Source organism: Streptomyces hesseae (assembly GCF_031845785.1).
Taxonomy (GTDB): Bacteria; Actinomycetota; Actinomycetes; order Streptomycetales; family Streptomycetaceae; genus Streptomyces; species Streptomyces hesseae.
The window spans coordinates 56,160-112,003 of the sequence record NZ_JAVRFI010000006.1; the positions used below are offsets into that span (position 1 = coordinate 56,160).

Sequence of the window (55,844 nt, forward strand, 5' to 3'; positions counted from 1 at the left end):
CTTGTTCTCCACCCCTGGGAGTAGCCCGTGCCGCCCGGCCTCATCCTCCCGTAGAACGCCCAAAGGGTACGAGGGCATGACGACCGGCCCGGGCGCCGCGCCTAGATTGGAAGGCAAGCGGCGGGTACGCATACTCGTCCCCCGAGGTCAGGTACCCGCCGCTCCCTACGACGGATGAGAAGGAGCGGGGCGGTGGCGGACATCGCGGGGCGCACGGCCCACCGGTCGCCCGGCCGGGCGCAGGCCCATCAGGTCCTGGACGCCCTCGGCGACCGTCCCTCCGCCACCCGGCATCCGCTGATCGCGGCGGCCATGGTGCTGCCGCTGGCGGCGCTCCTCGCCGTCGTCTTCGGCGGCTGGGACGCCGTCGTCACTCAAGCGTCGTCCGTGGCCGGACTGCTGGGGCACTGAAAGCCCATCGCGCCCGGGAGAGCGGCCCGGGCCGGGCGGACCGGCGGATATGACCCCGTGGGGACGGGGGTGCGGCGGACGGCACGACGGCCGGGTACCTGGGGAGGTACCCGGCCGTCGCGTTTTCCCAGGTGGGAGCAGGATGAGGGCAAGGAAAACAGCCGGGGCCGGAGCTCTTCCGAGCTCCGGCCCCGGCCGGTCGTGTGCGCGATACTGGGATTGAACCAGTGACCTCTTCCGTGTCAGGGAAGCGCTCTCCCGCTGAGCTAATCGCGCGGGAAGGTCCATGGGGACCTGGTGGACGATACTGGGATTGAACCAGTGACCTCTTCCGTGTCAGGGAAGCGCTCTCCCGCTGAGCTAATCGTCCGGGATGGTGCTGCGTACTGCGTGCGCGATACTGGGATTGAACCAGTGACCTCTTCCGTGTCAGGGAAGCGCTCTCCCGCTGAGCTAATCGCGCGGGAAGGTCCTTGCGGACCTGGTGGACGATACTGGGATTGAACCAGTGACCTCTTCCGTGTCAGGGAAGCGCTCTCCCGCTGAGCTAATCGTCCTTGGAGGTGGAGACGGGATTTGAACCCGTGTAGACGGCTTTGCAGGCCGTTGCCTCGCCTCTCGGCCACTCCACCAGGAGTGCGGGGGTTCGGGAAGATCCCCCAACTCGAGCGGACGACGAGACTCGAACTCGCGACATCCACCTTGGCAAGGTGGTGCTCTACCAACTGAGCTACGTCCGCATTTGGCCTCTCCCGGGGGTTTCACCCGAGAGCTGCTCTCCGCCGTTTCGCTTCCGCGTCCCGGCGACGTGTTGAACTTTAGCGGATTCCGGCGCCAGCTCAAATTCCGTTTGCCCAGCATGCTGCGCTGATCGTTCTCGGGGCCGTCGTCCGGCCGTCGTCAGGAGGCCGCCCGGGGGCCCCGCCATAGACTCGATGACGTGCACAGCCTCCTCCCGACGCCCTCCCCGATGGCTCGCTTCGGCGGGCTCCTCGCCACCGATCTCCGCGACGTCACCACCGACCCGGCGGCCCTGGAGTCCACCGGCTGGTGGGCCGTGGTCGCCGACTTCGAGGGAGGGCTGTGCTGCGCCCGCTTCGGCGACGTACGCCCCGCCCCCGCGCCCGGCCCGGAGGCGGGCGCCTCCTGGCGCGGCCCCGCCCCGGACACCTGGACCAGCTCCCTGGACCGCGACGGCTACGTCGCGGGCGTACGCCGCGTCCGCGAGCACATAGCGGCCGGCGAGGTCTACCAGGCCAACCTCTGCCGGGTGCTGAGCGCGCCGCTGCCCGACGCGGACCGCGCCGACGTCGACGCCCTCACCGCCCTGCTGGCCCGGGGCAACCCCGCCCCCTACGCGGGCACGGTCCGGCTGCCCGCCCACGGCATCGAGGTGGCCACCGCCTCGCCCGAGCTCTATCTCCGCCGCGAGGGCACGACGGTCACCTCCGGCCCCATCAAGGGCACCGGCCGCACCGCCGCGGACCTGCTGGAGAAGGACCACGCCGAGAACGTGATGATCGTGGACCTGGTCCGCAACGACCTCGGCCGCGTCTGCGCCACCGGATCGGTGACGGTCCCCGAGCTCTGCGCCGTCGAACCCCACCCCGGCCTGGTCCACCTCGTCTCCACCGTGCGCGGCGAACTCGCGGAGAGGACGGGCTGGCCCGAGCTGCTCGCCGCCACCTTCCCGCCGGGCTCGGTCACCGGCGCCCCCAAGAGCAGCGCCCTGCGGATCATCGAGGCCCTGGAGACCGCGCCCCGCGGCCCCTACTGCGGAGGCGTCGGCTGGGTGGACGCCGACCGGGGCACCGGCGAGCTCGCCGTCGGCATCCGCACCTTCTGGATCGACCGCACGGCCACCGGCGGCCCGGTGCTGCGCTTCGGCACCGGCGCGGGCATCACCTGGGGCTCCGACCCGGAGCGCGAGTGGGCCGAGACGGAACTCAAGGCCGCCCGCCTCCTCGCGATAGCGTCGGGCACACATCAGCCGGCAGGAGGGACGGAACGGTGATGATCTGGAGCGACGGCGCGCTCCGCGACGCGGACAGCGCGCGTGTCTCGGTGTTCGACCACGGCCTCACGGTCGGCGACGGCGTCTTCGAGACCCTCAAGGCGACCGACGGCAAGGCCTTCGCCATGACCCGCCATCTGGCCCGGCTCGCCTCCTCGGCCCGCCTCCTGGGCCTGCCCGAGCCCGACCTCGACGAGGTCGGCCGGGCCTGCGCGGCGGTCCTGGAGGCCAACCGCATGCCGCTCGGCCGGCTGCGCGTCACCTACACCGGCGGCATCGCCCCGCTCGGCTCCGACCGCAGCACCGCCCGGCCCACCCTCGTGATCGCCCTCGCCGAGCACACGGTCCCGGCCCCCGCCACCGCCGCCGTGACCGTCCCCTGGACCCGCAACGAGCGCGGCGCCCTCGCCGGCGCCAAGTCCACCTCGTACGCGGAGAACGTCGTCGCCCTCGCCCACGCCCGCACCCACGGCGCCACCGAGGCGCTGTTCGCCAACACCGTCGGCGCGCTCTGCGAGGGCACCGGCTCCAACGTCTTCGTCGTCCTCGACGGCGAGCTCCACACCCCGACGCTCTCCTCGGGCTGCCTGCCCGGCATCACCCGCGCCCTCGTCGTCGAATGGGCCGGCGCCAAGGAGACCGAGCTGCCCTTCGACGCTCTGGAACGCGCCGAGGAGGTCTTCCTGACCTCCTCCCTCCGCGACGTCCAGGCCGTCCGCACCCTCGACGGCCGCCAACTGCCCGGCGCCCCGGGCCCGGTGACGGCCAAGGCGATGCGGATCTTCGAGGAGCGCTCGGCCGCCGACATCGACCCGTAGCCGCACCGATCGACGGGACGTGGGTGACGGCGCGGCCGGGGCCCGGTACAACACCAAGGTGACCACCACGCTGCGCCCCACCGCACCCGAGCGTCGAGATCCGGACGGCCGGAGGTCCCGCTCCTACGACATCTGCGTCAACAGCAGGCCCGTCGGCAGGATCGACCTCACCACCGACACCCGCTTCGGCCCGGCCTTCGGCAGGATCGCCCGGCTCGCCGTCGGCGAACGCGACCGGCACCGGGGGCGCGGCACAGTCGCCCTGCTGGCAGCCGAGGAGGTGCTGCGCGGCTGGGGCTGCGGGCAGGTCCTGGCGACCGTCCCCGCCGACGCGGCGACGGCGCTGGGGCTGATGGGCGCGCTCGGCTACACGGAGCGCGCCCGTGGCATGGCCAAACCACTGGGCGCCACCCCCGGCCTCCCGGCGGGCAGCGCGGCCCGGCCCATGGACGAGGAGTTCCACCGGAGCTGGCGCTCGCGCGCCCGGGCCGCCTACGCCCAGGACTGGGCCGACCGCGGTGTGCCCCGCGACCTGGCCGAGGACCGGGTCGCCCGGGACGACGCCTCGGCGCAGCCCCGGGGGCTGGCCAGCCCGGGCTGCGTCTTCCGCGTCCTCGCCCACGACGGCGTGGACGTCGGCACGCTGTGGGTGGTGCTCCGCGACGGGTGGGCGTTCGTCTACGACGTCGAGGTGGCCGACGCCCACCGGCGCCGGGGCCACGGCCGCAGCCTGATGCACCTCGCCGAAATCGAGGGCCGGGCGGGCGGCGCCCGCACGATGGGGCTCAACGTCTTCGCGGGGAACGCGGCGGCGCTGCGGCTTTACGAGTCTCTGGGCTACGAGCCCACTGAGATCGACCTGTACAAGCCGTTGCTGTGAGGGGCGTGCCCCGTCAGGGGCGCGGGGAACTGCGCGACCGGCCACAGGCGGCCCGCTGTCGGCGCACGACCGTCGCTAGGGGGCGAGAAGCCGGTCCGCGATCTCCGCGATCCGCTCGCGGAGACCCTCCTGGCTCTTCCCGCCGTCCAGCCGCTCCCCGCCGATCACATACGTGGGCGTGCCCGTCACGCCGATCGCCTTGCCCTCGGCCTGGTCGGCGTCGACGATCAGCATGTGCCGGCCGTCGATGAGCGCGGTGTCCACCTCCTCGGCGTCCAGCCCCAGCTCCTTCGCGACCGCGACCAGCACCTGCTCGCCCCGGGCGGCGAGCTCCTCGGTCCGCGCCAGTACGGCCTCGGCGTACTCCCAGCCCTTGCCCTGCTCGGCCGCCTCCTCGGCGGCCTGGGCCGCCGCGTAGGAGTGCTTGTGCTTCTCCAGCGGGAAGTGCCGCAGCCGGATCTCCAGCCGGTCGCCGTAGTGGGCGCGCAGCGCCCGGATGTCGTCGAGGGCCTGGTGGCAGTCGGGGCACTGAAGCTCGCAGAAGACGTCGAGCACGGCGCGGGGGGTGTCGGAATCGCTCATGGGGCCAGTCTTCCAGCCCGTGCCGCGGGGTGCCGTCTCGCCCCCGGGGAGGAGAAGGGCTCCGGGTGACCCGGAGATCTCCCCGATCCCGGGCCTGTTCGTGGCCGTTTTGGGGGCGTCCGGTGCACGATGGAAGGCGAAAGGACGTCACCGGCGGGAGGACCCGGATGCTGACCTCGACCGTATGCGCCGCGGTGTCCGCCGCAGGCCTGGGCATCGCCCTGGTGACGGCGTACCGCAAGCGCTTCCGCGCCGCGATCCGCCTGGCGGCGTGGTCGCTCATCCCCGTCGGGCTGGTCATGACGGGTGTCGTCGACTGGCTCACCGGGCTGGTCCTCAAGCCGACCGTGTGGGCGGGCTTCGGTGTGCTGGCGCTGTCGGCCCTGCTCTTCCTCGCCGGGCGGGCGGCGGACCGCCGGGGCGGCGGCCGCAAGGAGCGCCGGGCAGCCGACGGCGCCCCGGGCCGTGACGTCGTGGCGCCGGCCGCCTCCGCGCCCTCGCTCGGGTCCGCCCGCCGGGGGAAGCCCGCCTCGGGCGACGAGGACTTCTCCGATATCGAAGCGATACTGAAGAAACACGGAATCTGACGAACTTCTGCCGAACTCCCTCGCATGAGTGACGTGTTGGTGAGCCCGGTGGGCACGGCTACGCCATGATCTCGGGGAGATGAACGACGAACCGGCCGAGATCACCGATGAACCGCGCGGCTGTCTTTTCGCGCTGTCCCAACCGCCGCTGATGTTCTTCCTGGCCTTTGTCGGGACGCTGATCCTGCTGACCGCCGTGCACGACCTCTACCGCTGGTGACGTGCCGCGACCGCCGCCCGGTCAGTCCCCGGCCTCCCGGCGGCGGGCCCGGTAGGCGGCGACGTGCAGACGGTTTCCGCAGGTGCGGCCGTCGCAGTAGCGCCGTGAGCGATTGCGGGAGAGGTCGACGAAGGCGCGTCCGCAGCCCGGCGCCGCACAGCGCCGCAGCCGCTCCAGCTCGCCCTCCACCAGCAGGAACGCCAGTGCCATGCCGCCGTCGGCCGCGAGGTGCTCGGCGAGCGAGGCGCCGGGCGCGAAGTAGTGGACGTGCCAGGGGTGGCCGTCGTGGTCGGTCAGCCGGGGGGTGGTGCCCGCCTCGGCGACCAGGGAGTTGAGCAGGCCCGCCGCGGTCGTCGCGTCCTGGGCGTCGAACACCTGGGTGAGCCGGTCGCGTATGGACCGCACGGCCGCCAGGTCCTGCTCCCCGAGCGCGCCGATGCCGTTGATCTCGTGCCGCCCGGCGAATCCCCGCAGCGCGGGCAGGCCGTCGAGGTCGGTGTTCAGCAGATCGACGACGCTGTCGAGCGTGCGCCGGGTGTCGTGGTTGATCAGCACGGATCGTTCGCTCCCCTGGCCGGACGGACGAAGGCGGCAAGTGTTCGACCGCGGGGAGCAGACTTTAGCGGCTTCGGAGCACGACAGCGCCGTCGCCCGTGGTGGTTCCACGGTGACGGCGCGGTGTCGTGCCCGTACGGGACGGGACATGTGGCGCGTGGCCTCCCCGAGTGGGCCGGCGCGCCCGGTCAGCTCCGGTCCGAACGTCAGCTCTCGGCCAGGATGTGCGAGAGCTCGGTGTCCAGATCGAAGTGACGGTGTTCGGTGCCTGGCGGCACGGCGGCGTCGGTCCGCTTCAGGAACGACTCCAGGGCTCGCGCCGGGGCCTCCAGGAGGGCCTCGCCCTCCGGCGAACTCAGCGCGATGCAGACGACGCCCTGCCCGTGGCTGCGGGAGGGCCACACGCGGACGTCGCCCGTGCCGGTGGGCCGGTGAAGGCCCTCCGCGAGGAGGTCGCGGGCGAAGACCCATTCGACCGTCTCTTCGGCTCCGGTGTGGAAGGTGGCGTGCACGGCATACGGATCGGCCGTGTCGTACCGCAGGCCTGCGGGAACAGGCAGTGAGGATTCGCTCGACACAACGAGGCGCAGGTGCAGCTCGCAGCTGACCGTGGTGTTCATAAGCGCCAGGGCCTTTCGCTCAGTGTGCGCTCGGGGATTCGCACGTCGGCGAAATCGACATGCCACCTACGGTGCCGTTGTAAACCCCTCTGACCGTTTTGAGACTGTTCGGATACCTCGGACGGCCGAGTCGTTCCGGCGTGGGTACCGCCGAACCGGTGAGTTCCGGACTTTCCGGTACGTTGGGTCGTATGAACGCGGAGAGTGACCAGCGGACCGCCGCCGGGGCCGAGGGCTCCGGCACCGACCGGGAGCGGCTCGGCTCCCGGGCCCCGCACTTCGTCCGGCGCTCCCGGGCCCTGCATCTGAGCTGGCAGGCCGGCGTCTTCGTCGTCGGGCTGGCGGTGGTCGTCGCGGGGATCGTGATGCTGCCCCTGCCCGGCCCCGGCTGGCTGGTGATCTTCGCCGGCATGGCGATCTGGGCCACCGAGTTCGTCTGGGCCCAGCTCGTGCTCCGCTGGACCAGGCGCAAGGTCACCGAGGCGGCCCGGCGCGCGCTCGACCCCAGGGTGCGCCGCCGCAACATCGCCCTCACCGTCACCGGGCTGGTGATCGTCGGCGGGCTCGTGGCCGCGTACGTCGCCCAGTACGGGCTGGAGATGCCGTGGCGGGCCGGCGACTGACCCCGGCCGCGCCCCTGACCAGGCACGCGCGGTTCGGAGCACCGTCTGACATGCGGTAATGTTTGCGGTGCGCCCGGGCGATTAGCTCAGCGGGAGAGCGCTTCGTTCACACCGAAGAGGTCACTGGTTCGATCCCAGTATCGCCCACACAACGGACCGAGGGTCCGCGAGGTTCACCCCTTGCGGACCCTCGGTTTTTCGTATGCCCTGGCAGGCATGCCGCGTCGTCGCACGCCCTCCGTGCATCACTACCGCTTCCACGACGAGTGGATCCTGCCCGCGCCCCCGGACGCCGTCTACGCCGTGCTGGCGGACGCGGAGGGCTACCCCGCCTGGTGGCCCCAGGTCCGTCGCGTCGGGCGCGCCGACGACGTCAGCGGCACCGTGCGCTTCCGCTCCCTGCTGCCCTACGAGCTCGTGGTCGCCGCCCGGGAGAGCCGGCAGGACCCGGCGGCCCGGGTCCTGGAGATCGTCATGACCGGCGATCTCGAAGGCTGGGCCCGCTGGACGATCCGCCCCCACGGCGCCGGCGGCAGCGTCGCCCGCTTCGAGCAGGACGTCGACGTCCGCAAACCCCTGATGCGCCGCCTCGCCCTCCCCGGCCGCCCCCTCTTCCTCGCCAACCACGCCTGGATGATGCGCGCCGGCCGCCGCGGACTACGGGCCCTGCTGGAGCGCCGGACCCCGGGGATTTGAAGGACGACCGCCGCGACCTGTATTGTTCAGTGCGTCGCCGGGGGAACCCGGTGCGAATCCCGGGCGATTAGCTCAGCGGGAGAGCGCTTCGTTCACACCGAAGAGGTCACTGGTTCGATCCCAGTATCGCCCACATCACCGGAAGGCCGGTCCGTCAAGTGACGGACCGGCCTTCCGCGTTGCCCGCCGTCCCCCGGGTACCGCGCCTCACGCCGCCGCCGTCAGCTCCGGCCTCAGCGGCCACGCCGGATCGCACTGCTCCTCGGAGCCGTTGCGCGCGAACCACGCCTGGAGGCCGCGCGCCTGCGCCGCGTGCCACACCGCCTGCCGGGTGTGCAGCTCCGGCGGGCTCAGCCGCTCCAGGCGCGAGGCGAACCGCCGCCCCACCGCCCGGACGACCTCCAGCGTGGCCACCGCGTCCGCCGCCGCGTCATGGGCGCCCGTCAGCTCGACCCCGTACTGCCGGCACAGGTCCGACAGGGTGCGGCGGCCCTTGCGGTAGCGGTCCAGGTGCTTGTCCAGCACCCAGGGATCCAGCACGCACAGCGCGGCGCCCCCCAGATAGCCGGTCAGCGACGACGCCCGGTGCCGCCGCAACTCCCGGTCCAGCATCGTCAGGTCGAACGGCGCGTTCATCACCGCCAGGGGTGTCCCGCGCGCCGCGTGACCCGACAGGGCCCGGGCGACCTCCTCCATCACCGGCGCCGGCCACCGGCCGTGCCGTTGCAGATGTTCCTCGTCCAGCCCGTGTATCGCGGTGGCCTCCTCCGGCACGGGAACCCCCGGATTCACCAGCCATCGGGTGATGACCGGCACCGCCCCCGGCTGCGACTGCGTCACAAAGGCCGCCGAGACGATCCGGTCCCGCTCCACGTCCACCCCGGTCGTCTCGGTGTCGAAGGCCGCGAGCGGCCCCTCGAACCAGCACGGCATGGCACAACTCCTCGCGCTTGTCCGACACATGGCGTGTTTCCCCTCCCCGCCTGGTGATACCCGGGCATCCCCGTACCCGAACCGCCCCTGTTTGCCGGGGAGTTCGTATGGAGACAACACAGATGTACGACCCTTTACGCACCCCGCACCGGCGAGCCCGGAAGGTTTTTCGGACATGGCGCTCGCTCAGCCCGACCCGGCCGCCCCCGTGACCCGCCCGCCCGCCGGGCCGCTCACGGCCCGGCGCGGCACCCTCGCCACGACCGCCTGCATGGAGACCCTCCAGATCGGCTATCTCCACGCTGTCGCGGCCGCCGCAGGCTGCTCGCTCGCCCAGCCGTTCCCCGACAACGGCATCGACTGGCACGTCAGCCACAGCGCCCCCGGCCATGAAGTCGACGACGAGGTCACCATCAAGGTGCAGCTCAAGAGCACCTACCAGCTGGCCCCCCGGTCCCCCGGCCCGCCGGGCCCGGGCGCGCCCCGGACGTTCGGCTTCACCCTCGACAACGATCACCTGGTCAAGCTGGCCCGCACCCCCGTCTCGGTCCACAAGATCCTCGTCGTGATGATCGTGCCCCGGGCCAGGGACGACTGGCTGCGGGCCGGCCACGACCACCTGGCGCTGCGCCACTGCTGCTACTGGACCAACCTCGCCGGCCACCCCGTGACCGGCAGGAACAGGACCACCGTGCGGATCCCGACCTCGCGGGTCTTCGACGACCGAGCGCTCTGCGAGATCATGACCCGGGTCGGGGCGGGAGGGAGACCCTGATGCACCGGCCGACCGAAGAATCCCCGCACCACCCCGACCCCGCCGTCCTCGGCGCCCTGCTCGCCCGCCACGGCTGGCGGCGGCGCGGGGGAGAGACCGGGCGCTACGGCCGCTGGACGCCCCCCGACGGGCCCGGCACCAGCCTCCTCGTGCCCGAGAGCCGCGCCTATCCCGACAGCGCCGATCTGCTCGCCGAGGCCCTCACCGCGCTGGAGCGCTCCGCCGTGCCCTCCGCCCGGGACATCCTCGTCGCGCTGCGGGTGCCCAGCGACGAGATCCGCTGGTGGCGGGAGGTCCCCGAGACCCGGGCCCCGGCCGCCGCGTGGGGCGCCCAGGAACGGCTGCGCACCGGGGCGCGCGCCATGCTGCTGGCCGCCGCCCAGACCGCCGGGGGCCGGGCCGGGTTCCATGGCGCCCGGCGCCGCCGGCAGGCCGAGGCGGCCCTGGCCGCCGTGCTCGCCGGGCCCGCGGCCGGCGGGCGGGAGCTGAGTGCCTTCGTGCCCGTCGACGGGCCCCCCGAGGGCGGCCGCGCGCTGGTCGGCGCGCTGCTCAGGGCTCTCCAGGCGGCCCGGGACGCCACCGACTACCGGCGCGCCACCGGCCGGATGGACGCCTTCGACGCCGCCGTGGAGGCCGGGGTCTGCCAGGAGCTCACCCAGGCCCTGGCCACCCTGGTCGGCGGCTCCGAGGGGATCCGGATCGCGGTGGAGTGGGCGCCCGCGACGGGGACGCCGTACGGCTTCGCCGCCCGCCCCGAGCCGGTGGAGTTCTCGCCCGGTGACCTGCCCGCCCTGCGGGAGGCCGGGGCCCGCTACATCCGCGACGAGCCCTCGATGCCCGTCCGCCTCACCGGGACGGTGATGCGGATGCGGCGCGAGACGCCGGGCGGCGCGGGCGTGGTGCGGCTGAGGGTGCTGGCCGGGGCCGATGTCGCCCAGGTGCGGATCACCCTCGACGAGGAGGACTACCGCGTCGCCGGCCACGCCCACCTGGCCGGGGTGCCCGTCACCGTCGACGGGCGGCTGGAGAGCCGGGGCGGCTTCCGTCGGCTGGCCGAGGCCCGGGGCGTCCTGCCCGTCCAGGTCGACGAGGCGGAGCGGGACCGGCTGCTGAAGTACCTCCAGGAGAACCTCGACCTCTTCGGGGACCGGCGCGACGCCGACTAGCCCGCCGACGAGCCATAACCATTTAGCGACCACGTGGCCGGGCTCGGTACGATTCAGGCGCGCAGCGACCGCTGTGGCGCCCCAGATGTCAGGAGAGACCGGTGTCAGACGTCCGTGTGATCATCCAACGCGATTCCGAGCGGGAAGAGCGCGTGGTGACGACGGGCACCACTGCCGCCGACCTCTTCACCGGTGAGCGCACCATCGTCGCCGCGCGTGTGGCGGGCGAGCTCAAGGACCTGGCCTACGTCGTCGCCGACGGCGAGGAGATCGAGCCCGTCGAGGTCTCCTCCGAGGACGGCCTGAACATCCTGCGCCACTCGACCGCGCACATCATGGCCCAGGCCGTGCAGGAGCTCTTCCCCGAGGCCAAGCTGGGCATCGGCCCGCCGGTCAAGGACGGCTTCTACTACGACTTCGACGTCGAGAAGCCCTTCCACCCCGATGACCTCAAGCTCATCGAGAAGAAGATGCAGGAGATCATCAAGCGCGGGCAGAAGTTCTCCCGCCGCGTGGTCACCGACGAGGCCGCCCGCGAGGAGCTGGCCGACGAGCCGTACAAGCTGGAGCTGATCGGCCTCAAGGGCTCCGCCTCGCACGACGACGGCGCGGACGTCGAGGTGGGCGCCGGCGAGCTGACCATCTACGACAACCTGGACGCCAAGACCGGCGAGCTGTGCTGGAAGGACCTCTGCCGCGGTCCCCACCTGCCCACCACCCGGGTCGTCCCGGCCTTCAAGCTGATGCGCCAGGCCGCCGCGTACTGGCGGGGCAGCGAGAAGAACCCGCAGCTCCAGCGCATCTACGGCACCGCGTGGCCGACCAGGGACGAGCTGAAGGCGTACCTGGACTTCCTCGCCGAGGCCGAGAAGCGCGACCACCGCAAGCTCGGCACCGAGCTGGACCTGTTCTCCTTCCCGGACGAGCTGGGCCCCGGCCTCGCGGTCTTCCACCCCAAGGGCGGCGTGATCCGCAAGGTGATGGAGGACTACTCCCGCGAGCGGCACGTGGACGCGGGCTACGAGTTCGTGAACACCCCGCACCTCTCGAAGGAGCACCTCTTCGAGACCTCCGGGCACCTGCCGCACTACGCGGAGGGCATGTTCCCGCCCATCGAGTTCGACGGGCAGAACTACCGCCTGAAGGCCATGAACTGCCCGATGCACAACTTGATCTTCAAGTCGCGCGGGCGCTCCTACCGTGAGCTGCCGCTGCGGCTCTTCGAGTTCGGCACGGTCTACCGCTACGAGAAGTCGGGCGTGGTCCACGGCCTGACCCGCTCGCGCGGCTTCACCCAGGACGACTCGCACATCTACTGCACCAAGGAGCAGATGCCGCAGGAGCTGGACACGCTCCTGACCTTCGTCCTCGACCTGCTGCGCGACTACGGCCTGAACGAGTTCGAGCTCGAGCTGTCCACCCGCGACCCCGAGTCGGACAAGTTCATCGGCTCGGACGAGGACTGGGCGGAGGCCACCGAGGCGCTCCGCGAGGCCGCCGAGAAGCAGGGCCTCCCGCTCGTCCCGGACCCGGGCGGCGCCGCCTACTACGGCCCGAAGATCTCCGTCCAGGCCAAGGACGCCATCGGCCGGTCCTGGCAGATGTCGACCCTCCAGGTGGACTTCAACCAGCCCAAGCGGTTCGGCCTGGAGTACACCGCGGCGGACGGCTCCCGCCAGCAGCCCGTCATGCTGCACCGCGCGCTGTTCGGCTCCATCGAGCGGTTCTTCGGCGTGCTGCTGGAGCACTACGCGGGCGCCTTCCCGGCGTGGCTCGCCCCGGTGCAGGCGGTCGGCATCCCGATCGGCGACACGCACGTGGAGTACCTGCGGGAGTTCGCCGCCGACGCGAAGAAGGCGGGCCTGCGCGTGGAGGTCGACGCCTCGTCCGACCGCATGCAGAAGAAGATCAGGAACCACCAGAAGCTGAAGGTCCCCTTCATGATCATCGTCGGTGACGACGACATGAACGCGGGCACGGTGTCCTTCCGCTACCGCGACGGGTCGCAGGAGAACGGGATTCCGCGCGACCAGGCGATCGCGAAGATCGTCGACGTGGTGGAGCGTCGCGTTCAGGTGTGACGCGTCCCCGCCGAGGCGGGGGATCGAAAGGGGCGGCCCATCAGGGCCGCCCCTCTCTGCGTAGGCGCCCTCCCGGGCGCATATGCTTCACATCATGACGAGTGAGCCGGAGCAGCAGTTCGGAGTGGGGGCGCCGGACGCCTTTCAGCGCCTGTGGACACCCCACCGGATGGCGTACATCCAGGGGGAGAACAAGCCGACCGGACCGGGGGCCGACGACGGCTGCCCGTTCTGCTCGATCCCGGCGAAGAGCGACGAGGACGGACTGATCGTCGCCCGGGGCGAGCTCGTCTACGCCGTGCTCAACCTCTACCCGTACAACGGCGGGCACCTCATGGTCGTCCCCTTCCGGCACGTCGCCGACTACACGGAGCTGGACGAGGCGGAGACCGCCGAGCTCGCGGCGTTCACCAAGCGCGCGATGCGCGCGCTGCGCACGGCCTCGGGCGCGCACGGCTTCAACATCGGCATGAACCAGGGCTCGACCGCCGGCGCCGGCATCGCCGCCCATCTGCACCAGCACGTCGTGCCCCGCTGGGGCGGGGACACCAACTTCATGCCGGTCGTGGGCCACACCAAGGTGCTGCCCCAACTCCTCGCGGACACCCGGAAGATGCTCGCCGACGTCTGGCCGTCCGTCTGACCGGCCGGCCGCCCCGCCCAGGGGCCGCCTTCCCGCCGGTCGAACGGGACACGTCCCGGCGAAAACGGGCAAATCACTCCAATTCACATTAGAGAAGATCTAATGGGACGGTGACTTTCCTTCACCGTCGCACCGTGCTGCGCGCGGCCGCGGGCAGCGCCCTGGCCGGGGCTGCCGGTACTGCCGCCGTGGGCTGCGGCGGGGACCGGCCGGCCGCCGGGCCGCCTTCGTCCGCACCCGTGTCGAGGGGCACGGGCCGGGGCGCGGCGGCCCGGGCTCCCGCGCTGCCGGGGCCGCCGCTGATCCTGCCCGCGCTGCCGGCCGGGCTGCCCGCGCAGATCGAGCACGGCCCCCGGCGGGCGCACGCGGTGGCGCTCACCTTCCACGGCAGGGGCGACGCGAAGTCGGCGACCGCCCTGCTCGCGGAGGCCGAGCGGGCCGGCGCCCGGGTGACGGTGCTCGCCGTCGGCGACTGGCTGGACGCCGAGCCCCGGATGGCCCGCCGGGTGCTCGACGGCGGGCACGAGCTGGGCAACCACACCATGCGGCACCTGAGCATCTGCTCGATGCCCGCGAAGGCCGCCTACGCCGAGATCACCGAGTGCGCCGACCGGCTGCGCAGACTGACGGGCGGCATCGGCCGCTGGTTCCGGCCGTCCCGCGCCCGGCGCGCCACCGACCAGGTCGTACGGCTGGCGCGCCAGGCCGGATACCCCCACATCCTGTCGTACGACGTGGACTCGCTCGACTTCACCGACCCGGGCGCCGAGGCGGTCCGGCGTACTGTGTTGGGCGCGGTACGGCCAGGGTCGGTCGTCAGTCTGCACTTCGGGCACGCCGGCACGGTGGCCGCGCTGCCCGCGATCCTCGACGGCCTGCACCGCCGCGGTCTGCGCGCGGTGACGACTACGGAGTTGCTGACACGATGAATCGCACCCCGCATCACCGTCCTCGACGCCTCCGGTCCGGCTCTCTCCTCCGGCGTCTCCGGCCGCCCTCCTCCCGCCCGGGAAGGCCGCGCGGAGCCGTCCTGCTCACCGCCTTCTGCGCCCTGCTGGCGGCCGGCTGCGGGGGAGGCGACGACAGCCGCCCCGCCGAGCCCCCCGCGCAGGGCCCGCACAGCCAGGGCGCGGCCCGGGGGATGCCCGAGGGGCTGCCGGGCATGCCCCCGCTGCTCGACCCGAACGACCTCTACGCCGCCGACCGTCCGAACGCCCTCTCACCGGTGGTCAAGGACTTCCCCTCCCGGGTGTACGTGCCGAACACGGAGTCCGACACGGTCAGCGTCATCGACCCCAAGACGTACAAGGTCATCGAGACCATCCCGGTGGGCAACCAGCCGCAGCACGTCGTGCCCTCCTGGGACCTCAAGACGCTCTGGGTGAACAACGACCGCGGCCACACCCTCACCCCCATCGACCCGGCCACCGGCAAGGCGGGCAGGACGGTCGACGTCCACGACCCGTACAACCTCTACTTCACGCCGGACGGAAAGTACGCCGTGGTGATGGCGTCCATGGACCGCGAGCTGGTCTTCCGGGACGCCCACACGATGAAGCGGATGAAGACGGAGCACGTGGACTGCCTCGGGGTGAACCACGCCGACTTCTCGCCGGACGGCCGGTACTTCATCGTCTCCTGCGAGTTCTCGGGCGAGCTGCTGAAGGTCGACACGGCCAGGATGAAGGTGATCGACAAGCAGAAGCTGCCCTTCGACGGGGCCATGCCCCAGGATGTGAAGATCTCCTCCGACGGGCGGACCTGGTACATCGCCGACATGATCGCCGACGGGGTGTGGGTGCTGGACGGGGACAAGTTCACCGAGCCCTGGCTGATGCCCACGGGCAAAGGCGCCCACGGTCTCTATGTGAGCCGTGACTCCAAGTCGATGTACATCTCCAACCGGGGCGAGGGCTCGATCTCGGTGCTGGACCTGCCCAGCCGCAAACTGGTCAAGAAGTGGGAACTGCCGGACGGCGGCAGCCCGGACATGGGCGGGGTGTCGGCCGACGGCAAGGTGCTGTGGCTCTCGGGGCGCTACAACAGCGAGGTGTACGCGATCGACACCACCGACGGGCACCAGATCGCCCGGATCAAGGTGGGTGACGGGCCGCACGGGCTGGCCGTCTATCCGCAGCCGGGACGCTACTCGCTGGGGCACACCGGGATCTTCCGTTAGGAGGGCCGGTGCGCCCGGCGAGGGGCCTCGGGGGTATCCCGTCAGGCGTTGTAGACGTCGGCCTGGCGGGGCGTGGGGTCCTGGATCGCGCCGCTGAGGTTGCCCGCGCGGCTGGCGAAGCGCTCGGTGTCGACGCCGTTGTCGGCGAGGACGCGCAGCGTCGCCTCATGGACGACGCGCAGCACCGGGGTGGCCGCGCGCAGGGCGTCGTCGGCCATGAAGCGGTGGCGCCACGGCTTGTCGGCCCAGGCGTGGCGCAGCCCGAAGGGCTCGGGGAGCACCAGCTTGCCGCCCCAGTACTCCAGCAGCGGCGGATACCAGGTCAGGGGCGCCCGGGCGGCGAGCCGGACGACTTCCTTGGGCGGCACGATGGGGAGGGTGCGGGTGTAGGTGTCCCAGAACTTCAGACCCTTCTTGAAGGTCTGGGTGCGGTTCTTGGGGCGGCCGTTGAAGAGGCCGTGGGTGGGGCCGAGGGCGTGGCCGGTGACCTCGATGCGCAGCGTCTTGTGGAGAACGGTGACATTGACGAGCAGGGTGATGACCAGCTGGCCGTCCCAGAGGACGAACTGGACGCCGAGGTAGTGGCGGTCGCCGCTGCCGAAGTGCTGCTTGTCGCAGATCTCCTGGAGCTGGGAGCCCCTTATCTGGAACGAGGCGTCGGTGCCGCCGGGGCGGGACACGGAGCCCGCGCCCTCGCCGATGGGGGAGACCACCCAGTGCTCGACCTGGGGCGGGGTGAGGCCGCCGGTGTTGATGGGAGTGCGCTCCAGCAGCTTGAGCTGGTCGTGGACCGCGCGGACGATGTCCCAGCTGCGGAAGGGGTTGATGTCCTTCCCGGGGACGGCGGGGACGAGGTCCTCGGCCAGCTGCCAGCTGCCCCAGCGGGTGCCCATCCCGAGGATGCCCTTGGGGCCGGCGTAGAAGGCGATATTGCTGCGCTGCTCGGCGGAGAGCTTCGCGAGGTTCAGCCGGAGCTGTTCGGCGGCGCTCTCGCTCGGCGTTGAGGGGACGGCCTCGGGGATCTTGGCGGCGACGGTGCCGCCGTCGAGGAGACCGGTCCAGCGGTCGCGCAGGTCCTTGGCCGTGCGCTCGCAGACGGTCTTGGCCCAGAAACCGCCGATGAGGGGGGCTATCACCATCGCGCGTACATAGAGATTGAGGAAGCCGCTGAACGGCAGCTTGACCAGGAGGATGGCGGCGACGACGGCGAGGCCCATCAGCAGCGCCGTGCCGAGGGCCCCGAGGCGCTTGTCCTGGGAGCCGGCGAGGGTGCGGCGCAGCTGGAACGCGCCGAGCCAGAGCAGCACGCCGGGCAGGAAGAGCAGCCCGAAGACCACCATGATGAAGGTGAGCCTGGCGTCGCGCTGCTTGCGGATGCGGGACGAGGCCAGGCAGTGCTCGACGATGACCTGTGGTTCGAGACCGAAGGACTGGATGATGGGCTTGCGCCCGCCGCCGAGCATCCGGTTCTGCACGGCGCGCGCGAAGGCCTCGCCGAGGTTGGGCTCGAAGAGGGAGATCCGGGCCTTCTTCACCTCGGAGGTGGCCCAGTCGGAGTTGGCCTTGAGCAGCTCGTCGACCGGGCCGTCCCGGTAGGCCGCCGAGGCCAGGGCCTGGGTCGCCGCGGTCGCCCCGGCGCCGCCGGAGACCGGGATCTGTGCCCCCGGGCTGAAGTCGTACGGATCCCCTGCTGCCACTGCCGCCCCCAATACCGTGCGCGTCCGGTGCGCCGGTGTGCTCCCGACTGCCGCCCACCGCCTGTGTCATGAGTCGCGTGCTCAGCGTAACGGGGCGGGGCGCCGGCTGTCGTGGGAGATCGGAAAGCCGCCCGCACCAGGCGAGTTGATACGGGCGGCTCGCGAACTATGCCCCGTTCTCCGCCTGTTCGCGAATGCGCTCGGCGGCCTGTGGGGGCATCGGCTCGTGCCGGGCGTAGGAGCGGCTGAACCGGCCGGTGCCGTGGGAGAGGGAACGCAGGTCCACCGCGTACCGGCCGATCTCGATCTCCGGGACCTCGGCGCGGACGAGGGTGCGGCCCGAGCCGGACTGCTCGGTGCCGACGACGCGGCCGCGCCGCCCGGACAGATCGCTCATGACCGGGCCCACGTACTCGTCGGAGACGAGGACCTGGATGTCCGCGACCGGCTCCAGGAGGTGGATACGGGCCTCGGCGGCGGCCTCGCGCAGCGCCAGGGCGCCCGCGGTCTGGAAGGCGGCGTCCGAGGAGTCCACCGAGTGGGCCTTGCCGTCGACGAGGGTCACCCGTACGTCCACCAGCGGATACCCGGCGGCCACACCCCGGGCGGCCTGGGCGCGGATGCCCTTCTCCACCGAGGGGATGAACTGGCGCGGCACCGCGCCGCCCACGACCTTGTCGACGAACTCGATGCCGGAGCCGCCGGGCAGCGGCTCGACCTCGATCTCGCAGATGGCGTACTGGCCGTGCCCGCCGGACTGTTTGACGTGCCGGCCGCGGCCGGCGGCCCGGGTGCCGAAGGTCTCCCGCAGTGAGACCTTGTGGGGCACCACGTCGACCTGGACGCCGTAGCGGGTGCGCAGCCGCTCCAGGCACACGTCGCGATGGGCCTCGCCCAGACACCACAGGACGACCTGGCGGGTGTGCTGGTTGTGCTCCAGCCGCATCGTGGGATCCTCGGCGACCAGCCGGGCCAGGCCCTGGGAGAGCTTGTCCTCGTCCGCCTTGCTGTGCGCCTGGATGGCGACGGGCAGCAGCGGGTCGGGCATCAGCCAGGGCTCCATCAGCAGCGGATCGGCCCGGTCGGAGAGGGTGTCACCGGTCTCGGCGCTGGCGAGCTTGGCCACGCAGGCGATGTCCCCGGCGATGGCCTGGGCGAGCTGGCGCTGCTGTTTGCCGAACGGGGAGGAGAGGGCGCCGAGCCGCTCGTCCACGTCATGGGACTCGTGCCCCCGGTCCTCCAGGCCGTGGCCCGAGATGTGCACGGTCTCGTCGGGGCGCAGCGTGCCGGAGAAGACCCGGACCAGGGAGATCCTGCCGACGTAGGGGTCCGATGCGGTCTTGATCACTTCCGCGGCGAGCGGGCCGTCGGGGTCGCAGGCCAGCTCCGGGCGGGCCGCGCCGCCGGGGGTGGTGACGACGGGGACCGCGCGCTCGGGGGGTGTGGGGAAGCCGCCGGTGACCAGCTCCAGCAGCTCCACGGTGCCCAGGCCCTGCCGGGCGCCGTCGGTGGCGGGGGCCGCGGCCAGCACGGGGTGGAAGCTGCCGCGCGCCACGGCTCGCTCCAGATCCTCGATCAGCGTTTTGACGTCGATCTCCTCACCGCCGAGATAGCGGTCCATGAGGGTCTCGTCCTCGCTCTCGGCGATGATCCCTTCGATGAGGCGGTTACGGGCCTCCTCGATGCCGGGCAGCGCCTCGGCGCCGGGCTCGGACTCGGTTCGGGTACCGGAGGAGTAGTCGAAGACCCGCCGGGTGAGCAGCCCGGACAGCCCGGTCACCGGGCGGTGACCGTCGCCGCCCTCCTGTCCGTAGTGCGGGAGGTACAGGGGGAGGACGCTGTCGGCGGAGTCGCCGCCGAAGGCGGCGCGACAGGCCTCCGTCATCGCCTCGAAGTCCGCCCGCGCGGCCTCCAGGTGCGTCACCACGATCGCGCGCGGCATGCCCACCGCCGCGCACTCCTCCCAGAGCATCCGGGTCGGCCCGGTGATGCCCTCGACGCCCTCCGCCGCCGAGACGACGAAAAGGGCCGCGTCCGCCGCGCGCAGACCGGCCCTCAGCTCGCCGACGAAATCGGCGTAACCCGGTGTGTCCAGCAGATTGACCTTGATCCCGGCCCACTCGACCGGCACCAGCGACAGCTGTACCGAGCGCTGCTGGCGGTGCTCGATCTCGTCGTAGTCGGAGACGGCCGCGCCGTCCTCGACCCGGCCCGCGCGATTGACCGCGCCGGTGGCCAGGGCCAGCGCCTCCACCAGCGTCGTCTTGCCGGAGCCACTGTGGCCGACCAGCACCACGTTCCGGATGTTGCCGGGCCGGTCGGCCGTCACGGCCCTGCCGGCGGCCCCTGGATGCGTACTCGTCTTCTCGCCCATGTGTCTTGCCTCCCGGTCGACACCTGCGGTCCTTCGAGCTTTCCACCGTGGTCACGCTGCGTCCATACGTCGCACACGCGAACGCAACCCGCCAGTCGGCACGCCCCTCGCCGGGGGCCGGGCGTGACCCGCGCCATGGGCCAGGTGCACGACGTGTGCGCGGCGGCCCCCGGCCGCCTGGCTACGATGGGCCAGCCGGTGTCCTTCCGACCATCCGGCCCGCACACGACCCTCCGGGAAGGCCATGCTGAACAAGTACGCGCGTGCGTTCTTCACGCGTGTTCTCACGCCGTTCGCCGCCCTGCTCATCCGCCTCGGCGTCAGCCCCGACGCGGTGACCCTCATCGGTACCGGTGGTGTGGTGGCGGGAGCGCTGGTCTTCTACCCCCAGGGAGAGTTCTTCTGGGGCACGGTCGTCATCACCCTTTTCGTCTTCTCCGACCTCGTCGACGGCAATATGGCCCGTCAGCTCGGCCGGTCCAGCCGCTGGGGCGCCTTCCTCGACTCCACACTCGACCGGGTCGCCGACTCGGCCATCTTCGGCGGCCTCGCCCTCTGGTACGCGGGACGCGGCGACGACACCCTGCTGTGCGCGGTGGCGATCTTCTGCCTCGCCAGCGGCCAGGTGGTCTCCTACACCAAGGCGCGCGGCGAGAGCATCGGCCTGCCCGTCAACGTCAACGGCCTGGTCGAACGCGCCGAACGCCTGGTGATCTCCCTGGTGGCCTGCGGCTTCTCCGGCCTCCACAAGTTCGGCGTGCCGCATATCGAGATCCTGCTGCCCATCGCCCTGTGGATCGTGGCCGTCGGCAGCCTGGTCACCCTGATCCAGCGCGTGGTGACCGTACGCCGCGAGGCCGCCGAGGCGGACGCCGTCGCCGCCGGCGGGGGCGAGGGCGCGTGAGGGAACGGCTGACCGACACCCTCTACGGGCTCGGCTGGGGCACGGTCAAGAAGCTGCCCGAACCCGTCGCCGCCGAGCTGGGGCGCCGGATCGCCGACCTGGCCTGGAAGAAGCGCGGCAAGGGCGTGCTCCGCCTGGAGGCCAACCTCGCCCGGGTCGTCCCCGACGCGGACGCGCGCCGGCTCGCCGAACTCTCCAGGGCGGGTATGCGCTCGTACATGCGCTACTGGATGGAGTCCTTCCGGCTGCCCTCCTGGAGCACGGAGCGCCTCCGCACCGGATTCGCCCCCCAGGACCGCCACAATCTGGAGGAGGCGCTGGCCTCGGGCCGGGGCGTCGTCCTGGCCCTGCCCCACATGGGCAACTACGACCTCGCCGGGGCCTGGCTCACCACCGCGATGAACCAGCCCTTCACCACCGTCGCCGAGCGGCTCAAGCCCGAGACGCTCTACGACCGCTTCGTGGCCTACCGCGAGGGGCTGGGTATGGAGGTGCTGCCCCACGCCGGCGGCAGCGCCTTCGGCACTCTCGCCCGGCGGCTGCGCGCCGGCGGGGTGGTCTGCCTGGTGGCCGACCGCGATCTGTCCTCCTCCGGGATCGAGGTCAGCTTCTTCGGCGAACCGGCGAAGATGCCCGCCGGGCCCGCCGTGCTGGCCGTCCAGACGGGCGCCGTGCTGCTGCCCGCCACCCTCTGGTACGACCGCTCCCCGGTGATGCGCGGCCGGATCCACGAGCCCATCGAGGTGCCCACGACAGGCACCCGGACCGAGAAGGCCGCCGCCATGACCCAGCGACTGGCCGACGCCTTCGCCTCCGGCATCGCCCAACACCCCCAGGACTGGCACATGCTCCAGCGGCTGTGGCTCGCCGATCTCGACCGGCGTCCCCAGCCCCCCGCCGAGAGCTCCGGAACGGAGAAACCGTGAGGATCGGGATCGTCTGCCCGTATTCCTGGGACGTCCCCGGTGGCGTCCAGTTCCACATCCGGGACCTGGCCGAGCACCTGATCCGGCTGGGCCACGAGGTGTCGGTACTGGCACCCGCCGACGACGACACCCCGCTGCCACCGTTCGTCGTCTCCGCCGGCCGGGCCGTCCCCGTGCCCTACAACGGCTCCGTGGCCCGGCTGAACTTCGGCTTCCTGTCCGCCGCGAGGGTGCGCCGCTGGCTGCACGAGGGCGACTTCGACGTCATCCACATCCACGAGCCCACCTCCCCCTCCCTGGGACTGCTGTCCTGCTGGGCCGCACAGGGCCCCATCGTGGCGACCTTCCACACCTCCAACCCCCGCTCCCGCGCCATGATCGCGGCCTATCCGATCCTCCAGCCCGCCCTGGAGAAGATCAGCGCGCGTATCGCCGTGAGCGAATACGCCCGCCGCACCCTGGTCGAACACCTGGGAGGCGACGCCGTCGTCATCCCCAACGGCGTCGACGTGGACTTCTTCGCCTCCGCCGAGCCCAGGCCCGAGTGGCAGGGCGGGACCATCGGCTTCATCGGCCGCATCGACGAGCCCCGCAAGGGCCTGCCCGTGCTGATGCGCGCCCTGCCGAGGATCCTCACCGAGTGCCCGGACACCCGGCTCCTCGTCGCCGGCCGCGGCGACGAGGAGGAGGCCGTCGCGGGACTGCCCCCCGAGATGCGCGCCAACGTCGAATTCCTCGGCATGGTCAGCGACGAGGACAAGGCGCGTCTGCTGCGCAGCGTCGACCTCTATGTGGCCCCCAACACCGGTGGCGAGTCCTTCGGCATCGTTCTCGTCGAGGCGCTGTCGGCCGGGGCGCCCGTCCTCGCCAGTGACCTGGACGCGTTCACACAGGTCCTCGACCAGGGAGCGGCCGGCGAGCTCTTCGCCAACGAGGACGCGGACGCCCTCGCCGACGCGGCCCTGCGGCTGCTGGCCGACCCCGCCCGGCGGTCGGAGCTGAGCGAGCGGGGCAGCCGGCACGTCCGCCGCTTCGACTGGTCGACCGTCGGCGCCGACATCCTGGCCGTCTACGAGACGGTCACGGCCGGCGCGGCCTCGGTGGCCGCCGACGAACGCACCAGCCTCCGCGCGCGCTTCGGGCTCGCCCGGGACTGAGCGGTTCGCGGCAGCGCGGCCCGGTGCCCACCCCTGCGGGCCAGTGGGGGCTGGTCGCGCCCACGCGGCGGCAGCCGCATATCGACACTGCCCCGCGCCCCTTACGGGGCACGGGTACCGGCCCGGTGGTGTCCGGTGCGACCCGGCCGGATCGCCACCCCCGTAGGCGGTCCGACCGGGTCCGTCCCCCCCGTCAGGCCCCGACCCGGCCCGGTATCTCCTCGGCGGTCGGTGCCCCCGCAGGCCGGGCCCCGAAGAGGCCCATCCCATAGCGGGCCTGGAAGCCGCGGCTGCGCCTGATCGTGACGGCCACGATCAAGGCGATCAGGCCGATCGACTGGAACCTGCCGAGCACCGGCACCACATCGACCGGCAGCGACAGCGCCTCCACCGTGCTCAGCGCGGCGTCGAGCAGCTCGATCCCGCCCCACAGCACCGTCAGCCCCCGCAGCGCCGCCCGGAACTCCGGCATTCCGTCCCAGAGGCGCTCGGCCTCCTCCTCCGCCGCCGGGCCCCTCAGCCGGCGCCCGAACTGGAAGGCGAAGGGCCGTGCCGCGAACAAGGTCCCCGCGATCCATATCCCCAGGACCGCCGGGAGCCCCGCGTCCTTCAGCAGCAGCACCCGGGGGCTGCCGCTGATCAGCGACGTCAGCGCCGACACCGCGAGCAGCGCCACGATCAGCAGGTCGAAGACCTCGGCCCGCCGCCGTACCACCGCCGTGACCAGCGCGTGCGCCGCCGGTATGGCGCTGCTCAGCAGCAGGGCCTGCCACTGGGCGGTGCCGTGGGCGCGCAGCGCGTAGTACACGGCGAGAGGCAGCGCGACGCTGATGGCGAGGGGCACGAGCAGCGCCCGCGCGGGGCGCGCGCCACGCGATTCCATTCGGTCCATGAGATGCCTCCAGCGGTTCGGCGGCGAGGCCGGCCGGTACGGTCCGGCGCGGCGATCCGGCGATCTGCTTCGACGTTAGGAGCCGGGCGGGTGGAGACGGATCGGAGCCAGGGCGGGTTTCCCGACCGCCGCCTCCACCCCGCCCTCCACCCCCGGGTGGAGACCTCCGGCGCCTGCCGGGCATCCGCCCGGGAGCCGGACGGTAACGTGACCCGGCGTGACCACACTGATCTGGATCGCGGCCGCCCTGGTCGTCATCGGCGTCTACCTGAGCTGGACCGCGGGCCGGCTGGACCGGCTGCACAGCCGCATCGACGCCGCCCGCGCGGCCCTGGACGCCCAGCTGCTGCGGCGCGCCTCGGTCGCCCAGGAGCTCGCCACCGCCGGGATCCTCGATCCGGCCGCCTCGATGGTGATGTACCAGGCCGCCCACGCGGCCCGGCAGGCCGAGGAGGAGCACCGCGAGGTCGCCGAGAGCGAGCTCAGCCAGGCGCTGCGGGCCGTCCTCGCCGAGGTCCCGCAGGTGGAGGCCGTACGGCAGGCGCCCGGCGGCGAGGAGTCGCTGGCCGAGCTGACCCAGGCGGTCCGCAGGGTGCCCATGGCCCGCCGGTTCCACAACGACTCGGTACGGGCGGCCCGGGCGCTGCGCCGGCACCGCAAGGTGCGCTGGTTCCGGCTGGCCGGCCACGCCCCCTTCCCGATGGCCTTCGAGATGGACGATGAGCCTCCGGCCGCCCTGGCCGACCGGGCAGGCCACTGACCCCGGATTGGCCCTTTTTCCCGTGCCTCGCACGCCGGTTTGATGACGATGCAGCATCACCGGCCCTTGATAGCGAGGTCACATCGTGTCCACCCCCAGCACGCCCCAGACTCCGGAGACCGGCACCGCGCGCGTCAAGCGCGGCATGGCCGAGCAGCTCAAGGGCGGCGTGATCATGGACGTCGTCACCCCGGAGCAGGCGAAGATCGCCGAAGACGCCGGCGCGGTCGCGGTCATGGCTCTGGAGCGGGTGCCCGCCGACATCCGCAAGGACGGCGGCGTGGCCCGGATGTCCGACCCGGACATGATCGAGGGCATCATCAACGCCGTCTCCATCCCGGTCATGGCCAAGTCCCGCATCGGCCACTTCGTCGAGGCCCAGGTCCTCCAGTCCCTCGGCGTCGACTACATCGACGAGTCCGAGGTCCTCACCCCGGCCGACGAGGTCAACCACTCCGACAAGTGGTCCTTCACCACCCCCTTCGTCTGCGGTGCCACCAACCTGGGCGAGGCCCTGCGCCGCATCGCCGAGGGCGCGGCCATGATCCGCTCCAAGGGCGAGGCCGGCACCGGCAACGTCGTCGAGGCCGTGCGCCACCTGCGCCAGATCAAGAACGAGATCGCCAAGCTGCGCGGCTTCGACAACCACGAGCTCTTCGCCGCCGCCAAGGAGCTGCGCGCCCCCTACGAGCTGGTCAAGGAGGTCGCCGAGCTCGGCAAGCTGCCGGTCGTGCTGTTCTCCGCCGGTGGCGTGGCCACCCCGGCCGACGCCGCGCTGATGCGCCAGCTGGGCGCCGAGGGCGTCTTCGTCGGCTCCGGCATCTTCAAGTCCGGCGACCCGGCCAAGCGCGCCGCCGCCATCGTGAAGGCCACCACCTTCTACGACGACCCGAAGATCATCGCGGACGCCTCCCGCAACCTGGGCGAGGCCATGGTCGGCATCAACTGCGACACCCTGCCCGAGGCCGAGCGCTACGCCAACCGCGGCTGGTAGCACACGTTCATCCCGGGTGGGCGGTCCGCGACGACATGCGGGCCGCCCACCGGGCGTACCACCGGCGGCCGGAGGGTGCGGCCCACCGGCCCGCCCCACCGGCCCGCCGTCCCCGACCCGAGAGGCAGACCCATCGTGTCCACCCCCACCATCGGCGTCCTCGCCCTCCAGGGCGACGTCCGTGAACACCTCGTGGCCCTGGCCTCGGCCGACGCCCTCGCCCGGCCCGTGCGCCGGCCCGAGGAGCTCGCCGAGGTCGACGGCCTGGTCATACCCGGCGGCGAGTCCACCACCATGTCCAAGCTCGCGGTGATCTTCGGTCTGCTGGAGCCGCTGCGCGAGCGCGTCCGGGCCGGGATGCCCGTCTACGGCACCTGCGCCGGCATGATCATGCTCGCCGACAAGATCCTGGACGGCCGTGAGGACCAGGAGACCCTCGGCGGCATCGACATGATCGTGCGCCGCAACGCCTTCGGCCGGCAGAACGAGTCCTTCGAGGCGTCGGTCGAGGTGGCCGGCATCGAGGGCGGCCCGGTCGAGGGCGTCTTCATCCGCGCCCCCTGGGTCGAGTCCGTCGGCGCCGCGGCCGAGATCCTCGCCGTCCACAACGGCCACACCGTCGCCGTCCGGCAGGGAAATGTGCTGGTCACGTCCTTCCATCCGGAGCTCACGGGCGACCACCGAGTCCATGAACTGTTTGTGAAGATGGTCCGCGCCACCCGCTCCTGAGATCCCGGTAGGATCTCTGTCGTTCGTTCTGAATTTGGTTACGCGAAGGAGACAGGCGAGATGTCCGGCCACTCTAAATGGGCTACGACGAAGCACAAGAAGGCCGTGATTGACGCCAAGCGCGGCAAGCTTTTCGCGAAGCTGATCAAGAACATCGAGGTCGCGGCCCGCATGGGCGGCGTCGACATCGAGGGCAACCCGACGCTCTACGACGCCATCCAGAAGGCGAAGAAGCAGTCGGTCCCGAACAAGAACATCGACTCCGCGGTCAAGCGCGGTGGCGGCCTCGAAGCCGGTGGCGCCGACTACGAGACGATCATGTACGAGGGCTACGGCCCCAACGGTGTCGCCGTGCTCATCGAGTGCCTCACCGACAACCGCAACCGCGCCGCCTCCGACGTGCGCGTCGCCATGACCCGCAACGGCGGCTCCATGGCCGACCCGGGCTCGGTGTCGTACCTGTTCAACCGCAAGGGCGTCATCATCGTCCCCAAGGGCGAGCTCTCCGAGGACGACGTCCTCGGCGCGGTCCTGGAGGCCGGCGCCGAAGAGGTCAACGACCTCGGCGAGAGCTTCGAGGTCCTCAGCGAGGCCACCGACCTGGTCGCGGTCCGCACCGCCCTCCAGGAGGCCGGCATCGACTACGACTCGGCCGAGGCCAACTTCGTGCCCACCATGCAGGTGGAGCTCGAGGAAGAGGCCGCCCGCAAGATCTTCAAGCTGATCGACGCGCTCGAGGACAGCGACGACGTCCAGAACGTCTTCGCCAACTTCGACATCTCCGACGAGGTCATGGCCAAGGTCGACGCGTAAGCGTTCCGGCTGCGGTCGGCCGACGGGCCGGCGGGACACGTGTCCCGCCGGCCCGTCGGCGTGAGCGGCCGTTGTCAGTGGTAGCCGATAGCCTGCCCGAGCAGGTGAGCGGAGGGAGGGGCGCGATGCGGGTACTGGGTGTGGACCCCGGACTGACGCGATGCGGCGTCGGAGTGGTGGAGGGCGTCGCGGGCCGCCCGCTGCGCATGGCCGGAGTGGGCGTCGTCCGCACCCCGGCCGACGCCGACGTGGCCGACCGCCTCGTCCTCATCGAGCGCGGCATCGAGCAGTGGCTCGACGAATACCGCCCCGAGTATGTGGCGGTCGAGCGGGTCTTCAGTCAGCACAACGTCCGTACGGTCATGGGCACCGCCCAGGCCAGCGCGGTCGCCATGCTGTGCGCCGCCCGGCGCGGGCTCCCCGTCGCCCTGCACACGCCCAGCGAGGTCAAGGCCGCCGTCACCGGCTCCGGCCGGGCCGACAAGGCCCAGGTCGGCGCCATGGTCACCAGACTGCTGAGGCTCGACGCGCCGCCCAAACCGGCCGACGCCGCCGACGCCCTGGCCCTGGCCATCTGCCACATCTGGCGCGCGCCCGCGACCAACCGGTTGCAGGAGCTCGCGGCCGCCCACCGCCGCACCCCCACCCCCGTACGCATCCCGAAGGGCACCCGATGATCGCCTTCGTCTCCGGTCCGGTCGCGGCCCTCGCCCCGGACACCGCCGTCGTCGAGGTCGGCGGCATCGGCATGGCCGTCCAGTGCACCCCGGGCACCCTCGCCCGGCTGAAGGTCGGGCAGCCCGCCAGACTCGCGACGTCCCTCGTCGTCCGCGAGGACTCCCTGACGCTCTACGGCTTCGCCGACGACGACGAGCGGCAGACCTTCGAGCTCCTCCAGACCGCCAGCGGGGTGGGCCCCCGCCTCGCCCAGGCCATGCTGGCCGTCCACACGCCGGACGCGCTGCGGCGGGCGTTCGCCGCCGGGGACGAGAAGGCGCTCACGGCCGTGCCGGGCATCGGGAAGAAGGGGGCGCAGAAGCTGCTCCTTGAGCTCAGCGGTCGGCTGGGTGAGCCCGTTGGCTCCTCGACCACAGCGGTGTCCACTGCTGTGGCCGGGTGGCGGGATCAGCTGCACGCGGCGCTCGTGGGGCTGGGGTACGCCAGTCGCGAGGCGGACGAGGCTGTGACGGCGGTCGCTCCCCAGGCGGAGGCCGTCGCCGCGGAGGGTGGTACGCCGCAGGTGGGGCAGTTGTTGCGGGCGGCGTTGCAGACGCTGAACCGCGCCCGCTGACCGGTGGTCTCTCCCCTGACCCTCCCCTTCCCGTAACCGGGGCTCCGCCCCGGACCCCGGTCCTCAAACGCCGGACGGGCTGAATGTGCACCATCCAACCGTGAGGTTTCATCCGTGAACTGGGACGACGAGTCCGTACCTGCCACCCGCACCGGCGACCGCCTCGTCGGGACCGTCGCCGACGGGGAGGACCAGGCGGTCGAGGCCGCCCTGCGGCCCAAGGACCTGGACGAGTTCATCGGGCAGGAGCGCGTCCGCGAGCAGCTCGACCTCGTCCTCAAGGCCGCCCGCGCCCGGGGGGCCACCGCCGACCACGTCCTGCTCTCCGGCGCCCCCGGCCTCGGCAAGACCACCCTGTCGATGATCATCGCGGCCGAGATGGGCGCCCCCATCCGCATCACCTCCGGCCCCGCCATCCAGCACGCCGGCGACCTGGCCGCGATCCTCTCCTCCCTCACCGAGGGCGAGGTCCTCTTCCTCGACGAGATCCACCGCATGTCCCGGCCCGCCGAGGAGATGCTCTACATGGCCATGGAGGACTTCCGCGTCGACGTCATCGTCGGCAAGGGCCCCGGTGCCACCGCCATCCCCCTGGAGCTGCCGCCCTTCACCCTCGTCGGCGCCACCACCCGGGCCGGCCTGCTGCCGCCCCCGCTGCGCGACCGCTTCGGGTTCACCGGCCACATGGAGTTCTACTCGCCCGCCGAGCTCCAGCGCGTCGTCCACCGCTCCGCCCGGCTCCTCGACGTCGAGCTGGAGGACCAGGGCGCCGCCGAGATCGCCGGCCGCTCCCGTGGCACGCCCCGAATCGCCAACCGCCTGCTGCGCCGCGTCCGCGACTACGCGCAGGTCAAGGCCGACGGTGTGATCACCCAGGAGATCGCCGCCCAGGCCCTCCAGGTGTACGAGGTGGACGGCCGCGGCCTGGACCGGCTGGACCGGGCCGTGCTCACGGCGCTGCTCAAGCTCTTCGGCGGCGGTCCCGTCGGGCTGTCCACCCTGGCCGTGGCCGTGGGGGAGGAGCGCGAGACGGTCGAGGAGGTCGCCGAGCCCTTCCTGGTCCGGGAGGGGCTGCTGGCCCGTACGCCCCGGGGCCGGGTCGCCACGCCGGCGGCCTGGGCGCACCTCGGGCTGGTGCCGCCGCAGCAGGGCGGGGGCCCCGGCCAGCGGGGTCTCTTCGGGGAGTGACGGCGCGGGGGCTGGTCCGGTCAGGAACCCCGGTGCCATGCTGGGCGTTGTTCCATAGGCGCGGACTCGCTTAGACTCCGCCGATGCCGCCCGTATTGTGCGGCATACCACCCCCGTAGACCAGGCCGTTTCCCCAGCGGTCGTGTGAAGGAATCCCCGTCCCGTGAATATCGTGACTCTCCTGCCGTTCATCGTGCTCATCGGGGCCATGTTCCTGATGACCCGCTCGGCGAAGAACAAGCAGCGCCAGGCCGTCCAGATGCGCGACCAGATGCAGCCGGGTACCGGTGTCCGGACGATCGGCGGCATGTACGCGACCGTCAAGGAGATCCACGACGACACGGTTCTCCTGGAGGTCGCCCCGGGCGTCCACGCCATCTACGCGAAGAACGCCATCGGCGCCGTCCTGGAGGACAGCGAGTACAACCGCATCGTCCACGGCCTGGAGCCGGAGGAGACCCCGGTCGTGCCCGACGACGCCTCTTCGCTCACCGAAGCCGTAGAGGCCGGCGAGCCCCCGGTCGAGAAGAAGATCGACCTCGGCAAGGACGCCGCTCCGGCCGCGGACGAGGCCAAGGACGCCGAGGCGGGGGCCGAGAAGTCCGGCGAGGCGACCGAGCCGAAGGACAAGGACGCGAAGCGGGACGGCGACACCGACGCCAAGTAGCCCTTCTCCGGAACCGCGGAGCACCCACTGAGCGGTGCGCCGCGGTTCCGTTACGGTCTAGGCTCCGGCGGGGGCAGGTCCCCACATCATTTCGTGGCCGCCCGGCGAACACCCGACGCCCGGCGGTTGGACAGGGAGAAACGACAAGGTGGCAGCACCGAAGAAGGGCCGCAGGTCCCCGGGCGGCCAGGGCAGGCCGGGACGAGTCCTGGCCCTGATCCTGATCGCCATGGTGGCGCTCACCGGGGGGATGTTCGCCTCCGGGCACACCACACCGCGGTTGGGCATCGACCTCGCGGGCGGCACCAGTTTCACGCTGGAGGCCAAGAACCAGCCGGGCAAGCCCAACGCGATCAACAAGACCAATATGGACACCGCCGTCGGCATCATCGAGCGGCGTGTCAACGGTCTTGGTGTGACCGAGGCCGAGGTCCAGACGCAGGGCAGCAAGCACATCATCGTGAACATCCCCCGGGGGACGAACGCGAAGCAGGCTCGCCAGCAGGTCGGCACCACCGCTCAGCTCGGTTTCCGGCCCGTCCTCACCGCGACCGCCGGTGTCAAGGCGCCCCAGCCGACGCCCGGCTCCTCGGCCGACAAGGGCAAGAGCGACCCGTCCGCAGACAAGTCAGCCGACAAGTCCGGCGACAAGTCCGCCGACAAGAGCAAGCCTTCCGGCTCGCCCTCCACGTCCGCCGGCCCTCAGGGCCGTCCCGTGACCGACGCCCTCAAGGCCGACGGCACGCCGACCCCGCAGGCCACCGCGTCCGACGGCAAGAAGGACGACGCCAAGGACGCCAAGGACGCCAAGAAGGACGACAAGAAGGCGCCCACCCCGACGCCCACGCCGGCCGCCGGTGACATGGCCGCCCTCCAGAAGCAGTTCGACGCCCTGGACTGCTCCACCAAGGAGAGCCGCTCCAAGGCCAACGAGGCCGCGTCCTTCGCCAAGCCCAGCGACCCCATCGTCGCGTGCCGCAAGGACGGCTCCGTCAAGGAGATCCTCGGCCCGGTGGCCGTGGAGGGCGCGTCCATCAAGGACGCCAACGCCGTCTTCGACGCCCAGGGCGGCAAGGGCTGGCTCGTCCAGCTGAAGTTCGACTCCTCCGGCGCCAAGAAGTTCGCCCAGGTCACCGGCCAGCTGGCCGGCAAGCCGTCGCCGCAGAACCAGTTCGCGATCGTCCTCGACGGCGAGGTCGTCTCCGACCCGTCCGTGAGCACCTCCATCGTCGGCGGCCAGGCGGAGATCTCCGGCGGCTTCACCCAGCAGAGCGCCCAGGACCTCGCCAACGTGCTGTCCTACGGCGCCCTGCCGCTCTCCTTCGACGTCGTCACCGAGCAGACGGTGACCGCCGCGCTCGGCGGTGAGCAGCTGCGGGCCGGCCTGATCGCCGGTGCCATCGGCCTCGCCCTCGTCATCCTCTACCTGGTGATCTACTACCGCGGTCTGGCGCTCGTCGCCCTCGCGAGCCTCGCGTGCTCCGCCGTGCTCACCTACACGATCATGGTCCTGCTCGGCCCGGCCATCGGCTTCGCGCTGAACCTGCCGGCCGTCTGCGGCGCCATCGTCGCCATCGGCATCACCGCCGACTCGTTCATCGTCTACTTCGAGCGCATCCGCGACGAGATCCGCGAGGGCCGCACCCTGCGTCCCGCCGTCGAGCGCGGCTGGCCGCGCGCCCGCCGCACGATCCTCGTCTCGGACTTCGTCTCCTTCCTCGCCGCAGCGGTGCTCTTCATCGTCACCGTCGGCAAGGTGCAGGGCTTCGCGTTCACCCTTGGCCTGACCACGCTCCTCGACGTCGTCGTGGTCTTCCTCTTCACCAAGCCCCTCATGACGATCCTCGCCCGCCGCAAGTTCTTCGCCAGCGGCCACCCGTGGTCCGGTCTGGACCCCCAGCGGCTCGGCGCCAAGCCGCCGCTGCGGGCCTCCCGCCGCCGTCCCTCCGCCACCGTCGACCCGAAGGAGGCGTGAGATGTCGCGACTCGGCACTCTCGGCGCCCGGCTCTACCGCGGCGAGGTCGGCTATGACTTCGTGGCCAAGCGGAAGATCTGGTACGGCATCTCGATCCTGATCACCATCACGGCCATCGTCGGCCTGGCGGTGCGTGGTCTGAACTTCGGCATCGAGTTCTCCGGCGGCGCGGTCTTCACCACCCCCAAGACCTCGGTCTCGGCCGAGACCGCCCGCAAGACGGCCCAGGACATCTCGGGTCACCCCGCGCTCGTCCAGAAGCTCGGCGACAAGACGCTGCGCGTCCAGGTCAGCGACCTCACCCCCGAGCAGTCCCGCAAGACCCAGGAAGCGCTGGCCAAGAAGCTGGACGTCGACCTGAACAAGGTCAACACCGACATCGTCGGTCCCAGCTGGGGTGACGAGATCGCCAACAAGGCCTGGACGGGCCTCGGCATCTTTATGATCCTCGTGGTCATCTACCTGGCCATCGCCTTCGAATGGCGAATGGCGGTGGCCGCGCTGATCGCCCTGGTCCACGACCTCACCATCACCGTCGGCGTCTACGCGCTCGTCGGCTTCGAGGTCACCCCGGGCACCGTGATCGGTCTGCTGACGATCCTCGGTTACTCCCTCTACGACACCGTCGTCGTCTTCGACGGTCTGAAGGAGAGCGCCAAGGACCTCACCAAGCAGACCCGCTTCACCTACAGCGAGGTCGCCAACCGCAGCCTCAACGGCACCCTGGTGCGCTCGATCAACACCACGGTCGTCGCGCTGCTGCCGGTCGCCGGCCTGCTGTTCATCGGCGGCGGCTTCCTCGGCGCGGGCATGCTCAACGACATCTCGCTCGCCCTGTTCGTCGGCCTCGCGGCCGGCGCCTACTCCTCGATCTTCATCGCCACTCCGCTGGTCGCCGACCTCAAGGAGCGCGAGCCGCAGATGAAGGCCCTGGCCAAGCGGGTGCGCGCCCGCCGTGCCGCCGACGCCGCCAAGGCCGAGGCGGGCGGGGCGGTCGAGGACCGCGAGCCGTCCGGCGAGGACGACGAGGAGCCGGAGGACGCCTCCCCCGCCGGGGTCGTCACCCAGCGCCGCCAGAGCCGCGGCCACGGCGGCCGTCCCTCGGGGAAGCGCCGATGAGCGCCCCGCAGGAGCTGCGTGAGCTGCTGCTCAGCCGCATCGTCGACGTGCCGGACTACCCGAAGCCGGGCGTGATGTTCAAGGACATCACCCCGCTGCTCGCCGACGCCGAGGCGTTCGCCGCGCTCACCGACGCCCTCGCCGGGCTCTGTGAGCGCCACGGCGCCACCAAGGTCGTCGGCCTGGAGGCCCGCGGCTTCATCCTGGCGGCCCCGGTCGCCGTCCGCGCCGGCCTGGGCTTCGTCCCCGTCCGCAAGGCGGGCAAGCTCCCCGGCGCCACCCTGGCCCAGTCGTACGACCTGGAGTACGGCACCGCCGAGATCGAGATGCACGCCGACGCGCTCGTCGCCGGCGACCGCGTCCTCGTCATCGACGACGTGCTGGCCACCGGCGGCACGGCCGAGGCGTCGCTGAAGCTGATCCGGCGCGCCGGCGCCCAGGTCGCGGGCGTCGCGGTGCTGATGGAGCTGGGCTTCCTGCCGGGCCGCGCCCGTCTGGAGCCCGCCCTCGACGGCGCGCCCCTGGAGGCGCTGATCACCGTCTGAGCCACCCGGCGACGGGTGGGCACGACGCTACGGCGGGCACCGGGGAAGTCCCCGGTGCCCGCCGCTGTTGTTCCAGTTGGCGCCCCGTGCGCGGCGGTCCGGTGGCCGGGATCGATACCATGGCAGTCCGGACCTGAACGGGGGGCCGGTACGCATGAGGAGTGCTCTTGCCAGACGAGGTCCAGCCGCTCACCGCCGCTCACGAGGACAAGAAGCCGTCTCCCGAGGCCGCGGCGGTCACGGGCACGCCCTCCGGCCGCCCGGACGGCACGGACGGGCCCGACCGGGGCACGGACGGGGAGCGGAGCCGTCCGCAGACCGCGGGCACCCCGCAGCACAAGGCCGCCCAGCAGCCCACCACCCGGCCCCAGCCGGCGGCGGCCCCGGTCCCGGCGCGCCCCACGCCCCCGCAGGGCCCCGCGCCCCGGCCCGGCTCCTCCAGCCGCGTCCGCGCCCGCCTCGCCCGCCTCGGCGTCCAGCGCTCCAGCCCGTACAACCCCGTCCTCGAGCCGCTGCTGCGCATCGTGCGCGGAAACGATCCGAAGGCCGACGCCGGCACGCTGCGCCAGATCGAGCGGGCCTACCAGGTCGCCGAGCGCTGGCACCGCGGCCAGAAGCGCAAGAGCGGCGACCCCTACATCACCCACCCCCTCGCCGTCACCACGATCCTCGCCGAGCTGGGCATGGATCCGGCCACCCTGATGGCCGGCCTGCTGCACGACACCGTCGAGGACACCGAGTACGGCCTGGAGGACCTCCGCCGCGACTTCGGCGACCAGGTCGCCCTGCTCGTCGACGGCGTCACCAAGCTGGACCGGGTGCAGTTCGGCGAGGCCGCGCAGGCCGAGACCGTGCGCAAGATGGTCGTCGCCATGGCCAAGGACCCCAGGGTCCTGGTCATCAAGCTCGCCGACCGCCTCCACAACATGCGCACCATGCGCTACCTCAAGCGGGAGAAGCAGGAGAAGAAGGCCCGCGAGACGCTGGAGATCTACGCCCCGCTGGCGCACCGGCTGGGCATGAACACCATCAAGTGGGAGCTGGAGGACCTCGCCTTCGCGATCCTCTACCCCAAGATGTACGACGAGATCGTCCGTCTCGTCGCCGAGCGGGCCCCCAAGCGCGACGAATACCTGGCCGTCGTCACCGACGAGGTCCAGGCCGACCTGCGCGCCGCCCGTATCAAGGCGACCGTCACCGGCCGCCCGAAGCACTACTACAGCGTCTACCAGAAGATGATCGTGCGGGGCCGTGACTTCGCCGAGATCTACGACCTGGTGGGCATCCGCGTCCTCGTCGACACCGTCCGCGACTGCTACGCGGCGCTCGGCACCGTCCACGCCCGGTGGAACCCGGTCCCGGGGCGGTTCAAGGACTACATCGCGATGCCCAAGTTCAACATGTACCAGTCGTTGCACACGACGGTCATAGGGCCCAGCGGCAAGCCCGTCGAACTCCAGATCCGCACGTTCGACATGCACCGCCGCGCCGAGTACGGCATCGCCGCGCACTGGAAGTACAAGCAGGAGGCCGTCGCCGGCGCCTCCAAGATCCGTACGGATGTGCCGAAGAACGCCGGCAAGAACCAGGACACCGTCAATGACATGGCCTGGCTCCGGCAGCTGCTCGACTGGCAGAAGGAGACCGAGGACCCGGGCGAGTTCCTGGAGTCCCTGCGCTTCGACCTCTCGCGCAACGAGGTCTTCGTCTTCACGCCCAAGGGCGATGTCATAGCGCTCCCGGCGGGCGCCACCCCCGTCGACTTCGCCTACGCCGTCCACACCGAGGTCGGCCACCGCACGATAGGCGCCCGGGTCAACGGACGGCTCGTCCCGCTGGAGTCGACCCTCGACAACGGCGACCTGGTGGAAGTCTTCACCTCCAAGGCGACCGGCGCCGGCCCCTCCCGCGACTGGCTGGGCTTCGTCAAGTCCCCGCGCGCCCGCAACAAGATCCGCGCCTGGTTCTCCAAGGAGCGCCGCGACGAGGCCATCGAGCAGGGCAAGGACGCCATCGCGCGCGCCATGCGCAAGCAGAACCTGCCGATCCAGCGGATCCTCACCGGCGACTCGCTGGTCACCCTCGCGCACGAGATGCGCTACCCCGACATCTCCTCCCTCTACGCCGCCATCGGCGAGGGCCATGTCGCGGCGCAGGGCGTGGTGCAGAAGCTCGTCCAGGCCCTCGGCGGCGAGGACGCGGCCACCGAGGACATCGAGGAGGCCGCGCCCATCCGCGGCCGCTCCAAGCGGCGCTCGAGCGCCGACCCGGGCGTGGTCGTCAAGGGCGTCGACGATGTGTGGGTGAAGCTGGCCCGCTGCTGTACGCCCGTCCCCGGCGACCCGATCATCGGCTTCGTCACCCGGGGCAACGGCATCTCCGTGCACCGCGCGGACTGCGTCAACGTCGACTCGCTCTCGCAGCAGCCCGAGCGGATCCTCGACGTGGAGTGGGCGCCGACGCAGTCGTCGGTCTTCCTCGTCGCCATCCAGGTGGAGGCGCTGGACCGCTCCCGGCTGCTCTCGGACGTCACCCGGGTGCTGTCCGACCAGCACGTCAACATCCTGTCGGCCGCCGTGCAGACCTCCCGCGACCGGGTGGCCACCTCGCGCTTCACCTTCGAGATGGGCGACCCGAAGCACCTGGGGCATGTGCTCAAGGCCGTCCGCGGTGTGGAGGGCGTCTACGACGTCTACCGCGTGACGTCGGCCCGCAGGCCGTAAGCCGCACATGAGTAAGGGGCTCCGGCAATAGCCGGAGCCCCTTACTTCTTACTTCGTGGCGGGCCGAGATCAGCCGCCGAACTCCTCAAGACCCTTCAGAGCCTGGTCCAGCAGCGCCTTGCGGCCCTCCAGCTCCTGCGAGAGCTTGTTCGCCTTGGCGTCGTTGCCCGCGGCGCGCGCCTTGTCGACCTGCTCCTGGAGCTTGTCGACGGCGGCCTGGAGCTGACCCGTCAGCCCGGCCGCACGGGCCCGCGCCTCCGGGTTCGTACGCCGCCACTCGGACTCCTCGGCCTCCTGGATGGACCGCTCGACCGCGTGCATCCGGCCCTCGATCTTCGGGCGGGCGTCGCGCGGCACATGGCCGATGGCCTCCCAGCGCTCGTTGATCGAACGGAACGCGGCCCGGGCCGCCTTCAGATCGGTCACCGGGAGCAGCTTCTCGGCCTCGACGACCAGCTCCTCCTTGAGCGTGAGGTTGCCGGACTGCTCCGCGTCGCGCTCGGCGAAGACATGGCCGCGAGCCTGGAAGAAGACGTCCTGGGCGCCCCGGAAACGGGCCCACAGCTCGTCCTCCGCCTCGCGCTGGGCGCGCCCGGCGGCCTTCCAGTCGGCCATCAGGTCGCGGTAGCGCGCGGCCGTCGGACCCCAGTCCGTCGAGCCCGAGAGCGACTCGGCCTCGGCGACCAGCTTCTCCTTGACCTTGCGGGCCTCCTCGCGCTGCGCGTCCAGCGAGGCGAAGTGCGCCTTGCGCCGCTTGGAGAACGCCGACCGGGCGTGCGAGAAGCGGTGCCACAGCTCGTCGTCGGTCTTGCGGTCCAGCCGGGGCAGGCCCTTCCAGGTGTCCACCAGGGCGCGCAGCCGCTCGCCGGCCGAGCGCCACTGCTCGCTCGCCGCCAGCTCCTCGGCCTCGGCGACCAGGGACTCCTTGGCCGTACGGGCCTCCTCGGACTGCTTGGCCTTCGCCGCCTTGCGCTCCTCACGGCGCGTCTCGACGGTGGCGACCAGCTTGTCCAGCCGCTCCCGCAGCGCGTTCAGGTCGCCCACCACATGGTGCTCGTCGACCTGGGTGCGGATGTGATCGATCGCGGCCATCGCGTCCTTGGCCGACAGATCGGTGGTCTTCACCCGCCGCTCGAGGAGGCCGATCTCGACGACCAGGCCCTCGTACTTGCGCTCGAAGTAAGCCAGGGCCTCCTCCGGGGACCCCGCCTGCCACGAGCCGACGACCTGCTCGCCGTCGGCGGTACGCACGTACACGGTGCCCGTCTCATCGACGCGGCCCCACGGGTCGCTGCTCACAGCGCCTCCTCCACATGATGGCGGGGCCGTCGTCGCGGCCCGCGCGCATCGTCCACAGTTGTTGCCGGGCAGGGCCGCGCCCTGGCCGGTCCGACGGGCTTGATCGTTCGGGTGCGCAGAACCGTCGGAGCAGGCACCCTACACAACGCCAACATAGGCGAACGGCGGCCCGGCTGTCCGTATCCCGCGCGACCGAAATTTCGCCGTACGGGCGTCAGCTTCCGGTCACCGCCGCCTTGTCGATGACGACGGTGGCGTTCGGCGCGCCGTCGCCGGCCCCGGACTGCTCACCCGCGGCGGCGATCTTCTTCAGCGTCTTCATGCCCTCGGCGCCGATGGTGCCGAACGGCGTGTACTGCGGCGGCAGCTGGCTGTCCTGGTAGACGAGGAAGAACTGGCTGCCGCCGGTGTGCGGCTGGCCGGTGTTGGCCATCGCGACCGTGCCCGCGGGGTAGACGTTCCCCTTGAGCTTCGAGTCCTTGAGGTTCTCGTCCTCGATCGTGTAGCCGGGGCCGCCCTGGCCGGTGCCCTTGGGGTCGCCGCACTGCAGGACGTAGATCCCGGCGGTGGTCAGCCGGTGGCACTTCGAGTGGTCGAAGAAGCCTTCCTTCGCCAGGAAGGCGAAGGAGTTGACCGTGTGCGGGGCGTTCGCGGCGTCGAGCTTGAGGTCGATGGTGCCGCACGTGGTCGTGAGGTTCATCGCGTATGACGCCGACTTGTCGACCGTCATCTCCGGCTCGGACTTCCACGTCTTGGCGGACGGCGTGCCCGGCGCGGGCTTCGCGCAGGGGTCCGGACCCTTCTTCGGCGTGGGGGCGGCGTCGGCGGCGGTGTCCTTCTTCTTGTCGTCGACCAGGGCGCCGGTGGCGTACGCGGTCGCGCCCGCGGCCAGCACCACGGCGACCCCGGCGGCGATCACCGCGTTCCTGCGGTGGGCCTTGCGGCGGGTCGCCTCGCGGCGCTGCTGCTGCCGTTCGAACTTCTCCCGGGCGAGCTGGCGCCGCCGCTGCTCGTTAGTGACCACCGGGTCCTCTCCTCGTGCCGTCGCTGTGCATGTCATGAGCCACGAATCGCAAGTGTCGCCCGTACCGTATACGGGTTCGCCGTGGCGGGAGTGCCGCCGGTAGGCTCTGAGGCGGTCGGGTGTCCCCGCCCGGGGGCGTCCACCGGAAAGACCGCCTGCAAGACCGCCTGCAAGAACTCGCCGATCATTAAGGACGAACGTGCTCATTGCCGGGTTCCCCGCCGGGGCCTGGGGGACCAACTGCTATCTGGTCGCCCCCGCCGCCGGCGAGGAGTGCGTGATCATCGACCCGGGCCACCAGGCGGCCCAGGGCGTCGAGGAAGCGCTCAAGAAGCATCGGCTCAAGCCCGTCGCCGTCGTCCTCACCCACGGCCACATCGACCACGTCGCCTCGGTCGTCCCGGTGTGCGGCGCCCATGACGTCCCCGCCTGGATCCACCCCGCCGACCGCTACATGATGAGCGACCCGGAGAAGGCCATGGGCCGCTCCATCGGGCAGCGCCTCATGGGCGAGCTCACGGTGGGGGAGCCGGACGACGTCAAGGAGCTCTCCGACGGCAGCCGGCTGGAACTCGCGGGGCTGGAGTTCTCCGTCGCGCACGCGCCCGGCCATACCAAGGGGTCGGTGACCTTCAGGATGCCCGAGACGACCGAGATCCCCTCGGTGTTCTTCTCGGGCGACCTGCTGTTCGCCGGCTCCATCGGACGCACCGACCTGCCCGGCGGTGACCACGCCGAGATGCTCCAGTCGCTGGCCCGTGTGTGCCTGCCCCTGGACGACTCGACCGTGGTGCTGTCCGGCCACGGCCCCCAGACGACCATCGGCCAGGAGCGCGCCACCAACCCGTACCTGCGGGATGTGGCCGCCGGCCCAGGAGCCGCGCACCCGGCTCCGCGACGAGGAATGTGACGAGAGTTTCCGTGAGCACCTTCAAGGCCCCCCGAGGCACCTACGACCTGACCCCGCCGGACTCGGCGGTCTACCTGGCCGTCCGCGAGGCCATCTCCGCGCCGCTCAAGCGCGCCGGATACGGCTACATCGAGACCCCCGGCTTCGAGCAGGTCGAGCTGTTCTCCCGCGGCGTCGGCGAGTCCACCGACATCGTGACCAAGGAGATGTACACCCTCACCCAGCGCGGCGAGGAGCGCCTCGCCCTGCGCCCCGAGGGCACCGCCTCCGTGCTGCGCGCCACGCTGGAGGCCAACCTCCACAAGGCGGGCAACCTCCCCGTCAAGCTCTGGTACTCGGGCTCGTACTACCGCTACGAGCGCCCGCAGAAGGGCCGCTACCGCCACTTCTCGCAGGTCGGTGCCGAGGCCATCGGCGCCGAGGACCCGGCGCTGGACGCCGAGCTGATCATCCTGGCCGTCGACGCGTACAAGTCGCTGGGCCTGAAGAACTTCCGCCTCCTGCTGAACTCGCTCGGCGACAAGGAGTGCCGCCCCGCCTACCGGGCAGCCCTCCAGGAGTTCCTGCGCGGTCTGGACCTGGACGAGGACACCCGCCGGCGCGTCGAGATCAACCCCCTTCGGGTCCTCGACGACAAGCGTGCGGACGTCCAGAAGCAGCTCGTCGGCGCCCCCATGCTCCGCGACCACCTGTGCGAGGCGTGCAAGGAGTACCACGAGCAGGTGCGCGAGCTGCTGACCGCCGCCGGCGTCGCCTTCGAGGACGACGAGAAGCTGGTGCGCGGCCTGGACTACTACACCCGCACCACCTTCGAGTTCGTCCACGACGGCCTCGGTTCGCAGTCCGCCGTCGGCGGCGGCGGCCGCTACGACGGCCTGTCCGAGATGATCGGCGGCCCCGAGCTGCCGTCCGTCGGCTGGGCGCTCGGCGTGGACCGTACGGTGCTGGCGCTGGAGGCCGAGGGGATCGAGCTCGAACTGCCCGCCGCCACCCAGGTCTTCGCGGTGCCGCTGGGCGAGGAGGCCCGCCGGGTGCTCTTCGGCGTGGTGACCGAGCTGCGCCGGGCCGGTGTGGCGACGGACTTCGCCTTCGGTGGCAAGGGCCTGAAGAACGCCATGAAGTCGGCCAACCGCTCCGGCGCGCGCTTCGCGCTCGTCGCCGGCGAGCGCGATCTCGCCGAGGGCGTGGTGCAGCTGAAGGACCTGGAGAGCGGTGAGCAGAAGGCCGTGGCCCTCGACACCGTTGTGGGTGAGGTCCTTTCGGCCCAGGGCTGATTCACAGGCTACTGGTGCAGAATGGGGCGGCAACGGCCTACTGATGGGATCGACAGCGCTATGACGACTTCGGCACTCGACCGTTCCGACCTCGACGGCACGGAGCGGGACGGCCCCGGCCGTGGCGGAGTGGGCGCGAGCCGTGCGTTCGCGCTGCTGCTGGTGATCACCGGTGCCATGGGTCTGCTCGCCTCCTGGGTCATCACGCTGGACAAGATCGAGCTCCTCAAGGACCCGAACTTCAAGCCCGGTTGCAGCCTCAACCCCATCGTCTCCTGCGGCAGCATCATGCAGAGCAAGCAGGCCGAGGCCTTCGGGTTCCCCAACCCGATGCTGGGCCTGGTCTGCTACGGCGCGATCATCGCGATCGGGCTGGCGCTGCTCTCCGGCGCCCGCTTCCCGCGCTGGTACTGGCTGGGCATGGAGGCCGGCTGTCTCTTCGGCGTCGGCTTCGTCACCTGGCTCCAGTACCAGTCGCTGTACGTCATCGGCTCGCTCTGCCTGTGGTGCTGCCTGGCCTGGGTCGCGACGATCCTGATGTTCTGGTACGTCACCGTGCAGAACGTCCGGCACGGCTTCATCCCCGCGCCGGACGGGTTCAAGCGGGCGCTGCTGGAGTTCCACTGGGTGCTCCCGGTGCTGCACATCGGCATCATCGGGATGCTGATCCTCACCAAGTGGTGGTGGTTCTGGACCGGCGGCACGGCCTGACGCCGCCGCCCGCACCAGGCTCGTGAACGATGCCGCCGGACCCCTCGGGTCCGGCGGCATCGCTCGTTCGGGCGGCATTGTCAGTGGTGTGGCATAGGGTTTCGAGCGTGGAGCCCGACCTGTTCACCGCCGCCGCGGAAGACCGCCAGGAGAAGGATCCGGCGGGCAGCCCGCTGGCCGTCCGGATGCGCCCCCGCACCCTCGACGAGGTCGTGGGGCAGGGACATCTGCTCAAGCCGGGCTCCCCGCTGCGCCGCCTGGTGGGGGAGGGCAGCGGCGGTCCCGCCGGGCCCTCCTCGGTGATCCTCTGGGGCCCGCCGGGCATCGGCAAGACCACGCTCGCCTATGTGGTCAGCCAGGCCACCAACAAGCGTTTCGTGGAGCTCTCCGCGATCACCGCCGGCGTCAAGGAGGTACGGGCCGTCATCGACGGCGCCCGCCGCGCCTCCGGGGGCTACGGCAAGGAGACCGTCCTCTTCCTGGACGAGATCCACCGCTTCAGCAAGGCCCAGCAGGACTCCCTGCTGCCCGCCGTGGAGAACCGCTGGGTCACGCTCATCGCGGCCACGACGGAGAATCCCTACTTCTCGATCATCTCCCCGCTGCTCTCGCGCTCCCTGCTGCTGACGCTCCAGGCGCTGACGGACGACGATCTGCGCGGCCTGATCCGGCGCGCCCTCACCGACGAGCGCGGGCTGGGCGGCGCGGTCTCCCTCTCCGCGGACGCCGAGGCCCATCTGCTGCGCATCGCGGGCGGCGACGCCCGCCGCGCGCTCACGGCGCTGGAGGCGGGCGCGGGCTCGGCCATCGCCAAGGGCGAGGACGGGATCACCCTGGAGACGCTGGAGGACGCGGTCGACCGGGCGGCCGTGAAGTACGACCGCGATGGCGATCAGCACTACGACGTGGCCAGCGCCCTGATCAAGTCGATCCGGGGCTCGGACGTGGACGCGACGCTGCACTATCTGGCGCGGATGATCGAGGCGGGCGAGGACCCGCGCTTCATCGCCCGCCGGCTGATGATCTCGGCGAGCGAGGACATCGGCCTGGCGGACCCCACGGCCCTCCAGACGGCGGTGGCCGGAGCGCAGGCCGTCGCCCTGATCGGCTTCCCCGAGGCGAGGATCACGCTGAGCCAGGTGGCGGTGGCGCTGGCACTGGCCCCGAAGTCCAACGCGGCGTATCTGGCGATCGACGCCGCGCTGGCGGACGTACGGGCGGGGCTGGCGGGGCCGGTGCCGGCGCATCTGCGGGACAGCCACTACAAGGGGGCGGAGAAGCTGGGGCATGGGGAGGGGTATCAGTACCCCCACGATCTGCCCGGCGGCATCGCTGCCCAGCAGTACGCGCCGGATTCCGTGCACGGGAAGGTGTACTACGAGCCCACTCGGCACGGGGCGGAGGCGCGGTACGCGGATGTCGTGGACCGGGTACGCGCCCGACTGCGGGGCGAGTGATCCCGCCCCGGCGCTTGAGGACTCAGTAACCCGCCGCCTCGAACAACTGGTGCATCGCCCGCCGCAAGGCGACAACGTCCTCGACCGGCTCGGGGAACTCGAAGCGTGCGTCGAAGGAGCGATCGGCCGTTGTGCCGGGGCCGTGGCGGCGGGTGAAGCGGACGCGGAGGCCGAAGCGGTCCAGCGCCACCGGCACCGCCGATACGTAGGCGGCGCGCGTGACGCTCTCGCGGTCGCCGAGCAGCGCGCACAGGCTCCGCACCTGGTCGCTGTGGCCGGAGTGGAGGTGCTGCAGCAGCTCCGTCTCGTGCTCGACCAGCGGGTCGGGGCAGGCCCGGGCGAAGGCGTCGGGCTCGACGGTCTCCGCGCCCCACAGGTCGTCCACGCTCGCCTCGCCCAGCTCCAGCCGCAGCAGCATCCGGCCCGGCTCGGCCACCCCGGGCACACAGGTCAGCCAGCCGGACAGCCAGGCGCGGCCGCGGATGCGGTTGGGGACGGAGACGGGGGCCACATCCGTGAGCTCCAGGACCACGGCCAGCTCGTCGTCCTGGGCGTGGGTGGCGGCCCGCACGGCCGGGGAATCAGCGGGCAGGACGAGGAAGACCTCGCCGTCCGGGCCCACGGTCCGCACGTCCGGCAGCAGCTGGTCGGGGTGGGAGCCGACCGGCCCGGGGATCAGCAGCATCGCGGAGCATGTACTCTGTACGAGAGTTCGTGTGCGCTCGGCTGCTGACGGCATCCGTGCGATCTCAAGTCCGCTGGGACGCGGCTGACCACGATCTGATCGGACCTCCGTCACGTCGACGCCATCAAGAGCGTCGGAATCCTTCGTGGATTCGGAATCCCCTGTGGATCCTTTCGTGCTGTCCGTGATGTGACTGGTGTTCCCCGGACGAGACATGCGATCTCCTTGAGTAAGGTAAGCCTAACCTAACTTATCAACGGAGGTCTGGAGAACGTGCCTAACCAGTCGCGTCCCAAGGTCAAGAAGTCTCGCGCGCTCGGCATTGCGCTGACGCCGAAGGCCGTCAAGTACTTCGAGGCCCGCCCCTACCCGCCGGGCGAGCACGGCCGTGGCCGCAAGCAGAACTCGGACTACAAGGTCCGTCTGCTCGAGAAGCAGCGTCTGCGCGCCCAGTACGACATCAGCGAGCGCCAGATGGCCCGCGCCTACGACCGCGCCAAGAAGGCCGAGGGCAAGACGGGCGAGGCGCTGGTCATCGAGCTCGAGCGTCGCCTCGACGCCCTGGTCCTGCGTTCGGGCATCGCCCGCACCGTCTACCAGTCGCGCCAGATGGTCGTCCACGGCCACATCGAGGTCAACGGCAAGAAGGTCGACAAGCCGTCCTTCCGCGTCCGTCCGAACGACGTCGTGACCGTTCGCGAGCGCAGCCGTGCCAAGCACCCGTTCCAGGTCGCCATGGCCGGTGGCTACGCCGGTGAGGGCGAGACCCCGCGCTACCTGCAGGTCAACCTGCAGGCGCTGGCGTTCCGCCTGGACCGCGACCCGAACCGCAAGGAGATCCCGGTGATCTGCGACGAGCAGCTCGTCGTCGAGTACTACGCCCGCTAAATCGGACGTAGCACCACTCCTTTCGCCCAGCCCGTCGTTCCGCCGGCCCTCGTGGCCGCGGGCGGCGGGCTGGCGCGTTTCCGGGGGTCCTGAGCCCCCGGATGTTCGTCGTACATCCGTGCCGTACGGACCGGTAATGCGGTACGGCCCCGGAGGCCCGGCGCGATAAGGTCGGTACCCGAGAAGCAGTGAAAGACAACAGCTAGGGAGCGGTGCAGCGTGTCCGGTGGAGAGGTGGCCGGGATCCTCGTGGCCGTCTTCTGGGCGATCCTCGTGTCGTTCATCGCCCTGGTGCTGGTGCGGCTCGCGCAGACGCTGAGAGCGGCCACCAGACTGGTCGACGACATCTCCGAGCAGGCCGTCCCGCTGCTGGCCGACGCGTCCGCGACCGTCCGTTCCGCCAACACCCAGCTCGCCCGCGTCGACTCGATCACCGCGGACGTCCAGGAGGTCACGGCGAACGCCTCGGCGCTCTCCTCGACCGTCTCCTCCGCCTTCGGCGGCCCCCTGGTCAAGGTCGCCGCGTTCGGTTACGGCGTGCGCCGCGCGATGGGCCGCAAGACCGAGCCGGAGCCGCGGAGCACCGTCTTCGTCGGCAGGGCCGTCGACAAGAAACTGCCGTCCGCCCGCCTCGGCGGCCGTCGTACCCGTGGGAAGGGCTGAGTCCCGGAAATGTTCCGCCGCACGTTCTGGTTCACCACCGGTGTAGCAGCCGGTGTCTGGGCCACCACCAAGGTCAACCGCAAGCTCGCGAAGCTCACCCCGGAGAGCCTGGCGCTCCAGGCGGCCGACCGGGCCGTGATCGCCGGCCGCAAGGTCAAGCTCTTCGCCCTCGACGTGCGCGACGGCATGGCCGACCGGGAAGCGGCGCTCAAGGACGCCCTGGGCCTTTCCGCCGCCCCGCCGGAGCCCGACCGCCGCGCCCTTCCCGAGCAGCGCCGCCTCGTCGCTCTCGAACAGCACCACACCTACAACTCGTTCACCCGGAAAGAGGACCACTGATGGAGTCGGCTGAAATCCGCCGTCGCTGGCTGCGCTTCTTCGAGGAGCGCGGGCACACCGTCGTCCCCTCGGCGTCGCTCATCGCGGACGACCCGACGCTGCTGCTGGTCCCCGCGGGCATGGTCCCCTTCAAGCCCTACTTCCTCGGTGAGGTCAAGCCGCCCTTCCCGCGTGCCACGAGCGTGCAGAAGTGCGTCCGCACGCCGGACATCGAAGAGGTCGGCAAGACCACCCGCCACGGCACGTTCTTCCAGATGTGCGGCAACTTCTCCTTCGGCGATTACTTCAAGGAAGGCGCCATCAAGTACGCCTGGGAGCTGCTGACCTCTCCCGTGGCGGACGGCGGCTACGGCCTGGAGCCCGAGAAGCTCTGGATCACCGTCTACCTCGACGACGACGAGGCCGAGCGCATCTGGCGCGACGTCATCGGCGTGCCGGCCCAGCGCATCCAGCGCCTGGGCAAGAAGGAGAACTACTGGTCCATGGGCGTCCCGGGCCCCTGCGGCCCGTGCTCCGAGATCAACTACGACCGGGGCCCGGAGTTCGGCGTCGAGGGCGGCCCGGCCGTCAACGACGAGCGCTACGTGGAGATCTGGAACCTGGTCTTCATGCAGTACGAGCGCGGCGCCGGCGAGGGCAAGGAGGACTTCCCGATCCTCGGCGACCTCCCCAGCCAGAACATCGACACCGGCCTCGGCCTCGAGCGCCTGGCGATGATCCTCCAGGGCGTGCAGAACATGTACGAGACCGACACCCTGCGTGTCGTGATCGACAAGGCCACCGAGCTCACCGGCGTCCAGTACGGCACGGCCAAGAACACCGACGTCGCGCTGCGCGTGGTCGCCGACCACATGCGCACGTCCACCATGCTCATCGGCGACGGCGTCACCCCCGGCAACGAGGGCCGCGGCTACGTCCTGCGCCGCATCATGCGCCGCGCCATCCGCAATATGCGCCTGCTGGGCTCAGACGGCCCGGTCGTCGCCGAGCTGCTCGACGTCGTCATCCGCACGATGGGCCAGCAGTACCCCGAGCTGCTCACCGACCGCACGCGCATCGAGACCGTCGCGCTCGCCGAGGAGGCCGCCTTCCTCAAGGCCCTCAAGGGCGGCACCAACATCCTCGACACCGCCGTCACCGAGACCAAGGCCGCCGGCGGCACGGTCCTCGCCGGCGACAAGGCGTTCCTGCTCCACGACACCTGGGGCTTCCCCATCGACCTCACCCTGGAGATGGCTGCCGAACAGGGCCTCTCCGTGGACGAGGACGGCTTCCGCCGCCTGATGAAGGAGCAGCGGGAGCGCGCCAAGGCCGACGCCAAGGCCAAGAAGACCGGCCACGCCGACCTGTCCGCCTACCGCGAGGTCGCCGACAACTCCGGCGAGACCGACTTCACCGGCTACACCACCACCGAGGGCGAGTCGACCATCGTCGGCCTGCTCGTCGACGGCGTGTCCTCCCCGGCCGCCACCGAGGGCGACGAGGTCGAGGTCGTCCTGGACCGCACCCCCTTCTACGCCGAGGGCGGCGGCCAGCTCGCCGACCAGGGCCGGATCAAGCTCCACTCCGGTGCCGTGATCGAGGTCCGCGACGTACAGAAGCCCGTCCCCGGCGTGCACGTCCACAAGGGCGTCGTCCAGGTCGGCGAGGTCACCGTGGGCGCCTCCGCCTACGCGGTCATCGACGTCAAGCGCCGCCGCGCCATCGCCCGCGCCCACAGCGCCACCCACCTCACCCACCAGGCGCTGCGCGACGCCCTGGGCCCGACGGCCGCCCAGGCCGGTTCGGAGAACTCCCCGGGCCGCTTCCGCTTCGACTTCGGCTCGCCGGCCGCCGTGCCCGGCTCGGTCCTCACCGACGTCGAGCAGCGCATCAACGAGGTCCTCTCCAGCGAGCTCGACGTCCACGCCGAGGTCATGAGCCTGGACGAGGCCAAGAAGGCCGGTGCCATCGCCGAGTTCGGCGAGAAGTACGGCGAGCGGGTCCGCGTCGTGACCATCGGCGACTTCTCCAAGGAGCTCTGCGGCGGTACGCACGTCGCCAACACCGCCCAGCTGGGTCTGGTGAAGCTCCTCGGCGAGTCCTCGATCGGCTCCGGCGTGCGCCGTGTCGAGGCCCTCGTCGGCGCCGACGCCTACAACTTCCTGGCCAAGGAGCACACGGTCGTCGCCCAGCTCACCGAGCTGGTCAAGGGCCGTCCGGAGGAGCTCCCGGAGAAGATCTCCGGCATGCTCGCCAAGCTCAAGGACGCCGAGAAGGAGATCGAGCGCTTCCGTGCCGAGAAGGTCCTTCAGGCCGCCGCCGGCCTGGCCGAGGGCGCCAAGGACATCCATGGCACCGCCCTGGTCACCGGCCGGGTGCCGGACGGCACCGGCGCCGACGACCTGCGCAAGCTGGTCCTCGACGTCCGCGGCCGCATCCAGGGCGGCCGGGCCGCCGTGGTGGCCCTGTTCACCGTGGCCAACGGCCGTCCGCTGACCGTGATCGCCACCAACGAGGCCGCCCGTGAGCGCGGTCTGAAGGCCGGCGACCTGGTCCGTACGGCCGCGAAGACCCTCGGCGGCGGTGGCGGCGGCAAGCCGGACGTCGCCCAGGGCGGCGGCCAGAACCCCGAGGCCCTCGACGAGGCCATGGCCGCCGTCGAGCGCCTCGTGGCCGAGGCGGCCTGACGTGCGACGCGGCAGGCGCATCGCCGTGGACGTCGGGGACGCCCGGATCGGGGTCGCCTCGTGCGACCCCGACGGGATCCTCGCCACTCCGGTGGAGACCGTCCCCGGCCGGGACATCCCCCAGGCGCACAAGCGGCTGGTGGCGATCGTCGCCGAGTACGAGCCCATCGAGGTCGTCGTCGGTCTGCCCCGCTCCCTCAAGGGGGGCGAGGGCCCGGCGGCGGCCAAGGTGCGCACCTTCGCCAAGGAGATGGCCCGGCGGGTCGCTCCGGTGCCGGTGCGGCTGGTCGACGAGCGGATGACGACCGTCACGGCCGCCCAGGGGCTGCGCGCCTCCGGCGTCAACGCCAAGAAGGGCCGTTCCGTGGTGGACCAGGCGGCCGCGGTGGTGATCCTCCAGAACGCGCTGGAGACCGAGAAGGTCTCCGGGCGGCCGCCGGGCGAGACCGTCGACGTGGTCATCTGATCGCAATACGGTAACGTTCCGCGCGACATGGCAGCTGTTCGAATGTCTTCAGGGCAGGACCAGACGTCGGACTTCCGCGCTTCACCGAGCGCACTGGCTGCCGCTGTGCGGCTCTAGGGGATAGATGACTGAGTACGGCCGGGGTTCCGGCTCCCAACCGTGGCATCCCGAGGACCCCCTGTACGGGGACCGGGGATACACCGGGCAGCAGTACACGCAGCCCCAGCAGGCCCAGCAGTCGCAGCCCCCCTACACCGGTCAGCAGGACTACGGCTGGGACCCCTCGCAGAACGCGGGGGGCCCCGGCCCGTACGGCACCAACGGCCAGGGCGAGCAGTTCACCGGGCAGCAGACCGGCACGTACCCGAACGGTGGCCAGCAGGGCTACTACGAGTACGACACCGGTGCCCACGGCTACCCGGACCAGCACACGGGCCAGCACCAGGCCCTCCACCCGGGGAACCAGCACACCGGGCAGCACCAGATGCCCGTGGACCAGCACACGGGCGCTCATCAGATGCCCGTGAACCAGCACACCGGTCAGCACCCGATGCCGCAGGCCCCCGGGGACCAGCACACGGGCACCCACCAGATGCCCCAGGCGCAGACCGTGCCCGCCGACCCCGTCGAGGAGAAGATCTCCCTCTTCGACGACATCGACGACCGGGCCTCCGCCCCCGCCCACCTCGACGACGAGCCCGACGACGGCGACGAGCCCGCCCGGGGCCGGCGCGGCAAGGGCAGGAGCAAGGGCGGCAAGGGCAAGGGCCGGGAGAAGAAGACCAAGCGCCGCAGCGGCACCGCCTGTCTGCTGGTCGCCGTGGTGCTCGTCGGCGGCCTGGGCGGCGCCGGCTACTTCGCCTACGACTACTGGGAGACCCACTACGGCACCGCGCCCGACTACGAGGGCGAGGGCAGCGGCCAGGTGCAGGTCGAGATCCCCAAGGGCGCCAGCCTCACCGAGATGGGCCAGGTCCTCCAGAAGGCCGGGGTCGTCAAGAGCGTCGGCGCCTTCACCACGGCCGCCGCGAAGAAGTCCATCCAGCCCGGCACGTACACCCTCCACAAGGAGATGTCCGGCGCCGCGGCCGTGGGGATGATGACCAACTCGGCGAACTTCCTCACCCTCGCCGAGGGCATGCGGGCCGCCGAGATCTACTCCTCGATCGACAAGAAGCTCGGGCTCGCGGCGGGCACCACCAAGGGCGTCGCCAAGAGCCAGGCCAAGAACCTGGGCCTGCCCGACTGGGCGAACAGCGACCCCGACGTCAAGGACCCGCTGGAGGGCTTCCTCTTCCCCTCGCAGTACAGCGCGGGCAAGGGCACCAAGCCGGAGGACCTCCTGCGCCAGATGGTCGCCCGCGCCAAGCAGAACTACGAGGCGCAGGACGTGACGGGCAAGGCCGCCGCGCTGGGGCTGAAGTCCCCGATGCAGGTCATCACCGTCGCGAGCCTCGTCCAGGTCGAGGGCAAGTACAAGCACGACTTCGACAAGATCTCGCGGGTGGTCTACAACCGCCTCAAGCCGGACAACAAGGAGACCTACGGCCTCCTCGACTTCGACTCCACGGTGAACTACGCCAAGAGCCAGAGCACCCTCGACGTCGGTGCCGTCAGCGATCTGCGCAAGTTCAAGGACCCGTACAACACGTACAGCATCAAGGGCCTGCCGCCCGGGCCGATCAGCAACCCCGGCCTGGAGGCGCTGAAGTCCGCGATCCAGCCGGCGGACGGCCCCTGGTACTACTTCGTCTCCATCAACGAGAACGAGACCCTGTTCGCGGTGACGAACGCGGAGCACAACAAGAACCGCCAGCGGTACGAGCAGGAGAACAAGGCGAAGAAGGCGGCCGCGCAGTGACCGCACGGCACCGGGCGGCGGTGCTCGGCTCGCCGATCGCCCACTCGCTCTCCCCGGTCCTCCACCGCGCCGCCTACGCGGAACTGGGCCTGGGGGAGTGGACGTACGACCGCTTCGAGGTGGACGAGGCCGCGCTGCCCGCCTTCCTGGCGGGGCTGGGCCACGGCTGGGCCGGGCTCTCCCTCACCATGCCCCTCAAGCGGGCGGTGATCCCGCTGCTGGACGACGTCAGCGCCACCGCCCGGTCCGTGGAGGCGGTCAACACCGTCGTCCTCACCGACGACGGCCGCCGTCTCGGCGACAACACCGACATCCCCGGCATCGCGGCCGCCCTGCGGGAGCGCGGCGTGGAGACGGTCGGCTCCGCCGCGATCCTCGGCGCCGGCGCCACCGCCTCCTCCGCGCTCGCCGCCCTCGCCCGGATCTGCACCGGCGAGGTCACCGCCTATGTCCGCAGCGCCGAACGCGCCGCGGAGATGCGCGAGTGGGGCGAGCGGCTGGGCGTGCCCGTGCGCACCGCCGACTGGTCGCGGGCGGCCGAGGCGCTCACCGCGCCGCTGGTCGTCGCCACCACCCCCGCCGGGGCCACCGACGCCCTCGCCGGGTCCGTCCCCGAGCGCCCCGGCACCCTCTTCGACGTCCTCTACGAGCCCTGGCCGACCCCCCTGGCCGCCGCCTGGGACGGACGCGGCGGCATGGTTCTCGGCGGCCTGGACCTGCTGGTGCACCAGGCCGTGCTCCAGGTCGAGCTGATGACGGGCCACGCCCCGGCCCCCCTGGCGGCCATGCGCGCCGCCGGCGAGGCCGCCCTGGCCGCCCGTACGCGCTGATGGGGCCGTCCACCACGTGACTCCGCCGTTCCACACCCTGGACCGGCGGCCGGGAATGTCCGCCCGGCATGGGAGGATCGGGGTGGCGGGCCAGGGTCGCGCTCCCCGGCCCACCGTCGCGCAGCGTCCCCGGGTCGCTGGGCGGCATGAGATTCGAGCGCGCGAGCAGAGGAGCACCGTTGAGCAGGTTGCGCTGGCTGACGGCGGGGGAGTCGCACGGCCCCGCACTCGTGGCGACACTGGAGGGACTTCCCGCCGGTGTGCCGGTCACCACGGAGATGGTGGCGGACCACCTGGCGCGGCGGCGGCTCGGCTATGGACGCGGCGCGCGGATGAAGTTCGAGCGCGACGAGATCACCTTCCTCGGCGGCGTCCGGCACGGACTGTCCATGGGCTCCCCGCTCGCGATCATGGTGGGCAACACCGAGTGGCCCAAGTGGGAGAAGGTCATGGCGGCCGACCCCGTCGACCCCGCCGAGCTGGCCGAGCTGGCCCGCAACGCCCCGCTCACCCGCCCCCGCCCCGGCCACGCCGACCTCGCCGGGATGCAGAAGTACGGCTTCGACGAGGCCCGGCCGGTCCTGGAGCGGGCCTCCGCCCGTGAGACCGCCGCCCGCGTCGCCCTCGGCGCCGTCGCCCGCTCCTTCCTCAAGGAGGCGGCCGGCATCGAGATCGTCTCCCATGTCGTGGAGCTGGCCGCCGCCAAGGCCCCGTACGGCGTGTACCCCACCCCCGGCGACGTCGAGAAGCTCGACGCCGACCCGGTGCGCTGCCTCGACGAGGCGGCGAGCAAGGCGATGGTCGCCGAGATCGACCAGGCCCACAAGGACGGCGACACCCTCGGCGGCGTCGTCGAGGTCCTGGCCTACGGTGTGCCGGTGGGCCTCGGCTCGCACGTCCACTGGGACCGCCGGCTGGACGCCCGCCTCGCGGCCGCCCTGATGGGCATTCAGGCGATCAAGGGCGTCGAGGTCGGCGACGGCTTCGAGCTGGCGCGGGTGCCCGGCTCCAAGGCGCACGACGAGATCGTCGCCACCGAGGACGGCATCCGCCGCACCTCCGGCCGCTCCGGCGGCACCGAGGGCGGCCTGACCACGGGCGAGCTGCTGCGCGTCCGCGCCGCCATGAAGCCCATCGCCACCGTGCCGCGCGCCCTGCGCACGATCGACGTGACCACCGGCGAGGCCGCCCAGGCCCACCACCAGCGCTCGGACGTGTGCGCCGTCCCGGCGGCCGGCATCGTCGCCGAGGCGATGGTCGCGCTCGTCCTCGCGGACGCGGTGGTGGAGAAGTTCGGCGGCGACAGCGTCACCGAGACCCGCCGCAACGTCCAGGGCTACCTCGAGAACCTGGCCATCAAGTGACCACCCCCGTCCTCGTCCTGGTGGGCCCGCCCGGCGCGGGCAAGTCCACCATCGGTGCCCTGCTCGCCGAGCGGCTGGGCACCGGCTACCGGGACACCGACGCCGACATCGAGAAGACCGCCGGGAAACCCATCCCGGAGATCTTCGTCGACGAGGGCGAGCCGCACTTCCGCGAGCTGGAGCGGCAGGCCGTCCGTACCGCCGTGGCCGAGCACCCCGGGGTGCTCGCCCTCGGCGGCGGCGCCGTCATGGACCCGGGCACCCGGGCCCTGCTCAAGGGCCTGCCCGTGGTCTTCCTCGACGTCGAACTCGCCGACGCCGTGCACCGCGTGGGCCTGGACGCCCCGCGCCCGCTGCTCGCCGTCAACCCCCGCAAGCGCTGGCGCGAGCTGATGGAAGCGCGCCGACCGCTCTACACCGAGGTCGCCCGCGCCGTGATCTCCACCGGCGGCCGCACCCCGGCCGAGGTCGCCGACGCCGTGCTCGAGGCGCTGCGGCCCTCCCCGGCGCCCACCACCGACACCACTGACTCCCCGCAGTGAGGAACGCATGACCGACGCCCCCACCCGCATCCAGGTCGCCGGCAGCGCGGGCACCGCGCCGTACGAGGTCCTGGTCGGCCGCCAGCTGCTGGACGAGCTGCCCGGCCTCATCGGCACCCGGGCCCAGCGGGTCGCCGTGCTCCACCCCGAGGCGCTCGCCTCGACCGGCGAGGCCATCCGAGAGGACCTGGCCGCCCAGGGCTACGAGGCCATAGCGATCCAGCTGCCGAACGCCGAGGAGTCCAAGACCGTCGAGGTCGCGGCCTACTGCTGGAAGGCGCTCGGCCAGACCAACTTCACCCGCACCGACGTCATCGTCGGCGTGGGCGGCGGCGCCACCACCGACCTGGCGGGCTTCGTCGCCGCCACCTGGCTGCGCGGCGTGCGCTGGATCGCCGTGCCCACCACCGTCCTGGGCATGGTCGACGCCGCCGTCGGCGGCAAGACCGGCATCAACACCGCCGAGGGCAAGAACCTCGTCGGCGCCTTCCACCCCCCGGCCGGCGTCCTGTGCGACCTGGCCGCGCTGGAGTCGCTGCCGGTCCACGACTACGTCAGCGGCCTCGCCGAGATCATCAAGGCCGGCTTCATCTCCGACCCGGCGATCCTCGACCTCATCGAGGCCGACCCCGAGGGCGCCCGTACGCCCGAGGGCCCGCACACCTCCGAGCTGATCGAGCGGGCCATCCGGGTCAAGGCCGAGGTGGTCTCCTCCGACCTCAAGGAGTCGGGCCTGCGCGAGATCCTGAACTACGGTCACACGCTCGCCCACGCCATCGAGAAGAACGAGCGCTACAACTGGCGGCACGGCGCGGCCGTCGCCGTCGGCATGGTCTTCGCCGCCGAGCTCGGCCGGATCGCCGGCCGCCTGGACGACGTCACCGCCGACCGGCACCGCGCGATCCTCACCGCCGTCGGCCTGCCCGTCACCTACCGGGGCGACCAGTGGCCCAAGCTGCTGGAGACGATGAAGGTCGACAAGAAGACCCGCGGCGACCGGCTGCGCTTCATCGTCCTCGACGGCCTGGCCAGGCCCACGGTCCTGGAGGGCCCGGACCCGGCGATGCTGCTGGCCGCGCACGCGGAGATCGCGGCGTGAGCGTGCGTCGTGTTCTGGTGCTGAACGGCCCCAACCTGGGCCGGCTCGGCTCGCGCGAGCCCGACGTCTACGGCTCGACCTCCTACCGCGGCCTGGTCGAGGCGTGCACGGCGCTCGGCGCCGAGCTCGGCTTCGCCGTCGAGGTCCGGGAGACCAACGACGAGGGCGAGCTGGTGCGCTGGCTCCACGAGGCGGCCGACGGCGAGCTGCCGGTCGTCATCAACCCCGGCGCGTTCACGCACTACTCGTACGCGATGCGCGACGCGGCGGCCCAGCGGACGGCGCCGCTCATCGAGGTGCACATCTCCAACCCGTACGCGCGGGAGGAGTTCCGCCACACGTCCGTGATCGCGGCCGTCGCCAGCGGGACGGTGGCCGGCTTCGGCATCGGCTCGTACCGGCTGGCGCTGCGGGCGCTGGCGGAGGAACTCGGGGGCTAGCGGGGGCGTTTCCCCGGTGGAGGGGTGGGCGGCTACGCTCGGGTACGCTCCGGTCGGGTTTCGGGCCCCGGTCCGAAACCCACCGCCCCGCCGCCAGAACGAGACGGAGTGCCACCGGATGCAGTACCCCGTGGGTCCGCCACCACCGCACCCCCCGTTGCCCGCCGGCCCCCCGCCCTCGGCCGTGGCCGACGCGACCGCCGCCGCCGTCGCCGTCCTCCTCATCGGCCCGGCCGGCGCCGGCAAGACCACCGTCGCCCGGCACTGGGCCGACACCCGCCGGGTGCCCACGGCGCACATCAGCCTCGACGACGTCCGAGAATGGGTGCGCTCCGGCTTCGCCGACCCGCAGTCCGGGTGGAACGACCACTCCGAGGCCCAGTACCGCCTCGCCCGCCGCACCTGCGGCTTCGCCGCGCGCAACTTCATCGCCAACGGCATCTCCTGCATCCTCGACGACGCCGTCTTCCCCGACCGGCCCGTCGTCGGCCTCGGCGGCTGGAAGCGGCACGTGGGACCGGGGCTGCTGCCCGTGGTGCTGCTGCCCGGCCTGGACGTCGTCCTCGAACGCAACGCCGAACGCAGCGGCAATCGCCGGCTCGGTGACGAGGAGGTCGCCCGGATCCACGGCCGGATGGCCGGCTGGTACGGCTCGGGCCTGCCCATCATCGACAACTCCCAGCTGGACGTCCCCACCACCGCCCGGCTGCTCGACGAGGCCGTCACCCGGGCCCTGACCAACTGGTAGGGCCCCGGTCGGAGGCGCTGGAAAGGCCGGAACCGGC

Annotated in this window: 55 protein-coding genes and 8 tRNA genes; 47 read left to right on the top strand and 16 right to left on the bottom strand. The window is 71.6% G+C overall.

Going from position 1 to position 55,844, the window contains the following annotated elements; translation table 11 throughout:
* Positions 1-192: 192 nt before the first annotated feature.
* Positions 193-411 carry a hypothetical protein gene (locus tag RM609_RS12045; RefSeq protein ID WP_311610334.1) on the top strand — a complete coding sequence of 73 codons (219 nt, stop codon included), beginning with the start codon at positions 193-195 and terminating at the stop codon, positions 409-411.
* 204 nt (positions 412-615) lie between these two features.
* Here the strand turns inward: RM609_RS12045 and RM609_RS12050 are convergent.
* The 6 genes from RM609_RS12050 to RM609_RS12075 form a co-directional block, all read right to left on the bottom strand.
* Positions 616-687, bottom strand: a tRNA-Val gene (locus RM609_RS12050).
* A gap of 19 nt (positions 688-706) precedes the next feature.
* Positions 707-781: transfer RNA gene (locus RM609_RS12055), tRNA-Val, on the bottom strand.
* Between the two features lie 21 nt (positions 782-802).
* Positions 803-874: transfer RNA gene (locus RM609_RS12060), tRNA-Val, on the bottom strand.
* Positions 875-893: 19 nt separating this feature from the next.
* A tRNA-Val gene (locus tag RM609_RS12065) sits at positions 894-968 on the bottom strand.
* 1 nt (position 969) lies between these two features.
* Positions 970-1,043 (bottom strand) — tRNA-Cys (locus RM609_RS12070).
* Between the two features lie 35 nt (positions 1,044-1,078).
* Positions 1,079-1,151 (bottom strand) — tRNA-Gly (locus RM609_RS12075).
* A gap of 230 nt (positions 1,152-1,381) precedes the next feature.
* Between RM609_RS12075 and RM609_RS12080 the strand changes: the two genes are divergently transcribed.
* From RM609_RS12080 to RM609_RS12090, 3 genes are read left to right on the top strand one after another with little or no spacing between them, the layout of a single operon-like run.
* On the top strand, positions 1,382-2,425 hold the full coding sequence (locus RM609_RS12080; RefSeq protein ID WP_311610678.1) for a chorismate-binding protein: 1,044 nt from the start codon (positions 1,382-1,384) through the stop codon (positions 2,423-2,425).
* Positions 2,422-3,243 carry an aminotransferase class IV gene (locus tag RM609_RS12085; RefSeq protein WP_311610336.1) on the top strand — a complete coding sequence of 274 codons (822 nt, stop codon included), beginning with the start codon at positions 2,422-2,424 and terminating at the stop codon, positions 3,241-3,243. Before RM609_RS12080 ends, RM609_RS12085 begins: the two co-directional genes overlap by 4 nt.
* A 19-nt stretch (positions 3,244-3,262) precedes the next feature.
* A complete protein-coding gene (locus tag RM609_RS12090) occupies positions 3,263-4,123 on the top strand; it encodes a GNAT family N-acetyltransferase (RefSeq protein ID WP_311610337.1) in 861 nt (286 codons plus the stop codon).
* Positions 4,124-4,198: 75 nt separating this feature from the next.
* Here RM609_RS12090 and RM609_RS12095 read toward each other — a convergent pair whose 3' ends face one another.
* Positions 4,199-4,705 carry a DsbA family protein gene (locus RM609_RS12095; RefSeq protein ID WP_311610338.1) on the bottom strand — a complete coding sequence of 169 codons (507 nt, stop codon included), beginning with the start codon at positions 4,703-4,705 and terminating at the stop codon, positions 4,199-4,201.
* A gap of 167 nt (positions 4,706-4,872) precedes the next feature.
* Between RM609_RS12095 and RM609_RS12100 the strand changes: the two genes are divergently transcribed.
* On the top strand, positions 4,873-5,292 hold the full coding sequence (locus RM609_RS12100; RefSeq protein ID WP_311610340.1) for a hypothetical protein: 420 nt from the start codon (positions 4,873-4,875) through the stop codon (positions 5,290-5,292).
* 79 nt (positions 5,293-5,371) lie between these two features.
* On the top strand, positions 5,372-5,512 hold the full coding sequence (locus RM609_RS12105) for a hypothetical protein (protein WP_164737750.1): 141 nt from the start codon (positions 5,372-5,374) through the stop codon (positions 5,510-5,512).
* 21 nt (positions 5,513-5,533) lie between these two features.
* On the opposite strand, the gene RM609_RS12110 is transcribed toward RM609_RS12105, so the two are convergent.
* Both RM609_RS12110 and RM609_RS12115 read right to left on the bottom strand, forming a co-directional pair.
* Positions 5,534-6,067: a CGNR zinc finger domain-containing protein gene (locus RM609_RS12110; protein ID WP_311610343.1), complete on the bottom strand. Its 534-nt coding sequence runs from the start codon at positions 6,065-6,067 to the stop codon at positions 5,534-5,536.
* A 206-nt stretch (positions 6,068-6,273) separates the two neighbouring features.
* Positions 6,274-6,687: an SsgA family sporulation/cell division regulator gene (locus RM609_RS12115; protein ID WP_003959770.1), complete on the bottom strand. Its 414-nt coding sequence runs from the start codon at positions 6,685-6,687 to the stop codon at positions 6,274-6,276.
* Between the two features lie 191 nt (positions 6,688-6,878).
* Between RM609_RS12115 and RM609_RS12120 the strand changes: the two genes are divergently transcribed.
* From RM609_RS12120 to RM609_RS12135, 4 genes are all read left to right on the top strand, one after another.
* Entirely contained in the window at positions 6,879-7,310 is a 432-nt protein-coding gene (locus tag RM609_RS12120; RefSeq protein ID WP_311610344.1) for a TIGR02611 family protein, read from the top strand.
* A gap of 75 nt (positions 7,311-7,385) precedes the next feature.
* Positions 7,386-7,457: transfer RNA gene (locus tag RM609_RS12125), tRNA-Val, on the top strand.
* 69 nt (positions 7,458-7,526) lie between these two features.
* A complete protein-coding gene (locus RM609_RS12130; protein ID WP_311610346.1) occupies positions 7,527-8,006 on the top strand; it encodes an SRPBCC family protein in 480 nt (159 codons plus the stop codon).
* Between the two features lie 61 nt (positions 8,007-8,067).
* Positions 8,068-8,139 (top strand) — tRNA-Val (locus RM609_RS12135).
* Positions 8,140-8,213: 74 nt separating this feature from the next.
* On the opposite strand, the gene RM609_RS12140 is transcribed toward RM609_RS12135, so the two are convergent.
* Entirely contained in the window at positions 8,214-8,939 is a 726-nt protein-coding gene (locus RM609_RS12140) for a 3'-5' exonuclease (RefSeq protein WP_311610348.1), read from the bottom strand.
* 175 nt (positions 8,940-9,114) lie between these two features.
* Between RM609_RS12140 and RM609_RS12145 the strand changes: the two genes are divergently transcribed.
* The 6 genes from RM609_RS12145 (at position 9,115) to RM609_RS12170 (ending at position 15,783) form a co-directional block, all read left to right on the top strand.
* Positions 9,115-9,714: a DUF4365 domain-containing protein gene (locus tag RM609_RS12145; protein WP_311610349.1), complete on the top strand. Its 600-nt coding sequence runs from the start codon at positions 9,115-9,117 to the stop codon at positions 9,712-9,714.
* Positions 9,714-10,880, top strand: coding sequence for a hypothetical protein (locus RM609_RS12150; protein ID WP_311610351.1), 1,167 nt, complete (start codon positions 9,714-9,716; stop codon positions 10,878-10,880). The genes RM609_RS12145 and RM609_RS12150 overlap by 1 nt, the downstream gene beginning before the upstream one ends.
* Positions 10,881-10,981: 101 nt before the next feature.
* On the top strand, positions 10,982-12,961 hold the full coding sequence (gene thrS, locus RM609_RS12155; protein WP_311610353.1) for a threonine--tRNA ligase: 1,980 nt from the start codon (positions 10,982-10,984) through the stop codon (positions 12,959-12,961).
* A gap of 82 nt (positions 12,962-13,043) precedes the next feature.
* Positions 13,044-13,604, top strand: coding sequence for an HIT family protein (locus RM609_RS12160; RefSeq protein WP_311610355.1), 561 nt, complete (start codon positions 13,044-13,046; stop codon positions 13,602-13,604).
* 110 nt (positions 13,605-13,714) lie between these two features.
* Positions 13,715-14,533 (top strand): polysaccharide deacetylase family protein, encoded by an 819-nt coding sequence (locus tag RM609_RS12165; protein ID WP_311610357.1) that lies wholly within the window; start codon positions 13,715-13,717, stop codon positions 14,531-14,533.
* Positions 14,530-15,783: a YVTN family beta-propeller repeat protein gene (locus RM609_RS12170; protein WP_311610358.1), complete on the top strand. Its 1,254-nt coding sequence runs from the start codon at positions 14,530-14,532 to the stop codon at positions 15,781-15,783. The genes RM609_RS12165 and RM609_RS12170 overlap by 4 nt, the downstream gene beginning before the upstream one ends.
* A 41-nt stretch (positions 15,784-15,824) precedes the next feature.
* On the opposite strand, the gene RM609_RS12175 is transcribed toward RM609_RS12170, so the two are convergent.
* Positions 15,825-17,492 (bottom strand): AbeC-like domain-containing protein, encoded by a 1,668-nt coding sequence (locus RM609_RS12175; RefSeq protein WP_498073166.1) that lies wholly within the window; start codon positions 17,490-17,492, stop codon positions 15,825-15,827.
* Between the two features lie 154 nt (positions 17,493-17,646).
* Positions 17,647-19,854 carry an elongation factor G-like protein EF-G2 gene (locus RM609_RS12180; RefSeq protein WP_311610361.1) on the bottom strand — a complete coding sequence of 736 codons (2,208 nt, stop codon included), beginning with the start codon at positions 19,852-19,854 and terminating at the stop codon, positions 17,647-17,649.
* A gap of 244 nt (positions 19,855-20,098) precedes the next feature.
* Between RM609_RS12180 and pgsA the strand changes: the two genes are divergently transcribed.
* The 3 genes from pgsA to RM609_RS12195 are packed head-to-tail and all read left to right on the top strand — an operon-like array spanning position 20,099 to position 22,841.
* Positions 20,099-20,758, top strand: coding sequence for a phosphatidylinositol phosphate synthase (gene pgsA, locus RM609_RS12185; RefSeq protein ID WP_311610362.1), 660 nt, complete (start codon positions 20,099-20,101; stop codon positions 20,756-20,758).
* Positions 20,755-21,684, top strand: a complete 930-nt coding sequence (locus RM609_RS12190; RefSeq protein ID WP_311610363.1) for a phosphatidylinositol mannoside acyltransferase — start codon at positions 20,755-20,757, stop codon at positions 21,682-21,684. Before pgsA ends, RM609_RS12190 begins: the two co-directional genes overlap by 4 nt.
* A complete protein-coding gene (locus RM609_RS12195) occupies positions 21,681-22,841 on the top strand; it encodes a glycosyltransferase family 4 protein (RefSeq protein ID WP_311610364.1) in 1,161 nt (386 codons plus the stop codon). Before RM609_RS12190 ends, RM609_RS12195 begins: the two co-directional genes overlap by 4 nt.
* Positions 22,842-23,034: 193 nt before the next feature.
* Here RM609_RS12195 and RM609_RS12200 read toward each other — a convergent pair whose 3' ends face one another.
* Entirely contained in the window at positions 23,035-23,733 is a 699-nt protein-coding gene (locus RM609_RS12200; protein ID WP_311610366.1) for a VC0807 family protein, read from the bottom strand.
* Between the two features lie 217 nt (positions 23,734-23,950).
* Between RM609_RS12200 and RM609_RS12205 the strand changes: the two genes are divergently transcribed.
* The 12 genes from RM609_RS12205 to RM609_RS12260 all read left to right on the top strand — a co-directional run bounded on the left by RM609_RS12205 (position 23,951) and on the right by RM609_RS12260 (position 36,538).
* Positions 23,951-24,493: a hypothetical protein gene (locus RM609_RS12205; protein WP_311610369.1), complete on the top strand. Its 543-nt coding sequence runs from the start codon at positions 23,951-23,953 to the stop codon at positions 24,491-24,493.
* An 82-nt stretch (positions 24,494-24,575) separates the two neighbouring features.
* Positions 24,576-25,487 (top strand): pyridoxal 5'-phosphate synthase lyase subunit PdxS, encoded by a 912-nt coding sequence (gene pdxS, locus RM609_RS12210; RefSeq protein ID WP_311610680.1) that lies wholly within the window; start codon positions 24,576-24,578, stop codon positions 25,485-25,487.
* Between the two features lie 132 nt (positions 25,488-25,619).
* Positions 25,620-26,216: a pyridoxal 5'-phosphate synthase glutaminase subunit PdxT gene (gene pdxT / locus RM609_RS12215; RefSeq protein WP_311610682.1), complete on the top strand. Its 597-nt coding sequence runs from the start codon at positions 25,620-25,622 to the stop codon at positions 26,214-26,216.
* Positions 26,217-26,276: 60 nt separating this feature from the next.
* Positions 26,277-27,029 carry a YebC/PmpR family DNA-binding transcriptional regulator gene (locus tag RM609_RS12220; protein ID WP_311610370.1) on the top strand — a complete coding sequence of 251 codons (753 nt, stop codon included), beginning with the start codon at positions 26,277-26,279 and terminating at the stop codon, positions 27,027-27,029.
* A 125-nt stretch (positions 27,030-27,154) separates the two neighbouring features.
* Positions 27,155-27,706 (top strand): crossover junction endodeoxyribonuclease RuvC, encoded by a 552-nt coding sequence (gene ruvC, locus RM609_RS12225; protein ID WP_311610372.1) that lies wholly within the window; start codon positions 27,155-27,157, stop codon positions 27,704-27,706.
* Positions 27,703-28,320 (top strand): Holliday junction branch migration protein RuvA, encoded by a 618-nt coding sequence (ruvA, locus tag RM609_RS12230; RefSeq protein WP_311610374.1) that lies wholly within the window; start codon positions 27,703-27,705, stop codon positions 28,318-28,320. The genes ruvC and ruvA overlap by 4 nt, the downstream gene beginning before the upstream one ends.
* A gap of 114 nt (positions 28,321-28,434) precedes the next feature.
* The gene (gene ruvB, locus RM609_RS12235; RefSeq protein WP_311610375.1) at positions 28,435-29,508 is read left to right on the top strand and encodes a Holliday junction branch migration DNA helicase RuvB; all 1,074 of its coding nucleotides are present in this window, start codon (positions 28,435-28,437) and stop codon (positions 29,506-29,508) included.
* Between the two features lie 163 nt (positions 29,509-29,671).
* On the top strand, positions 29,672-30,175 hold the full coding sequence (gene yajC, locus RM609_RS12240) for a preprotein translocase subunit YajC (protein ID WP_311610377.1): 504 nt from the start codon (positions 29,672-29,674) through the stop codon (positions 30,173-30,175).
* 148 nt (positions 30,176-30,323) lie between these two features.
* Positions 30,324-32,150, top strand: a complete 1,827-nt coding sequence (secD, locus tag RM609_RS12245) for a protein translocase subunit SecD (RefSeq protein ID WP_311610379.1) — start codon at positions 30,324-30,326, stop codon at positions 32,148-32,150.
* Between the two features lies 1 nt (position 32,151).
* Positions 32,152-33,270: a protein translocase subunit SecF gene (gene secF / locus RM609_RS12250; protein WP_311610381.1), complete on the top strand. Its 1,119-nt coding sequence runs from the start codon at positions 32,152-32,154 to the stop codon at positions 33,268-33,270.
* On the top strand, positions 33,267-33,815 hold the full coding sequence (locus RM609_RS12255) for an adenine phosphoribosyltransferase (protein ID WP_311610383.1): 549 nt from the start codon (positions 33,267-33,269) through the stop codon (positions 33,813-33,815). The genes secF and RM609_RS12255 overlap by 4 nt, the downstream gene beginning before the upstream one ends.
* 167 nt (positions 33,816-33,982) lie before the next feature.
* Positions 33,983-36,538, top strand: a complete 2,556-nt coding sequence (locus RM609_RS12260; RefSeq protein ID WP_311610385.1) for a RelA/SpoT family protein — start codon at positions 33,983-33,985, stop codon at positions 36,536-36,538.
* Positions 36,539-36,607: 69 nt separating this feature from the next.
* Here the strand turns inward: RM609_RS12260 and RM609_RS12265 are convergent, their stop codons facing one another.
* Positions 36,608-37,837, bottom strand: coding sequence for a DUF349 domain-containing protein (locus RM609_RS12265; protein ID WP_311610387.1), 1,230 nt, complete (start codon positions 37,835-37,837; stop codon positions 36,608-36,610).
* Positions 37,838-38,051: 214 nt separating this feature from the next.
* Positions 38,052-38,861 (bottom strand): peptidylprolyl isomerase, encoded by an 810-nt coding sequence (locus tag RM609_RS12270; RefSeq protein ID WP_311610389.1) that lies wholly within the window; start codon positions 38,859-38,861, stop codon positions 38,052-38,054.
* A gap of 199 nt (positions 38,862-39,060) precedes the next feature.
* Between RM609_RS12270 and RM609_RS12275 the strand changes: the two genes are divergently transcribed.
* The 4 genes from RM609_RS12275 to RM609_RS12290 all read left to right on the top strand — a co-directional run bounded on the left by RM609_RS12275 (position 39,061) and on the right by RM609_RS12290 (position 43,213).
* Positions 39,061-39,771, top strand: a complete 711-nt coding sequence (locus RM609_RS12275; RefSeq protein WP_311610390.1) for an MBL fold metallo-hydrolase — start codon at positions 39,061-39,063, stop codon at positions 39,769-39,771.
* An 11-nt stretch (positions 39,772-39,782) separates the two neighbouring features.
* Positions 39,783-41,045 (top strand): histidine--tRNA ligase, encoded by a 1,263-nt coding sequence (hisS, locus tag RM609_RS12280; protein ID WP_311610392.1) that lies wholly within the window; start codon positions 39,783-39,785, stop codon positions 41,043-41,045.
* Positions 41,046-41,105: 60 nt separating this feature from the next.
* Positions 41,106-41,756, top strand: coding sequence for a vitamin K epoxide reductase family protein (locus RM609_RS12285; RefSeq protein WP_311610393.1), 651 nt, complete (start codon positions 41,106-41,108; stop codon positions 41,754-41,756).
* Between the two features lie 107 nt (positions 41,757-41,863).
* On the top strand, positions 41,864-43,213 hold the full coding sequence (locus RM609_RS12290) for a replication-associated recombination protein A (protein ID WP_311610395.1): 1,350 nt from the start codon (positions 41,864-41,866) through the stop codon (positions 43,211-43,213).
* Between the two features lie 22 nt (positions 43,214-43,235).
* Here the strand turns inward: RM609_RS12290 and RM609_RS12295 are convergent, their stop codons facing one another.
* The gene (locus tag RM609_RS12295; protein WP_311610398.1) at positions 43,236-43,952 is read right to left on the bottom strand and encodes a DUF2470 domain-containing protein; all 717 of its coding nucleotides are present in this window, start codon (positions 43,950-43,952) and stop codon (positions 43,236-43,238) included.
* Positions 43,953-44,171: 219 nt separating this feature from the next.
* Here RM609_RS12295 and rpsD point away from each other — a divergent pair, with 219 nt between their 5' ends.
* From rpsD to RM609_RS12355, 12 genes are all read left to right on the top strand, one after another.
* On the top strand, positions 44,172-44,786 hold the full coding sequence (gene rpsD / locus RM609_RS12300; protein WP_311610400.1) for a 30S ribosomal protein S4: 615 nt from the start codon (positions 44,172-44,174) through the stop codon (positions 44,784-44,786).
* 219 nt (positions 44,787-45,005) lie between these two features.
* Entirely contained in the window at positions 45,006-45,449 is a 444-nt protein-coding gene (locus tag RM609_RS12305; protein WP_311610401.1) for a DUF948 domain-containing protein, read from the top strand.
* 9 nt (positions 45,450-45,458) lie between these two features.
* The gene (locus tag RM609_RS12310) at positions 45,459-45,788 is read left to right on the top strand and encodes a DUF6167 family protein (RefSeq protein WP_311610402.1); all 330 of its coding nucleotides are present in this window, start codon (positions 45,459-45,461) and stop codon (positions 45,786-45,788) included.
* Positions 45,788-48,457 (top strand): alanine--tRNA ligase, encoded by a 2,670-nt coding sequence (alaS, locus tag RM609_RS12315; protein WP_311610403.1) that lies wholly within the window; start codon positions 45,788-45,790, stop codon positions 48,455-48,457. Before RM609_RS12310 ends, alaS begins: the two co-directional genes overlap by 1 nt.
* A gap of 1 nt (position 48,458) precedes the next feature.
* The gene (ruvX, locus tag RM609_RS12320; protein WP_311610405.1) at positions 48,459-48,923 is read left to right on the top strand and encodes a Holliday junction resolvase RuvX; all 465 of its coding nucleotides are present in this window, start codon (positions 48,459-48,461) and stop codon (positions 48,921-48,923) included.
* 124 nt (positions 48,924-49,047) lie between these two features.
* Complete coding sequence (gene mltG, locus RM609_RS12325; RefSeq protein WP_311610407.1) at positions 49,048-50,784, top strand: endolytic transglycosylase MltG; 1,737 nt, start codon at positions 49,048-49,050, stop codon at positions 50,782-50,784.
* Entirely contained in the window at positions 50,781-51,614 is an 834-nt protein-coding gene (locus tag RM609_RS12330; RefSeq protein ID WP_311610408.1) for a shikimate dehydrogenase, read from the top strand. Before mltG ends, RM609_RS12330 begins: the two co-directional genes overlap by 4 nt.
* 179 nt (positions 51,615-51,793) lie before the next feature.
* Positions 51,794-52,978: a chorismate synthase gene (gene aroC / locus RM609_RS12335; protein ID WP_311610410.1), complete on the top strand. Its 1,185-nt coding sequence runs from the start codon at positions 51,794-51,796 to the stop codon at positions 52,976-52,978.
* Positions 52,975-53,520, top strand: a complete 546-nt coding sequence (locus RM609_RS12340; RefSeq protein ID WP_311610412.1) for a shikimate kinase — start codon at positions 52,975-52,977, stop codon at positions 53,518-53,520. Before aroC ends, RM609_RS12340 begins: the two co-directional genes overlap by 4 nt.
* A gap of 7 nt (positions 53,521-53,527) precedes the next feature.
* Positions 53,528-54,619, top strand: a complete 1,092-nt coding sequence (gene aroB, locus RM609_RS12345; RefSeq protein WP_311610413.1) for a 3-dehydroquinate synthase — start codon at positions 53,528-53,530, stop codon at positions 54,617-54,619.
* The gene (gene aroQ / locus RM609_RS12350; protein ID WP_311610414.1) at positions 54,616-55,059 is read left to right on the top strand and encodes a type II 3-dehydroquinate dehydratase; all 444 of its coding nucleotides are present in this window, start codon (positions 54,616-54,618) and stop codon (positions 55,057-55,059) included. Before aroB ends, aroQ begins: the two co-directional genes overlap by 4 nt.
* A 118-nt stretch (positions 55,060-55,177) precedes the next feature.
* Positions 55,178-55,807 (top strand): AAA family ATPase, encoded by a 630-nt coding sequence (locus RM609_RS12355; RefSeq protein ID WP_438828423.1) that lies wholly within the window; start codon positions 55,178-55,180, stop codon positions 55,805-55,807.
* The last annotated feature ends 37 nt before the right edge of the window (positions 55,808-55,844 follow it).

What these genes read in the sequence shown, in the direction of transcription:
- RM609_RS12170 (WP_311610358.1), top strand. Translation starts at nt 14,530, where the DNA reads ATGAATCGCACCCCGCATCACCGTCCTCGACGCCTCCGGTCCGGCTCT.
- RM609_RS12140 (WP_311610348.1), bottom strand. Translation starts at nt 8,939, where the DNA reads ATGCCGTGCTGGTTCGAGGGGCCGCTCGCGGCCTTCGACACCGAGACG.
- RM609_RS12145 (WP_311610349.1), top strand. Translation starts at nt 9,115, where the DNA reads ATGGCGCTCGCTCAGCCCGACCCGGCCGCCCCCGTGACCCGCCCGCCC.
- alaS (WP_311610403.1), top strand. Translation starts at nt 45,788, where the DNA reads ATGGAGTCGGCTGAAATCCGCCGTCGCTGGCTGCGCTTCTTCGAGGAG.
- ruvA (WP_311610374.1), top strand. Translation starts at nt 27,703, where the DNA reads ATGATCGCCTTCGTCTCCGGTCCGGTCGCGGCCCTCGCCCCGGACACC.
- RM609_RS12120 (WP_311610344.1), top strand. Translation starts at nt 6,879, where the DNA reads ATGAACGCGGAGAGTGACCAGCGGACCGCCGCCGGGGCCGAGGGCTCC.
- pgsA (WP_311610362.1), top strand. Translation starts at nt 20,099, where the DNA reads ATGCTGAACAAGTACGCGCGTGCGTTCTTCACGCGTGTTCTCACGCCG.
- RM609_RS12095 (WP_311610338.1), bottom strand. Translation starts at nt 4,705, where the DNA reads ATGAGCGATTCCGACACCCCCCGCGCCGTGCTCGACGTCTTCTGCGAG.
- RM609_RS12130 (WP_311610346.1), top strand. Translation starts at nt 7,527, where the DNA reads ATGCCGCGTCGTCGCACGCCCTCCGTGCATCACTACCGCTTCCACGAC.
- RM609_RS12285 (WP_311610393.1), top strand. Translation starts at nt 41,106, where the DNA reads ATGACGACTTCGGCACTCGACCGTTCCGACCTCGACGGCACGGAGCGG.
- RM609_RS12220 (WP_311610370.1), top strand. Translation starts at nt 26,277, where the DNA reads ATGTCCGGCCACTCTAAATGGGCTACGACGAAGCACAAGAAGGCCGTG.
- RM609_RS12180 (WP_311610361.1), bottom strand. Translation starts at nt 19,854, where the DNA reads ATGGGCGAGAAGACGAGTACGCATCCAGGGGCCGCCGGCAGGGCCGTG.
- RM609_RS12105 (WP_164737750.1), top strand. Translation starts at nt 5,372, where the DNA reads ATGAACGACGAACCGGCCGAGATCACCGATGAACCGCGCGGCTGTCTT.
- RM609_RS12080 (WP_311610678.1), top strand. Translation starts at nt 1,382, where the DNA reads ATGGCTCGCTTCGGCGGGCTCCTCGCCACCGATCTCCGCGACGTCACC.
- secF (WP_311610381.1), top strand. Translation starts at nt 32,152, where the DNA reads ATGTCGCGACTCGGCACTCTCGGCGCCCGGCTCTACCGCGGCGAGGTC.
- RM609_RS12310 (WP_311610402.1), top strand. Translation starts at nt 45,459, where the DNA reads ATGTTCCGCCGCACGTTCTGGTTCACCACCGGTGTAGCAGCCGGTGTC.
- aroB (WP_311610413.1), top strand. Translation starts at nt 53,528, where the DNA reads ATGACCGACGCCCCCACCCGCATCCAGGTCGCCGGCAGCGCGGGCACC.
- ruvC (WP_311610372.1), top strand. Translation starts at nt 27,155, where the DNA reads ATGCGGGTACTGGGTGTGGACCCCGGACTGACGCGATGCGGCGTCGGA.
- RM609_RS12295 (WP_311610398.1), bottom strand. Translation starts at nt 43,952, where the DNA reads ATGCCGTCAGCAGCCGAGCGCACACGAACTCTCGTACAGAGTACATGC.
- RM609_RS12115 (WP_003959770.1), bottom strand. Translation starts at nt 6,687, where the DNA reads ATGAACACCACGGTCAGCTGCGAGCTGCACCTGCGCCTCGTTGTGTCG.
- RM609_RS12200 (WP_311610366.1), bottom strand. Translation starts at nt 23,733, where the DNA reads ATGGACCGAATGGAATCGCGTGGCGCGCGCCCCGCGCGGGCGCTGCTC.
- mltG (WP_311610407.1), top strand. Translation starts at nt 49,048, where the DNA reads ATGACTGAGTACGGCCGGGGTTCCGGCTCCCAACCGTGGCATCCCGAG.
- RM609_RS12255 (WP_311610383.1), top strand. Translation starts at nt 33,267, where the DNA reads ATGAGCGCCCCGCAGGAGCTGCGTGAGCTGCTGCTCAGCCGCATCGTC.
- RM609_RS12100 (WP_311610340.1), top strand. Translation starts at nt 4,873, where the DNA reads ATGCTGACCTCGACCGTATGCGCCGCGGTGTCCGCCGCAGGCCTGGGC.
- RM609_RS12160 (WP_311610355.1), top strand. Translation starts at nt 13,044, where the DNA reads ATGCTTCACATCATGACGAGTGAGCCGGAGCAGCAGTTCGGAGTGGGG.
- RM609_RS12355 (WP_438828423.1), top strand. Translation starts at nt 55,178, where the DNA reads ATGCAGTACCCCGTGGGTCCGCCACCACCGCACCCCCCGTTGCCCGCC.
- RM609_RS12150 (WP_311610351.1), top strand. Translation starts at nt 9,714, where the DNA reads ATGCACCGGCCGACCGAAGAATCCCCGCACCACCCCGACCCCGCCGTC.